The organism is Pseudomonas sp. USHLN015 (genome assembly GCF_037153275.1).
Lineage (GTDB): Bacteria > Pseudomonadota > Gammaproteobacteria > Pseudomonadales > Pseudomonadaceae > Metapseudomonas > Metapseudomonas tohonis.
On sequence record NZ_JBBCKP010000011.1, the window covers coordinates 216789 to 271262 of the forward strand.

Below are 54474 nucleotides of genomic sequence, written 5' to 3' on the forward strand. Positions count from 1 at the left end.
GGCTCGCCTGCTGGCGGATGCCGGGGCGGTTCTCCGGGTGGTAGCGCCGCAGATCGACAGCCAGTTGATCGAGCTGGTGGGGGCTTCGTCAGGGTTGGCCCATGTCCGTGGCTATGTGGAGGCGGACCTCGACCAGTGCGTGCTGGTCATTGCCGCGACCGATGACGAGTCCCTCAACGCATTGATCTCGCAGCAGGCCCAGGCGCGCGGCGTGCCGGTCAACGTGGTCGATGCGCCGGCGCTGTGCAGCGTGATCTTTCCCGCCATCGTCGACCGTTCGCCGCTGATCGTCGCCGTGTCCAGTGCCGGGGATGCCCCGGTGCTGGCCCGGCTGATCCGCGCCAAGATCGAAACCTGGATTCCTTCCGCCTACGGCCAGTTGGCGGGGCTCGCCAAGCGTTTCCGCAGCCGGGTCAAGGCCTTGTTCCCCGATGTGCAGCAGCGACGCGTGTTCTGGGAGGACGTTTTCCAGGGGCCGATCGCCGAGCGCATGCTTGCCGGGCAGCCCGCCGAAGCCGAGCGCATGCTCGAAGAGCGTGTGGCGGGTGGCGGCACGCAGCGGGCGCTGGGCGAGGTCTACCTGGTGGGCGCCGGCCCCGGTGATCCCGACCTTCTGACCTTCCGCGCCCTTCGCCTGATGCAGCAGGCCGACGTGGTGCTCTACGACCGCCTGGTGGCGGGCCCGATCGTCGAGATGTGCCGGCGCGACGCCGAACGCATCTATGTGGGCAAGCGTCGTTCGGAGCATGCCGTGCCTCAGGAGGAGATCAATCGCCTGTTGATCGACCTGGCGCTCCAGGGCAAGCGCGTGCTGCGCCTTAAGGGAGGAGACCCGTTCATCTTCGGGCGTGGTGGCGAGGAGATCGGCGAGCTGGCGGCCAACGGCATTCCCTTCCAGGTGGTGCCGGGCATTACCGCTGCCTCGGGCTGCGCGGCCTATGCCGGTATCCCGCTGACTCATCGTGACCACGCCCAATCGGTGCGTTTCGTCACCGGGCATCTGAAGGACGGCAGCAGCGACCTGCCCTGGAGCGACCTGGTCGCGCCAGGCCAGACCCTGGTCTTCTACATGGGCCTGGTCGGCTTGCCGAGTATCTGCAGCGAGCTGATCCGACACGGGCGCTCGGCCAATACCCCGGCCGCCCTGGTGCAGCAGGGCACCACCAGCAACCAGCGGGTCTTCACCGGCACGCTTGGCGACCTGCCGCAATTGGTCGCCCGGCATGAGGTGCATGCGCCCACGCTGGTGATCGTGGGCGAGGTGGTGCAACTGCGTGACAAGCTCGCCTGGTTCGAAGGGGCTCAGGTCGACTAAGCCACCCCTTTGCCGGGTAGGTGGTCGCGACCGTGGGGCTGGTTGAAATCCTGCAGCGGGCCGGCGGGGATGATCCCGGTCGGGTTGATGGTGCGGTGGCTCGCGTAGTAATGCCCCTTGATGTGCTCGAAGTTCGCCGTTTCGGCAACGCCTGGCCACTGATAGAGCTCACGCAGCCAGCCAGACAGGTTGGGGTAGTCGGCCAGGCGCCTCAGGTTGCACTTGAAGTGCCCGTGATAGACCGCATCGAAGCGGATCAGCGTGGTGAACAGTCTCCAGTCGGCTTCGGTCAGGTGGGCTCCTGCCAGATAGCGACGCTTGCCCAGTAGCGCTTCCAGCCTGTCCAGCTCGCGGAACAGTTCGCCGAAGGCTTCCTCGTAGGCTTCCTGGGTGGTGGCGAAGCCCGCCCGGTATACGCCGTTGTTGATGGCCGGATAGATGCGTTCGTTGAGGGCGTCGATCTCCGTCCGCAGGGCGGGCGGATAGAAGTCCTGGTGATCATTGGTGAGGCCGTCGAACGCCGAGTTGAACATGCGGATGATCTCGGAAGATTCGTTACTGACGATTCGCTCCTCGAATGTGTCCCACAGCAACGGCACGGTCACGCGGCCGGTGTACCCGGCATCATCGCGGATGTAACGCTGGTAGAGATAATCCAGGTTGCCGAGGGCATCGCCACTCGAGCCATGACTGCGATCGAAGGTCCAGCCGTTCTCCAGCATCAGCCAACTGACCACCGAGACGTCGATCAGGCTTTCCAGCCCCTTCAGCTTGCGGAAGATCAGCGTGCGGTGCGCCCAGGGGCAGGCCAGTGATACGTAGAGGTGATAGCGCCCCGGTTCGGCTGTGAACCCGCCCTTGCCGCTCGGGCCGGGTGACCCGTCAGCGGTGATCCAGTTGCGCCGGCGTGCGCTTTCACGTTGGAAGCGACCGTCCTTGGCGGTGTCGTACCACTTGTCCTGCCATTTGCCTTCGACCAGCAATCCCATGGCCCTGACCCTCTGAATTGGAAATTGGGCTCAGTCTAAAGGTGTTGAGTCGATTGAATGGCGCAAATTCAAAGTGTTTTTGATCGATTAATTCGAAGCGTTTCGCTCTTTCCACAGCCGCTCGGCTTCGCTGAGGGCGGTCTCGCGAGGATGGCCGAGACCGCGCAGCGCGAGTGCCATGGTGCCGAGGATGGCGAGCCGGGCGTAGGCGTCGTCGATACTGCCGTCCCACACACCCAGTAGCTGCGCTGCTTCGATGCGCTCTGGTTTGACATGGCGCAGCGGCGATAGGGCGGGCCACTCTTCATCCCAGGCCTCGCCGCCTTCGGTGCCAAAGAGGTGGCAGGCGGCATCCGGGTTCACTTCGATCTCGCCGCCTTCGCCCTTGATGACGATGGCGTGGTCCCCCAGCAGTTGGCTGGCTTCCCTGTGCACCGCCTGGTAGCCGGGATGGAAGATGCTCTGCAGGCCACAGCGGGCGCCGAGTGGGTTGAGGATGCGAGCAAGCGAGTGGATGGGAGAGCGCAGGCCGAGGGTGTTGCGCAGGTCGATCATGCGCTGCAGCGTCGGCGCCCAGGCTCCCAGTGGGATGAAGGCGAGGCGGTGGTGGTCCAGCGCCTGGCTGACCTGCTGCCAGTCGGCGCAGTCGGGGATGCCCAGCAGCTCCAGGCATTGTTCGGTGTAGATGCGCCCGGCCGTGTGCAAGCCACCGCCGTGCAGCAGGATGCGTACCCCGCCATTGGCCAGGGCCTTGGCTGCCAGGAGGAACCAGGGATGGTGGCGCTTCTTGCCGGCGTAGCTGGGCCAGTCGATGTCCACCCGGATCGCCGGGGCAAGGTTGCGCGCGCGGAAGGCTTCGGTGAAGCCGGCCAGCTCCTCGGCGCTTTCTTCCTTGTGCCGCAGCAGCATGAGGAAGGCGCCGAGCTGGCTGTCTTCGGTCTTGCCGTCCAGCAGCATGCCCATGGCTTCGCGGGCCTCTTCGCGGGTCAGGTGGCGGGCGCCACGCTTGCCCTTGCCGAGGATGCGGACGAACTGGGCGAAGGGGTGTTCAACAGGGGCGGCGGGAGTCATAGGCAATTGGTCGGCTTGGGCAGGCCGGCGAGCTTGGCGGCAAGCTTGGCCGGTGCGCCCTTGAACAGGTGGTTGAGGTGCAGGCTGTTGCCCTTTTCCGGGCCGAGCTGCTGGGCGACGTACTTGATCAATGGCCGATTGGCCGGCGACAGCTGGAATTCGTCATAGAAGCGCCGCAGCAGTTCGAGGATTTCCCAGTGCTCGGCCTGCAAGGTGATCTCCTCGCGCGCGGCGAGGGCTTCCGCCACGGGGCGGGACCAATCGGCCAGCTCTTGCAGGTAGCCATCCTTGTCGAGCGGGATGCTCCGTCCGTTCAGATCGAGGCTGCTCATAGCCAGCTGTTCACCTTGTCGTACTGCACGCATAGCGCCACGAAGCCGGGGTAGTCCAGCAACTTGATGCGGGTGGGCTGGCTGCCGATTGCGCGCGCCGCCACGTCTTCTTCCAGCGCGAACAGGGCAATGCCTTCGGGGAGCTGCTCCAGGCATTGACGTGGGTGGGTCGAGGCGCGCAGGGCCTGGACGGCTTCGCCGCTGAGCAGGATCGCGTCCTCGTTGCCCAGCAGGCGCAGGCAGCTGTCGAAGCGGTCGTCGCCAAACGGCGAATGGGAAAGCAGGTGCAGTGTACTCATCAGAGGGTGATCACTTGGTCATGGCGCTCGATGAGGGCGCGCAAGGCGGCATCATCCAGCACTTCGACGGGAAGATTCAGGCTGTCGGTGGCCAGGCCGCGCTGGCTCAGGCTGTGGGCGCTGGCGTAAAGGGATTCCACGCCGAACAGTGGCAGTGCCTGCAGGTTGGCGGTGAGGTCCTTCTGCTCCAGCCTGCCCGGAGTCTGGCCGCTGGCGAGCTGGAAGACACCGTCATCGAGGAACAGCATCGCCAGCGGCAAATCGAAGGCGCCGCCGGCCAGTGCGATGTCCAGCGCTTCGCGCGCACCCGGGCCGGCCCAGGGCGCGCGGCGGGTGATGATCAACATGGATTTGGCCATCTCAGTCCCCCCCGAAGCAGATCAGCCGATCGGCCATCTGCGCGGCTTCATGCAGCTGGCCCAGGCCGGATAGCGCCCAGCCTGGTGCCAGGTTGGCGGCTGCACGACCATAGCGCTCGGCCTCCTCCTGATTGATCACGCCTCGACGCAGGGCGGCGGCGATACAGACCACGCCATCCAATTGATGATCGGCCACTAACCTGGACCAGTCGCGGGCGATGTCCGGCTCGTCCTGTGGAGTCACCACATTGGCTGAGGCACTGTGAACGCCGTCCTGGTAGAAGAACAGGCGCATGATTTCGTGGCCGCCGTCCAGCACCGCTTCGGCAAAGCGCAGGGCGCGGCGGGAGGAGGGCGCATGGGCAGGAGCGAAGAGGGCTATGGCGAATTTCATGACAGGGCTTCGAGCGGAATAGCTGAGCGCATGATACGGCTTGCGACCGGCTTTTGCAGGCAAGAAAAAGCCCGCCGAAGCGGGCTTCTGCAAGGCGCGGCTATCAGTCGTCGCCGCTCATCACGCCGAAGATCTGCAGCAGGCTGACGAACAGGTTGTAGATCGACACGTACAGGCTGATGGTGGCCATGATGTAGTTGCGCTCACCGCCGTGGATGATCGCGCTGGTCTGGAACAGGATGCAGACCGAGGCGAAAACCACAAAGCCAGCGCTGATCGCCAGCTGCAGGCCGCTGATGTCGAAGAAGAAGCTCGCCAGCATCGCGCCGATCAGCACGAAGAAGCCAGCGGTGATGAAGCCACCCAGGAAGCTCATGTCCTTGCGGGTGGTCAGCACGTAGGCGGACAGACCGAAGAACACCAGCGCCGTCATGGCGAAGGCCGAACTGATCACTTCACCGCCGTTGGGCATGCCCAGGTAGCGGTTGAGGATCGGGCCGAGGGTGTAGCCCATGAAGCCGGTCAGGGCGAAGGTAGAGAGCAGGCCCCAGGCCGAGTTGCGCAACTTCACGGTAAGGAAGAACAGGCCGTAGAAGCCGATCAGCACCACGAAGATGCTCGGGTAGGCGACGCGCATTTGCTGCGCGACATAGGCGACCAGGCCGCTGAATGCCAGGGTCAGCGCCAGCAGCCCGTAGGTGTTGCGCAGCACACGGCTGATTTCGAGCCCGCCGGCCTGCGCCTGGTTCAGTACGTAATCTTGATCGCTCATTGCAAAACTCCTGCAAGAAATTGGGTCCGTGACCGCAGTCGCCCGAAATGATAACAGAGGTCCGTAGCGGCTCTGTTGCGAGAGTTTGACAGCGTGTTGCGTTCGGGTAGTATGGCGGCCCGCAAATGCGGAAGTGTGGCCGAGTGGTTGAAGGCAGCGGTCTTGAAAACCGCCGACGGGAAACTGTCCGTGAGTTCGAATCTCACCGCTTCCGCCATATTCCTGCGCAGCAAAGCCCCGTTATGCGGGGATTTGGCGTTTCTGGAGCATGAGGATTTCCGAGCGTTCGCTCGTTAAGCTCCACCCCTGTCACCGTCGTGCCTTATGGATTCGCAGCCTCCTTGGTCGATGGTGGGGCGACGAACTGCCTATGACTGCGTAGGGATCGCTCGACTGCTTGCTGGCGCGAAGTGGTTTGGCGCGGCCGGCAGCGCTTCAACTACAACTCATGTCTCTGTCGATGCATCGTGGCTGTACGCGGCTTTCGCTCCAGCCATCAGCGTGCCATACCTTTAGATCGGTCCTGTGATCCGGGCTCAGGCGCACGCGTCTCCTTGCCTGGTGCTCGATTGTCAGTCCTCAAGGTCTGTGTTTTGCTGGCGCTTGCTATTTGACGGTTATGAATCAAGCTAGGTCTTGTGAACCAGTCTTGATAATGTATCTGCCTTTCCACAATCCAGCCGCCCAGGCGGTCTGCGATGCACTGCGAGGTGTCGCTTGATTAGGGTACTGGTGGTCGATGACCACGATCTGGTTCGAACGGGTATTACGCGCATGTTGGCCGACATCGACGGCCTGCAGGTGATCGGGCAGGCCGACAGTGGCGAGGAGGCCCTGAAGAAGGCGCGCGAACTCAAGCCGGATGTTGTACTCATGGACGTGAAGATGCCCGGCATCGGCGGTCTGGAGGCCACCCGCAAGTTGCTGCGCAGCCAACCCGATCTGAAGGTCGTGGCCGTTACCGTGTGTGAAGAGGACCCGTTTCCTACACGCCTGCTTCAGGCAGGTGCCGCCGGGTACCTGACCAAGGGCGCGGCGCTGGAAGAGATGGTCCAGGCCATTCGCCAGGTCTTTGGCGGGCAGCGTTACATCAGTCCGCAGATCGCTCAGCAGTTGGCGCTCAAGTCATTCCAGCCGCAGACCAGCGGTTCTCCCTTCGATCTTCTTTCGGAGCGTGAGATCCAGATCGCCCTGATGATCGCCAACTGCCAGAAGGTGCAGACCATTTCCGACAAGCTCTGCCTGTCGCCGAAGACCGTGAATACCTATCGCTACCGAATCTTCGACAAGCTTTCCATCTCCAGTGACGTCGAGCTGGCCCTGCTGGCCGTGCGGCACGGCATGGTGGACGCCGTCAGCTAAGATGTCCGACATTTTCGACGCAAGTGATTTCCTTGCCGCCTGCAGTGGGCGTCCGGGTGTATACCGGATGTTCGACGAGGGCGGCAAGCTGCTCTATGTCGGCAAGGCAAAGAACCTCAAGAAGCGCCTCGCCAGCTATTTCCGCAAGACCGGGCTGGCTCCCAAGACTGCCGCGCTGGTTGCAAAGATCGCGCAGGTCGAGACCACCGTCACCGCCAACGAGACCGAGGCGCTGCTGCTCGAGCAGACCCTGATCAAGGAGTGGCGACCGCCGTACAACATCCTCCTGCGCGATGACAAGTCCTACCCCTATGTGCATCTTTCGGATGGCCCCTATCCACGCCTGAGCATCCATCGTGGTGCGAAGAAGCAGAAGGGGCGCTACTTCGGCCCCTATCCCAGTGCGGGAGCGATCCGCGAGAGCCTCGCTCTGCTGCAGAAGGCGTTCCTGGTGCGCCAGTGCGAGGACAGTTATTTCCGCAACCGTACCCGTCCTTGCCTGCAGTACCAGATCAAGCGCTGCAAGGGCCCTTGCGTGGATTTGGTGGAGCCTGCCGAGTACGCCGAGGACGTTCGCCATTCGGTGATGTTCCTCGAGGGGCGCAGCAATGCATTGGCGACGGAGCTGTCTACCAGCATGGAGCAGGCCTCCATGCGCCTGGAGTTCGAGCGTGCCGCCGAGCTGCGTGATCAGGTCGCGATCCTGCGTCGTGTGCAGGACCAGCAAAGCATCGAGGGCGGTACCGGCGATGTCGATGTGGTAGCTGCCATCGTCAACCCGGGCGGCGCCTGCGTGCATATGATCAGCGTGCGTGGCGGTCGGGTGCTCGGTAGCAAGAACTTCTTCCCTCAGGTTGCAATAGAAGAGGAAGTCGGTGATGTGCTGGCCGCCTTCGTGGCGCAGTACTACCTCGGCAACCTGGAACGCGATCTGCCGCAGGAGCTGATCGTCAACACGGCCCATGAAGACTTCCCGACGCTGATCGAGGCCATCGCAGAGTTGCGTGGGCGCGAGTTGAGCATCAGCCATCGGGTGCGGACCAATCGTGCGCGCTGGCAACAACTGGCCGTCACCAATGCCGAGCTGGCCTTGGCCGCGCGCCTCGCCAATCGTCAGCACATGGCCGACAAGTTCGAGGCACTGGCCGAGGTGCTGGAGCTGGAAGAGCCACCGCAGAGGCTCGAGTGTTATGACATCAGCCATTCCAGCGGTGAGGCGACTGTTGCCTCCTGCGTGGTCTTCGGTCCCGAGGGTGCGCTCAAGTCGGATTACCGCCGCTACAACATCGAGGGTGTCACGGCGGGGGATGATTACGCAGCCATGCACCAGGCGCTTACCCGTCGCTTCAGCAAGCTCAAGGACGGGGAGGGCAAGCTGCCTGACATCCTTCTCGTGGACGGAGGCAAGGGTCAGATGGCCATGGCGCAGGAAGTGCTCCAGGAGCTGGCCGTGCCGGACCTTATCCTTCTCGGCGTGGCCAAGGGCGTTACCCGCAAGCCCGGTTTCGAAACCCTCTATCTGAACGATGCCGCCCACGAGTTCACGCTGCCTGCGGATTCGCCTGCGCTGCACCTCATTCAGCAGATCCGCGACGAGGCTCACCGCTTCGCCATCACCGGCCACCGTGCCCGTCGTGGCAAGGCGAGACGGACCTCGAGTCTCGAAGAGGTGGCTGGCGTCGGTCCGAAGCGCCGTCGCGACCTGCTCAAGCATTTCGGCGGGCTGCAGGAACTGGGGCGTGCCAGCGTCGAGGAGATCGCCAAGGCGCCTGGTATCAGTAAAAAGCTCGCGGAGTCGATTTATGCGGCTCTGCACAGCGAGTAGAATGCCCGCTCATTTCCGGTTCAGCTGTCACGATGAATATTCCAAATCTCCTCACCGTTCTGCGCGTTCTGCTGATTCCCGTCTTCATCCTGCTGTTCTACATGCCGTTCTCCTGGAGCTATCTGGCAGCCAGTGCGGTATTCGCCATCGCAGCGGTGACCGACTGGTTCGACGGCTACCTGGCTCGCCGCTGGGAGCAGAGCACGCCCTTCGGCGCCTTCCTCGATCCGGTCGCGGACAAGTTGATGGTCGCCGTGGCCTTGGTGTTGTTGGTGGAGGAGCACCACAACCTGTGGTTGAGCCTGCCTGCCGCAATCATCATCGGCCGCGAGATCGTCGTGTCCGCTCTGCGGGAATGGATGGCCGAGATCGGTGCCCGTGCGCATGTAGCGGTATCCAACCTCGGCAAGTGGAAGACCGCGGCGCAGATGCTGGCGTTGGTCATCCTGCTGGCCAATCCGCCGCATTTCACCTTTTGGGTGTTGGTGGGCTACGTGCTGCTGATCGTCGCTGCCGGGCTGACCCTTTGGTCCATGCTGCACTACCTGCTGGCCGCCTGGCCGCATCTCAGCACCGAGCCGAAAAAGAAATAAACTATTTTTGAATCAAGGGGTTGACGGGCGCCGATGAATCTATAGAATGGCGCCCGTCACCAAGACAAAGCGGGAATAGCTCAGTTGGTAGAGCACGACCTTGCCAAGGTCGGGGTCGCGAGTTCGAGTCTCGTTTCCCGCTCCAGATTGTCGCGATAGACGCCGCCCAAAGCGGCGTCTTCGTTTGAGGCCGGATGGCAGAGTGGTCATGCAGCGGATTGCAAATCCGTGTACGCCGGTTCGATTCCGACTCTGGCCTCCAATATAAAACCCCGCAGGTTCACGCCTGCGGGGTTTTTTCTTTGGTGCTGTCATGCATCGTTCCTGTAACTCCTCAGGCCGCCATCAAGTGGTTGGATTCACGGCCGCTCCCGAATGCCGGTAGTTGCGTTTGGTTATCTTCGCTGCTTCGAGCAGTCGATCGAATGTAGATAGCTGATCTGCGTGGTTTTTTTCGTTGCGCTCGGTTTTTTCGTCAGCTTGCGCGAGCGATGGGGGGTGTATATAGTCCTGCCCTCGCGAATGGAGGGGCTTCCTTTCCAGTGCGCTGCGCTACCGCCCGAATGGCGAAATCGGTAGACGCAAGGGACTTAAAATCCCTCGGGGGAAACCCCGTGCCGGTTCGACCCCGGCTTCGGGCACCATATGAATCAAGGGCTTGCGTGCATCCTGTACGCAGGCCCTTGTCGTTTTCTGGTACGCAATTCTGTTTTCGGTCCGCAATTTAGCGAGTCGGGGTGACTTGGCATTTGCAATCGGAGTGGGCACTTCCGGGAGTGTTGCGATATAAAATTCGGCGTCTCGTAAACTCCGCTGGTTCCTGTCGGTCAGATTCATCGAAACAACTCAAATAAAGGCCTTCCATGTCCAAACTCGCAGAATTCAAAGCCCTCGAAGCCAAACTCGCCGAGCAACTTGCCCAGCTCGATGCCTTGAAGAACGATAAAGAACTCAAGCGTGAAATCGAGTTCGAGCAGAAGTTGCGAGCGCTACTCGGTGAATACGATTACTCCCTGCGCAATATAATCGCGATCCTCGAACCGTCGGCTTCGCGCAGCCCCGCGTCGGTCAAGGCGCGGGGCCAACGCCGTGAGCGTGCCACCAAGATCTACATCAACCCCAAGACCCAGGAGCGTGTGGAGACCAAGGGTGGCAACCATGCCGTGTTGAAAGCGTGGAAGGCCGAACATGGCGCTGAGGTCGTGGAGTCCTGGTTGCAGTAAAGGACTTCCTCTGTTTCGCAATGAGCCCGCTTCGGCGGGCTTTTTGTCATCTGTGGCGGAAGGCTCCGGCAGCTGTTGACTGTCACGCTGTCAGCCCGCGCAGAGCACCTTGAGTAACACGTCTCTTATATTTCCGCGATTGTGGAGCGAGGCATTATCGCTGCGGTGGATAGGCCGCGCCGAAAGTGTGTATGCACTTCACAGGTTCGATTTTCAAACTCTCATCCCCCCTTCTTTGGGTCGGTGGCCCCGAAGGTGCGGGTAGCTAGCCTCCAGATGCCGATATCCAGGCGCGCATCGATAAAGACCCAGGATGAGAGGAGTCAAGGAAATGATCAGATATGCCCTAGTTGCCCTGCTGCTGTTCGCTGGCCAGATCGCCCAGGCCGCGACCATCAATGCCATGAACCTGCAGTTCTACTTCTTCGGGACGCTGGCCCTGAAGCCGAGTGGTCTGGGCACCACCATCACCTGCAATGTGGAGCTCACCGGAATCGCCACTCCGTCGGTCGCGACGATCCTGAACGCCAAGTTCACCGGATTGGGCCTGTGCCCGGCCCTGAGCGCCGCCGGGCTGCCCTGGTCCTGGACGCCCACCAGCGTGACGAGTGCCTACATGGCGGGAGTGAAGCTCTCGCTGGCAGGTACTGCTTGCAATACATCCCCAGTCACCCTCAACGGTGCCTGGAGCAATTCGAGCACCGCCTTCACCGCATCGCCCTATCAGCCGCTGGGAGGCTGCATCGTGCAGTCGCTGTTCCTGTCTCCGACGCCGTCCTTCACCATCAGCCCGTGACACCCTTGCCCGGCGGCGCGAGTCTCCAGCGCGCCCCGGGCTGGTCAGGCGCTGAGTTTCTTGGGGTGTGGCACGCCCGCCTGGATGCGCTCGTAGACTTCCTTGCGATGCACCGCAACGTTCCTCGGCGCGATGATGCCGAACTTCACCTGGTGCCCGTGGATGCTGATCACTTCCACGGTGATGCCGCCTTCAATGACGAAGCGTTCGCCGACCGAATTGATGAGGAGCTGCATGTCGGGTCTCCCTGCAGGGTTGTCGTGAGGCGTTGTGGCAGCACTCCCCGGGACGTTGCCATGGCTCCGTGACTGGCGTGGATTGCAGCTGCCTGATCACCTGACCCATCGCCCTGTTTCGAAGTTCCCGCTATCTCGATGCATGGCCATGCCGTTGCGCTTTCCCGACCAGGGGATGGGGGCGGCTCCGCTTGTCCGATTCCCCGTGTGCTGCGCGAACCGCTTTGCCGGGGCGCTGCCAAAGTTGAAATTTTTCTTGCAGTGGCCCGTCTCGCCCGTGCTTCGCGGCACTTTTCAGCTAGCCTCAGTGCTGCCTGAAGGAGTCAGGTTCAAGAGGTCGATGAATGGAATCCAAGGAACAGCAACTGGTTCGCCTGCTCAGTCTCACCACCCGCAGCCTTACCCACCTCACTGCCGCGATGACCGAGATGTCGTTCGAGATGATGCGCAGCGACGACCAGGCCATCAAACAGGCCGGGCAGCGCATGATCGACCACCTGGCGGCCATCGGTGCCGGTCTCGACCAGCACTGGGAAACCCTGGGCACCTACGCCGGTGAGCCCGTCGTCCACGAGGCCACGGAAACCCTGGTCGAGGTCGAGCTCAACTTGCCCGCCGACGAGCGCTGAGCGCCATCACGGCGCGGTCATCCTACTGTCACCGTTCTGCCACCGGAGTCCGCTGCAATTCCCCGTATCCATAGGGGAGGGTGGGCCATGCAGCTTTGCGTCGTCGGTGCGGGTTACGTCGGGCTGGTGGCAGCGGCCTGTTTCGCCGAGATGGGCAATCGGGTCGTCTGCGTGGAGCGTGATCCATGGCGCCTGGCGCGGCTGGTTCGCGGCGAGCCGACGATCTACGAGCCCGGCCTGGAAGCCATGCTGAAGATGCACCTCGCCAGCGGCCAGCTGAGCTTCAGCGCGCGGTTGGAGGAGGGGATCGACCGGGCGGAGATCATCTTCATCGCCGTCGGCACCCCCAGCGGCGAGGACGGTTCCGCCGACCTCTCCCATGTGCTGGCGGTGGCCGACCAGCTGGGTGCCGCGCTGCACCGCCCCTGCCTGGTGGTGAACAAATCCACGGTGCCGGTGGGCACGGCGGAGCGGGTGGCTGATCGCATCCAGATAGCACTCGCGCGGCGCGAGCTGGCGTTCACCGTCCCGGTGGCGAGCAACCCCGAGTTCCTCAAGGAAGGCTCGGCGATCGACGACTTCATGCGCCCGGACCGCATCATCATCGGCTGCGACGACGCGGCCTCGGGCGAACTGTTGCGGCGCCTCTACGCACCCTTCTCGCGCAATCACGACCGGGTACTGGTCATGGCCACGCGCGCCGCCGAGTTCAGCAAGTACGCCGCCAATGCCTTCCTCGCCACGCGGATTTCCTTCATGAACGAGATGGCCGGGCTCTGTGCACGCCTGGGCGTCGATGTGGAGGAGGTGCGTCGTGGCATCGGCAGCGACCGGCGCATCGGCACCCATTTCATCTACGCCGGTTGCGGCTATGGCGGCTCGTGCTTCCCCAAGGACGTGCGCGCGCTGATCCGCAGCGCCGAGCAGGAGGGCATCGAGCCCGGCATCCTGCGGGCGGTCGAGGCGCGCAACGCGCTGCAGAAGACCCTGCTGTTCCAGTCCGTGCGCGAGCACTTCAACGGCTTCGTGCGGGGCCGCACCGTTGCGATCTGGGGGCTTGCCTTCAAACCGGGCACCGATGACCTGCGCGAAGCGCCGAGCCTGGTCCTGCTCGACGCGCTGCTGGCTGCCGGCGCCCGCGTCCGTGCCAGCGACCCGGTGGCCGCGCCAGCCGTGGCGGCGCGCTACCCGGAGCAGCTCGCCAGTGGCCAGCTACACTTGGGCGACTCGCCGTACCAGGCCGTGGAAAATGCCGACGCCCTGGTGCTGGTGACCGAATGGAAGCAGTTTCGCCAGCCGAACTTCGAGCGGATTCGCGGTCTGATGAAAATGCCGGTCATCTTCGATGGCAGGAATCTCTATGACCCGGCGCAACTGGCCGATCTGGGGTTTCTTTATCGCGGCATCGGACGCCCAGCAGCTGGGCATTGTAAGGCGACTGCGGCCTGATTAGACTGCGCGGCAGTTCGCCCAACACCCCACCTTTTCAAGGTTAAACATGATCAAGAAATGCCTGTTCCCGGCCGCTGGTTACGGTACCCGTTTTCTGCCCGCCACCAAGGCCATGCCCAAGGAAATGCTGCCGGTGGTGAACAAGCCACTGATCCAGTACGGCGTTGAAGAGGCCCTGGATGCGGGTCTCAGCGAGATCTCCATCGTCACCGGCCGCGGCAAGCGCGCCCTGGAAGACCACTTCGACATCAGCTACGAGCTGGAGCACCAGATCAAGGGCACCGACAAGGAGAAATACCTGGTCGGCATCCGCCGCCTGATCGACCAGTGCAGCTTCTCCTACACCCGCCAGGTGGAAATGAAAGGCCTGGGCCACGCCATCCTCAGCGGCCGCCCGCTGATCGGCGACGAGCCTTTCGCCGTGGTCCTGGCGGACGACCTCTGCCTCAACCTCGACGGCGACGGCGTGCTGACCCAGATGGTCAGGCTGTACAACCAGTTCCGCTGCTCCATCGTCGCCATCCAGGAAGTGCCGCCGGAGGAAACCTCCAAGTACGGTGTGATTGCCGGCGAGATGATCCGTGACGACATCTACCGCGTGAACAGCATGGTCGAGAAGCCCAAGCCGGAAGACGCCCCGTCCAACCTGGCGATCATCGGCCGCTACATCCTGACCCCGGACATCTTCAAGCTGATCGAAGAGACCGAGCCGGGCAAAGGCGGCGAAATCCAGATCACCGACGCCCTGATGAAGCAGGCCCAGGACGGTTGCGTGCTGGCGTACAAGTTCAAGGGCAAGCGTTTCGACTGCGGTGGCGCCGAAGGCTATATCGACGCGACCAACTACTGCTTCGAGAACCTCTACAAGACCGGCAAGGCCTACTGATCAGGCCGCGCTCGTCGCACCAACAAGGCCGCCTCCGGGCGGCCTTGTCGTTTCCCGCATGCTCTCGTACCCCGGGCTCCAGCCCGGGAAGCACGTCTCAGGGAATCTTCATTTCCTCTGAGCCCGGCCCCAGCGGCTGCCCGTAGCTGAACTCCACATAGTTGCCCGCCGGGTCGCGCAGCCCGCAGTAGTAGCCCACCGGGTAGGGTTCGTCCCGCGGCGCCCAGACCAGGCAACCCTCGGTTTCGGCGAGGGCGGCGATGGCGTCCACCGCCTCGCGGCTGTCCAGGGCGAAGCCGAAGTGGCTGTAGTCGTCCGGCGCCAGGTCGCGCGGGCGGCCGCCGGGCATGATCACGAAGATGAAGCGGTGCTCCTGCCCGGGCTCGGCCATCCAGACGATCCGCGAGCCCTTGCCGGCGCGCTCGTGAATCACCCGCATGCCACAGAACCGTTCATAGAAGTGGATGCAAGGCTCCAGGTCAGGTACGTGCAGGGCGAGATGGGTGAGGGCAGGGCGCATGACGATTCCTCCTTCGCTGGGTCAAGCATAGGCCTGGCAACTGGTCAGCGGCGTGCGTTCAGGTATGCTGGCCGCCTGTTTCTGGAGACCCTGCCATGGCCTACGATTTCGACCTCTTCGTCATAGGAGCCGGTTCCGCCGGCGTTCGTGCCTCGCGTTTCGCCGCCGGTTTCGGTGCGCGCGTCGCGGTAGCGGAAAGCCGCTACCTGGGCGGCACCTGCGTCAACGTCGGCTGCGTGCCGAAAAAGATGCTGGTCTACGGCGCCCACTTCTCCGAAGACTTCGAGCAGGCCGAAGGCTACGGCTGGAACCTGGGCGAGGCGGGCTTCGACTGGGCCACCCTGATTGCCAACAAGAATCGCGAGATCCAGCGCCTCAACGGCATCTACCGCAACCTCCTGGTCAACAGCGGCGTCACCCTGCTGGAAGGCCACGCGCGCCTGGTGGACGCCCACACCGTGGAGGTCGGCGGGCAGCGTTTCAGCGCCGAGCACATCCTCGTCGCCACCGGCGGCTGGCCGCAGATCCCGGAACTCCCCGGCCGCGAACACGCCATCAGCTCCAACGAAGCCTTCTTCCTCAAGGAGCTGCCCCGGCGCGTGCTGGTGGTCGGTGGCGGCTACATCGCCGTCGAGTTCGCCTCCATCTTCCACGGCCTGGGCGCCAAGACCACGCTGCTCTACCGCCAGGACCTGTTCCTGCGCGGCTTCGATGGCGCCGTGCGTACGCACCTGCGTGACGAGCTGACCCGCAAGGGCCTCGACCTGCAGTTCAACGCCGACATCGCGCGCATCGACAAGCAAGCCGACGGCAGCCTGCTGGCCACCCTCAAGGACGGCCGCACCCTGGAAGCCGACTGCGTGTTCTACGCCACCGGCCGCCGCCCGATGCTGGATGGCCTGGGCCTTGAGAACACCGGCGTCGAGCTGGATGAGCGCGGCTTCATCAAGGTGGACGACGAGTACCGCACCGCCGAGCCCTCGATCCTCGCCCTGGGCGACGTCATCGGCCGCGTACAGCTCACCCCGGTCGCGCTGGCCGAAGGCATGGCCGTCGCCCGTCGCCTGTTCAAGCCCGCCGAGTACCGCCCGGTGGACTACGACCACATCCCCACCGCCGTCTTCAGCCTGCCCAACATCGGCACCGTCGGCCTCAGCGAGGAAGATGCCCGCGCGCGCGGTCACAAGGTCAAGGTCTTCGAGAGCCGTTTCCGCCCCATGAAGCTGACCCTCACCGAGAACCAGGAGCGCACCCTGATGAAGCTGGTGGTCGACGCGGAAAGCGACCGCGTGCTTGGCTGCCACATGGTCGGCCCCGAGGCGGGCGAGATCGTCCAGGGCCTGGCCGTGGCGCTCAAGGCCGGTGCCACCAAGCGCATCTTCGACGAGACCATCGGCGTTCATCCCACCGCCGCCGAAGAGTTCGTGACCCTGCGCACCCCGGTCGGGAGCTGACGCTGCGATGGAGCAGCTCTTCTACCTGTCGGACCTGTTCGGCGTCGCCGTCTTCGCCATCACTGGCGCGCTCATGGCCGGGCGCAAGTCCATGGACCTGTTCGGCGTGCTGGTGATCGCCATCATCACCGCGCTGGGCGGCGGCACGCTGCGTGATGTCATCCTCGGCAACCACCCGGTGAGCTGGATACGCGACGACACCTACATCCTCGTCGCCTCCCTGGCGGCCGTGGGCACGGTGCTCTGGGTCCGCCTGACCCGCCCCATCAACGAAACCGGCCTGCTGGTGGCGGACGCCTTCGGCCTGGCGGTGTTCACCGTCTATGGCACCGAAGTGGCCCTGCAGCACCAGGTGCCGCTGAGCACGGCGGTGATCATGGGTGTGATCACCGGCGTCGCTGGCGGCGTGATGCGCGACGTGATCTGTAACGAGATCCCGCTGATCTTCCAGAAGGAGATCTACGCCATCGCCTGCGTGGCCGGCTCCCTGGTATTCATCGGCCTGCTGCACCTGGGCCTGCCGCGCTGGTTCGATACCGGCGTGGCCATGCTGGTGGTGCTCGGCACGCGCCTGGCGGCGATCCGCTGGGGGCTGTCGCTGCCACGCTTCCACCTGCTGGACCGGGACTGAGCGCGCCCGGGATCGCTACCGCGCCTGGTTCGCGGCGGGTCGTTCGGCCCGCACCTCGATCGTCACCTCGCCGCCCCGGGCGAAGCGCAACGTCAGCGGAAAACGTTCGCCATCCTTCAATGCGCCCTTGAGGCCCACCAGGGTCAGGTGGCTGCCCATCGGCGCCAGCTTCAGCACGCCGCCGGGCGGCACGCCGAAGGACACCAGCGTCATCACCCGCCGTGCCTCGCCGATGCGCACCGTAGTCTGCAGGTCCACCCGCCAGGCGCGGGGCGTACTGGCGCCCACCAGGCGATCGCCCTGGGCGCCCGTGTCGGTGATGTCCAGGGAAACCACGGCAGCGGTGGCATCCCAGTCGGACGGCTGCGCCCGCGCATCACCGAGCGACAGCTCGGCGGCCTGGGCGGTGGCCCCGGCCAGCAGCATCAGCACGGCCAGTGCGTGGCGTTTCCAGGGCATTGAGTTGGACAGGAGGAGAGGGCGCATGAGAGGTCCGGAAGGCGGTGGATCGCCGCGCACGATACCACCGCCTGCGGGGATCGCCCTCAGTCCGCCGCCGGCAGGGCGACTTCCGAGAGTGGCACCGGCATCACCACCGGGGTGCCGTCGGGCAGCGCGGCACGGGTGCGCTCGACCATGCCCTGTTCATCCAGCAGGCGGATGGTCTGCGGCCGCTCGGGATCGTTGCCGAAGAAGTCCTCCCAGTGGCCGAGCACCACGAGGCGCGGGCGGCTGACCTTGAGCAACGCGTCCGGGTAGCGCTGCACCTGGTTCCACGAGCCGACGCAGAGAATCTCCACGTCGATGCCCTTGCCATCGGCGAGGATCGGCGGGAAGCCGTAGGGCGGCGTGCTGGCGGAATCCTGGTAGTGGATGCGGTACACCGGCCTGCCGGCGTCATCCAGCAGGTCCACCAGCCAGGCCAGGGTCTGGCCTTCCTTCCAGTTCCATACGGCCGTCGGCAGCTCCGTCAGGTCCTGGTCATAGCGGCCGCGCAGGAAGGTCATCCCGGCGAAGTGCGGGGCGTGCATGCTCTGGATCGGCATGGCGCGGAAGCGTCGCTCCCTGGAGTAGAACCACGTCCCCGGCTGCGCCGCCGTGCCGGGCTCGCCGGCTTCCTTGATATTGGCCATGGCCGGCTCGGCGTTGACGATGCGCGCCGCCGGCAGCGCCGCCCGCAGGATGTGCCCGGCGGTGGCCGAGCCATAGGCGATGGCATTGGGCGCCTGCTTCTGCATCACCCGTGGCACATCGAGCAGGTGGTCGTAATGGGCGTGGCCGATCAGCAGCATGCTGACGTCATCGGCCGGTGGCATGCGCGCGTCGATGGTCGCCTCGTCTGCCTTCACTCGCAGCGGCGGCAGGCCGAGGAACGATGGATTGCTGAAGGACGGGGCGATCAGCAGCCCTTCGTCGCGCCAGTGCATCAGGTAGCCGCCCACACCCAGGTATTGCAGCTTCGGCGGGGGCGCATCGCGCTCGAAGGTCAGCGGCAGGTTCACCGGGTCGCGGGCGCACCCGGCCAGGCTGAGCAGGAGCAAAAAGGCGTATCGGCGCACGTGGGTCCCTCCGGTTGGCATGGTCCGAGCGCAAGAGTATGGCGTGCCGCCGCTGCGCTTTCACCCGTCGTTCGGGCGGTTGCCCGGGCGCGCGATTGACGATTGGCGAATGCCCGGAAAACCGCGACACTGCACGCTGTTTTTGCGCCTCGCTTCATCCAGGGAGAGATCGAAATGCCCAGATTGCCGCTTCTTTTCGCCTTGCTGGCCTGCTCGGGTATCGCCCAGGCGGAAATCAAGACCCAGGAAATCCCCTACAAGGCCGCCGACGGCACCGCGCTGGTGGGCTACTACGCCTACGACGATGCCGTCGAAGGCAAGCGCCCCGGCATCGTCGTGGTGCACGAATGGTGGGGGCTGAACGACTACGCCAAGCGCCGCGCGCGCGAGCTTGCCGAACTGGGCTACAGCGCCCTGGCCATCGACATGTACGGCGAAGGCAAGAACACCGAGCACCCGGCCGATGCGCTGGCCTTCATGCAGGCCGCGCTCAAGGATGGCCCCGCCGCCAAGGCGCGCTTCCTCGCCGGGCTCGACCTGCTCAAGCAGCAGCCGCAGACCGACGCCACCAAGCTCGCCGCCATCGGCTACTGCTTCGGCGGCAAGGTGGTGCTGGACGCCGCCCGCCAGGGCGTGCCGCTCGCCGGCGTGGTGAGCTTCCACGGCGCCCTGGCCACGGCCACCCCGGCCACCAAGGGCAGCGTCAAGGCCAAGGTGCTGGTGGAGCATGGCGGCCAGGACAGCATGGTCACCAAGGCCGATGTCGCCGCCTTCAAGGAGGAGATGGACAAGGCCGAGGTCGACTACCGCTTCGTGCTCCAGGCCAAGGCCAAGCACGGCTTCACCAACCCGGATGCGGATCGCCTCAGCCACGCCGGCCACGGCAGCGAGAAGGGCCCGGACATCGGCTACAGCCAAGTGGCCGACGAAAATTCCTGGGCCGACATGCAGGGCTTCTTCAAGGACCTCTTCCCCCGGTGACCCCGTGTCCGCGCCGCTCTCAGCGTGACGGGCGGCGCAGGCGCGGCGTATGCCCCTGGCTGTCGTTGCGCTGCCCGGTGCGGGCCTGGTCGCGACGCGCTTCCTCCACAAGCACCTCGTGATCGGCGATCTCCGCCGGCGTCTGTTGCGGGTCGTTCAGGTTGTTGCGCTTGCGCTGTGTCATCGACGTCTCCTCGCCCTGCCTTGCACGCCCCCGCGAGTCGGTCGCGGGGGCGATGTTCATGGCGGTGGAGTACAAGAGGCAGGCCCGGGTTCAACCTATGCTTGGGCACAGGGTCGATGCGACGCACCTTCGGCCCGGGTGCCTGTCAAACACAGAGCCCACACGTCGATATCGCTAAATGTTGTTCTAATAACAAAATGGCGCTTATGAAATGGCGTGATTCCATGATTCTGAGTTATCTTGATGCGATTAAAACAAGATATCGCCTGGAGCCGCTGATATGCATCCCCGCATTATCGAAGTAACCGAACGCCTCATCGCCCGCAGCCGACCCACGCGCGAGCGCTACCTGGCGATGATCCGCGAGGCCGCCGGCAAGGGCCCGCAGCGCGGCAAGCTGCAATGCGCCAACTTCGCCCACGGCGTCGCCGGCTGTGGCGGCGAGGACAAGCAGCGCCTGCGCCTGATGGACGCCGCCAACGTCGCCATCGTGACCGCCTACAACGACATGCTCTCCGCCCACCAGCCCTACGAGCACTACCCCGAGCGCATCCGCCAGGCGCTGCGTGGAGTCGGCTCCGTCGGCCAGGTCGCCGGCGGCGTCCCCGCCATGTGCGACGGCGTCACCCAGGGCGAGCCCAGCATGGAGCTGGGCATCGCCAGCCGCGAGGTGATCGCCATGTCCACCGCCGTGGCGCTGTCCCACAACATGTTCGACGCGGCGGTGTTCCTCGGCGTCTGCGACAAGATCGTCCCCGGCCTGATGATGGGGGCGCTGCGCTTCGGCCACCTGCCCACCCTGTTCATCCCCGCCGGGCCCATGCCCTCGGGCCTGTCGAACAAGGAGAAGGCCGACGTCCGCCAGCGCTACGCCGAAGGCAAGGCCACCCGCGACGAGCTGCTGGAATCCGAGATGGCCGCCTACCACGCACCCGGCACCTGCACCTTCTACGGCACCGCCAACACCAACCAGATGCTGATGGAGATGATGGGCCTGCACCTGCCGGGCGCCTCCTTCGTCAACCCCGGCACGCCGCTGCGCGATGCCCTCACCGAGGAGGCTGCGCGCCAGGTCACCCGGCTCACCCGGCAGGCCGGTGACTTCACGCCCATCGGCGAGCTGATCGACGAGCGCGTGCTGGTCAACTCCATCGTCGCCCTGCACGCCACCGGCGGCTCCACCAACCACACCCTGCACATGCCGGCCATCGCCCAGGCCGCCGGCATCCAGCTCACCTGGCAGGACATGGCCGACCTCTCCGAGGTGGTGCCGACCCTGGCCCACGTCTATCCGAACGGCAAGGCCGACATCAATCATTTCCACGCCGCCGGTGGCGTCGCCTTCCTGGTGCGCGAGCTGCTCGACGCCGGGCTGATGCACGAAGACGTCAACACCGTCGCCGGCCGCGGCCTGCGCCGCTACACCCGGGAACCCTTCCTCGAGGACGGGCGCATCGCCTGGCGCGACGGCCCGGCGAAGAGCCTGGACGAGAACATCCTGCGTCCCGTCTCCAACCCCTTCTCGCCGGAAGGCGGGCTGCGGGTGATGGAGGGCAACCTCGGACGCGGCGTGATGAAGGTCTCCGCCGTGGCGGCCGAACACCAGGTGGTGGAGGCCCCGGCGCGGGTCTTCCATGACCAGCAGGCCCTCGCCGACGCCTTCGCCGCCGGCGAGCTGGAGCGCGACATGGTGGCGGTGATGCGCTTCCAGGGGCCGCGCTGCAACGGCATGCCCGAGCTGCACAAGATGACCCCCTTCCTCGGCGTGCTGCAGGATCGCGGCTTCAAGGTGGCGCTGGTCACCGACGGGCGCATGTCCGGTGCCTCGGGCAAGATCCCGGCGGCCATCCACGTCTGCCCCGAGGCCTACGACGGAGGTCCACTGGCGCGCGTGCGCGACGGTGACATCATCCGCGTCGATGGCCGGGCCGGAACCCTGCGGGTGCTGGTGGATGCCGATGCGTTCGCCGCCCGCGAACCGGCGCCGATCCAGCACAACGCCGAGGTCGGTTGTGGCCGCGAGATGTTCGCCTTCATGCGGGCCGCCTTCAGCACGGCGGAGCAGGGGGCGAGCGCCTTTACATCCAGCCTGGAGAACCTGAAGTGAAGTTGGCGCTGGTCGGCGATATCGGAGGCACCAACGCGCGTTTCGCCCTGTGGCGCGATGAGCGGCTGGAAGCGGTCAAGGTCCTGGCGACGGCGGATTTCGCCACCCCGGAGCTGGCCATCCAGCATTACCTGGCGGGCCTCGGCCTGGCACCGGGTGCCGTCGCTGCCGTCTGCCTGGCCTGCGCCGGGCCGGTGGGCGGCGAGGATTTCCGCTTCACCAACAACCACTGGCGCCTCAACCGCCGCACCTTCTGCGAAGCCCTGGGCGTCGAGCGGCTGCTGCTGATCAACGACTTCTCCGCCATGGCCCTGGGCATGACCCGCCTGCAGTCCGGCGAGCGCATGACCATCTGCGAAGGCGAGGCCGAAACCGATCGCCCGGCGGTGGTCATCGGGGCCGGCACCGGCCTCGGCGTCGGCACCCTGCTGCCCCTGGGCGAGGGGCGCTGGGCCGCGTTGCCGGGGGAGGGCGGGCATGTCGACCTGCCCATCGGCAGCGTCCGCGAGGCCGAGCTGTGGCGCTACCTGCACGAGCGCCAGGGCCACGTCAGCGCCGAGAACATCCTCAGCGGCGGCGGCCTCCTGCAGCTGTACCGCGCCAGTTGCGCCCTCGACGGCATCGAGCCGCACCTGGACAGCCCGGCCGCCATCACCTCGGCGGCGCTCGCCGGCGACAGCGAGGCGAAGGCGGTGCTGGAGCAGTTCTGCGTCTGGCTCGGACGGGTCGCCGGCAACAACGTGCTGACCCTCGGCGCCCGTGGCGGGGTCTATGTGGTCGGTGGCGTGGTGCCGCGTTTCGCCGAGTTCTTCAAGGCCAGCGGCTTCGCCCGCGCCTTTGCCAGCAAGGGCTGCATGAGCGAATACTTCGGCGGTGTGCCGGTCTGGCTGGTCACCGCCGAGTACCCGGGCCTGGAAGGCGCAGGCGTGGCGCTCCAGCAGGCCTTGCAGGCCTGAGGCGCAAACGCAGGAAACAGACGCGTTGCACGTTCCCCGCAGGACGCCTGATGTAGGGTGGACCACGCTTCACCGGTCCACCGATGGTTATGCATCGCTGCCGACAGGTGGGTGAAAAGAGCGTCATCCACCCAACGCCAACGCCCTGCATCCGAACGGACATGACCCATAACAACAAGGGAAGGCCCACGTGAGCCAAGCCGGTAAAACCATCCTCCTGGTCGATGACGACGAGGAGATCCGCGACCTGCTGCAAACCTACCTGAGCCGCGCCGGCTTCCAGGTGCGCACCGTGGGCGACGGCGCCGCCTTCCGCCAGGCGATGGGCGAAGTGGCAGCCGACCTGGTGATCCTCGACGTGATGCTGCCCGACGAAGACGGCTTCAGCCTGTGCCGCTGGGTGCGCGAGCACCAGCGCCTGGCCCATGTGCCGATCATCATGCTCACCGCCAGCTCCGACGAGGCCGACAGGGTGATCGGCCTGGAACTGGGCGCCGACGACTACCTCGGCAAGCCCTTCAGCCCCCGCGAGCTGCAGGCGCGCATCAAGGCGCTGCTGCGCCGTGTCGGCTTCGCCCAGGAGCGCGGTGCCGGCGAGGCCCAGGTACTGGCCTTCGACGAGTGGCGCCTGGACATGGTCAGCCACCGCCTGTTCCACATCGATGGCGAGGAGGTGATCCTCTCCGGCGCCGACTTCGCCCTGCTCAAGCTGTTCCTCGACCACCCGCAGCAGATCCTCGATCGCGACACCATCGCCAACGCCACCCGTGGTCGCGAGGTGATGCCCCTGGAGCGCATCGTCGACATGGCCGTGAGTCGCCTGCGCCAGCGCCTGCGCGACACCGGCAAGGCGCCGCGGCTGATCCGCACCGTGCGCGGCTCGGGCTACCTCCTGGCAGCCCAGGTCTCGCCCCATGCCTAAGCGCCGCTGGAACCCGATGCCGCGTTCGCTGCTCGGGCGCATGCTGTTCCTCACCCTGCTGGTGGTGCTCCTGGCCCAGGCGCTGTCCAGCGTCATCTGGGTCTCGCAACTGCGTGCCAGCCAGATGGAGGGCCTGCTCACCAGCGCGCGCAGCCTGGCCCACTCCATGGCCGCCAGCGTCGCCTACTTCCGCTCGCTGCCCCTGGGCTACCGGCCACTGGTGCTGGACCAGTTGCGCAGCATGGGCGGCACGCGCTTCTTCGTCTCGCTCAACGACAAGCCGCTGAACATGCAGGTGCTTCCCGCCACCCCGCGCAAGGAGGCCGTGCTGGAGGTGGTGGACGACGTCCTGCGCGAGCGCCTGGGCAGGCAGGTGGACCTCTCCGTGCAGTTCGTCAGCCCGGACGACCTGCGCATCTTCAATGGCGAGCTCAAGCTCGACGAACTGCCGCGCTCCTGGGCCCACTACGCGCTGAGCCTGGAGCCGCTGAACCCGCCGGTGCTGGTCACGCAGATCCAGATCGCCCCCAATGAGTGGCTGTACCTCGCCTCGCTGATGCCGGAGCCCTACGTCGGCCTCGAAGACCAGGGCCTGCCGGCGCAGCAGCTGTGGTTCATCATCCTCACCAGCACCTTCCTGCTGCTGTTCATCGGCCTGCTGGTGCATTGGCAGAGCCGGCCGCTCAAGCGCCTGGCGGCCGCCGCACGGGACATGTCCCTGGGTGCCGACGTGGAGCCGCTCGCCGAGGCGGGGGGCAGCGAGGTGGTGGAGGTGAGCCGCGCCTTCAACAGCATGCGCGAGCGCATCAGCCGCTACCTCAACGAGCGCAGCCAGCTGTTCAGCGCCATCTCCCACGACCTGCGCACCCCCATCACCCGCCTGCGCCTGCGCGTCGAGCTGCTGGAGGACGAAGCCCTGCAAGCCAAGTTCGGCCGCGACCTCGACGACCTGGAGCTGCTGGTCAAGGGCGCGCTGCAATGCGTGAAGGACACCGACATCCACGAGAACATCGAGCCGGTGGACCTCAACCACCTGCTGCACTGCCTGGTGGACCCCTACCTGGGCAACGGCCGCGTCACCCTCGAGGGCACCGCGCGCCGGCCCTTCCCGGGCAAGCCCCTGGCCCTGCGACGTTGCATCGGCAACCTGGTGGACAACGCCCTGAAGTACGGCCAGCGCGCCCACCTGCACATCGAGGACCGCCGCGACGCCTTCGTGCTGCACGTGGACGACGAAGGCCCCGGCGTGCCCGAGCAGCGCCTGGAGCAGGTCTTCGAGCCGCACTTCCGCCTCTCCGGGCAGCAGCAGGGCTACGGCCTGGGCCTGGGCATCGCGCGCAACATCGCCCACAGCCACGGCGGCGAAGTGAGCCTGCGCAACCTGCGCGAAGGTGGCCTGCGGGTGACCCTGGAACTCCCCCGCGTCGCCGACTGAGCGCAGCCCAACAGCGTCCATCAGGGCCAGGGCTCCAGCCCCAGCAGCCGGCGCCCGTGTTCGCTGAGCTCCGCGCGGGCGAAGTGGCGGCGCTCGTACTCCCTCGGATCGCCAGGGAAAGGGTCGCCCAGCGGGTGGGTCTGCGCAGCCCAGGTGTGGATGCGCGCCTGGCGCAGCGGTTCGTTGTCGAAGTCCGCCGGGAACATCGAGATGTACTGCGCCAGGCGCACGCGGTCCTCCGAGCGGTTGGGGCGCACGCCGTGGGCCAGCAGGCTGTTGAAGATCAGCAGGTCGCCTTTCTCCAGGCTGATGTTCTCGATGCGGTGCTCGCCGATATCCGGCTTGAACGGGTTGGCGCCCTCGGGCTGGCGTGCCCACCACTGTTCGATCTCCGCGAAGATCCCCGGCACGCACTGGAAGCCGCCGACCTCGTCGTCCTGCCGCGCCAGCGACAACACGCCCTGGGCGGCGATGGGCAGCGGCCGTTGGGACACATCGACATCGAAGTGGATGAAGCCGTCCTTCCTGCCCGCCGCGCGCGCCGCCTTGTTCGGCGGGTTGAGGTTGGCGCGGTCGATGGCTACCCACAGGTCCTCGCGGTCCCAGATGTCGACGAAGGCGTCGTAGATGCGCCGGTTCTGCCGGGTGTCCCACAGGCTCTGGTGGTTGTAGACCTCGACCATGCCGGTGTTGTTGAGCTCGGTCATGCGGTGCTCGCGCAACTGCGGGCGGTACCAGGTGGCCGGGTCGTGCGGGTCCATCTCCTGGAAGCGCCAGAGCATCTCCACCACCGCATCGGCCTCGGCGGCACTGACCGCATTGCGCACGATCACATAGCCCTTGCGGGTCCAGTGCTGCCAGTCGGCCTCGCTCAGCGCCCGCAGCGGGCGGCGCTTGTCGATGGCTTGCAGCGGGGTGGTGGCGCTCCCCGCGCCAGGGTGGTTGCCGTGCCCGTCGGTGTAGAGGGTCGCCATGTCGTTCTCCTGCGTTGTTGTTATGGGAACGCTTCGCAGGCTATCCAGCGGCGCAGGGCGAGGCTGCCGCGGTTAAAGGCCAAAACCGATACTTTCATGGCGTGATGCCAGGCCCGGGTTCGGCTATCGTGCCGTTCATGCGCGCATTCCTCGAAACCATCACCCCCGACGACGGCGCCTCCTGGGCCCTGCTGAACCGCCGCCTGGAGGAGGGCATCCCCTTCCAATGGCACCACCACCCGGAGTACGAGCTGACCCTCACCCTCAACAGCCTGGGCCATCGCTACATCGGCGACGACATCGAGCCCTACGGGGACGGCGACCTGGTGCTGGTCGGCCCCGGCGTGCCCCACAGCTGGTGCTCCCGCGAGCGGATCGATGCCGGGCGGCCCCACGTGGCGCTGGTCATCTGGTTCCACCGCGACTGGGCCAACGGCCTCCTGGCGCTGCTGCCGGAGCTGCGCGACCTCGGCGTGCTGCTGGCCGGCGCGGAGCGGGGCCTGAGCTTCGGCGCGGCGACCCGCGCCCGCGTGCGTCCGCTGATCGAGGCGATGCCGGAGGCGGAGCCGGGCCGGCGCCTGATGTTGCTGCTGGAGGTCCTGCTGCTGCTCTGCCGCGACCCTGACCTGCTGCACCTGGCCAACGCACCGCGCATGCCCGCCAGCGCCCCCCTGGCCGACCCGCGCATCCAGCGGGTGCTGGACCGGCTGCACCAGGGCTTCGCCGCGCCGGTTTCCATTCCCGAACTGGCCGAGCTCGCCTGCGTCAGCGTCTCGGCCTTCCATCGGATGTTTCGCCGCCATACGCGGATGACCGCCGTGCAGTACGTCACGCGGCTGCGCATCGGTCGCGCCTGTTCGCTGCTCATCGCCACCGACCTGCCGGTGGTGCGCATCGCCGAGCAGGTGGGCTATGCCAACCTCTCGCTGTTCAACCGGCAGTTCCTCGCGCACAAGGCCAGTACCCCGAGGGACTTCCGCCGCCTCCACCGCAAGGCGGCGAACCCGCCCCCAGCGGGGTCAGGAACGGAGTGGACCCCGTGACGTGATTTCCGCGCTGTGTAACCGAACCGTGACCTTCGGGCATCCCTTTGTTACCCGGCGCCCCGACCATCCTGTTTAGACTTCCGGCAAGCGCAAGCACCGACTTGCACAGCCATAAAAACAAAAAGGTGATTCCCTCATGAATGCTCTCTCTCGCCTGGCCGTTGTCGTATCCCTCGCTTCGCTCTTCCCCCTTTCCGCACTCGCCGGTGAAGTGGAGGTCCTGCATTGGTGGACGTCCGGTGGCGAGAAGCGCGCCGCCGAAACCCTCAAGGAACTGGTCGAGAAGAAGGGCCACACCTGGAAGGACTTCGCCGTCGCCGGCGGTGGTGGCGAGGCCGCGATGACCGTGCTGAAGACCCGCGCCGTTTCCGGCAACCCGCCTTCGGCCGCGCAGATCAAGGGGCCGGACATCCAGGAGTGGGGCGAGCTCGGCCTGCTCACCGAGATGGACGACGTGGCCGAGGAGGGCAAGTGGGACGCGCTGCTGCCCAAGCAGGTCGCCGGCATCATGAAATACGAGGACCACTACGTCGCCGTGCCGGTCAACGTGCACCGGGTCAACTGGCTGTGGATCAACCCCGAGGTGTTCAAGAAGGCCGGCGCCACGCCGCCCACCACCCTCGATGAATTCTTCGTCGCCGCCGACAAGCTCAAGGCCGCCGGCTTCATCCCCGTCGCCCACGGTGGCCAGCCCTGGCAGGACGGCACCACCTTCGAGAACATCGCCCTGAGCATTCTCGGCCCGCAGGACTACCACAAGGCCTTCGTCGAGCTCGACCCGGCCACCCTCTCCGGCGAGAAGATGGTCAAGGTCTTCGCCACCCTGCAGAAGCTCCATGGCTATATCGACGCCAACGCCGCCGGTCGCGACTGGAACTCCGCCGCCGCGCTGGTCATCAACGGCAAGGCCGGCATGCAGATCATGGGTGACTGGGCCAAGGGCGAATGGACCGCCGCCGGCAAGGTGGCGGGCAAGGACTATGTCTGCGTGCCGTTCCCCGGCACCCAGGGCAGCTTCGACTACAACATCGACTCGCTGACCATGTTCAAGCTCAAGGACGACGCCAACCGCAGCGCCCAGGAAGACCTGGCGCGCATCGTCATGGGCACCGAGTTCCAGACCCTGTTCAGCCAGAACAAGGGCTCCATCCCGGTGCGCCAGGACGTCGACATGAGCAGCTTCGACAGCTGCGCCCAAGCCTCCATGAAGGACTTCAAGGAAGCCGTCGGCAACGGCGGGCTGCAGCCGAGCATGGCGCACCTGATGGCCTCCTCGGGCTATGTCCAGGGCGCGGTGTTCGACGTGGTCACCAACTTCTTCAACTCGCCCTCGGCGGACCCGAAGAAGGCCGCCCAGCAACTGGCGGCCGCCATCCAGGCCGTGCAGTAAGCAACCGGGCCGCCCCGGCGGCCCGCTCCTTTCCCTGATTCGCAACGGTGCCGGCAGGCGCCACGGTTTCCTGCAGCCCGGATTTCCCCTCCGGGGCGCCCGGGCGACCTGCCATACGGAGTGATCCATGAGTTCAACCGCAGTCTTCGCCAAGGCGTCGCCACTCGATGCGCTGCAGCGCTGGCTTCCCAAGCTGGTCCTGGCGCCGAGCATGCTCATCGTGCTGGTGGGCTTCTACGGCTACATCCTCTGGACCTTCCTGCTGTCGTTCACCAACTCGCGCTTCATGCCCAGCTACAAGTGGGTGGGCCTGCAGCAGTACGAGCGCCTGTGGGACAACGACCGCTGGTGGGTGGCCAGCCACAACCTGCTGGTGTACGGCGGGCTGTTCATCACCATCAGCCTGGCGATCGGCGTGTTCCTCGCCGTGCTGCTGGACCAGCGCATCCGCCGCGAAGGCTTCATCCGTACCGTCTACCTGTACCCCATGGCGCTGTCGATGATCGTCACCGGCACCGCCTGGAAGTGGCTGCTCAACCCCGGCCTGGGCCTGGACAAGCTGCTGCGCGACTGGGGCTGGGAAGGCTTGCGCCTCGACTGGCTGGTGGACCCGGACCGCGTCGTCTACTGCCTGGTGATCGCCGCCGTATGGCAATCCTCCGGCTTCGTCATGGCGCTGTTCCTCGCCGGCCTGCGCGGGGTCGACCAGTCGATCATCCGCGCCGCCCAGGTGGACGGCGCCAGCCTGCCGACCATCTACCTGCGCATCGTCCTGCCGAGCCTGCGCCCGGTGTTCTTCAGCGCGCTGATGATCCTCGCCCACATCGCCATCAAGAGCTTCGACCTGGTGGCCGCGATGACCGCCGGCGGCCCCGGCTACTCCTCCGACCTGCCGGCGATGTTCATGTACGCCAGCACCTTCACCCGTGGGCAGATGGGCCTCGGTGCGGCCAGCGCCATGCTCATGCTCGGCGCCGTGCTGGCGATCATCGTGCCCTACCTGTATTCCGAACTGAGGAACAAGCGCCATGACTAGCCTGGCCGGAAAACCCCCGCTCAGCCTCAGCCGCCTGGCCATCCACGCGACCCTGATCGTCGCCTGCGCCCTCTACCTGGTGCCGCTGGTGGTGATGCTGCTGACCAGCTTCAAGACCCCCGACGACATCCGCACCGGCAACCTGCTGTCGCTGCCGGACGTGTTCACCCTGATCGGCTGGGCCAAGGCCTGGACCCAGGTCGGCGGCTACTTCTGGAACTCGGTGATGATCACCGTGCCGGCGGTGCTGATCTCCACGCTGCTCGGCGCGCTCAATGGCTACGTGCTCTCCATGTGGCGCTTCCGGGGTTCGCAGCTGTTCTTCGGCGCGCTGCTGTTCGGCTGCTTCCTGCCGTTCCAGGTGGTGCTGCTGCCCGCGTCCTTCACCCTCGGCAAGTTCGGCCTGGCCAACACCACCGCCGGCCTGGTGCTGGTGCACGTGGTCTACGGCCTGGCCTTCACCACGCTGTTCTTCCGCAACTTCTACGTCAGCATCCCCAACGCCCTGGTGCGCGCGGCGCGGCTCGACGGCGCGGGGTTCTTCACCATCTTCGGGCGCATCCTGCTGCCCATGTCGGTGCCCACCGTCATGGTCTGCCTGATCTGGCAGTTCACCCAGATCTGGAACGACTTCCTCTTCGGCGTGGTGTTCGCCAGCGGCGACAGCCAACCCATCACCGTGGCCCTCAACAACCTGGTGAACACCAGCACCGGGGCCAAGGAATACAACGTCGACATGGCCGCCGCGATGATCGCCGGCCTGCCGACCCTGCTCGTCTACGTGTTCGCCGGCAAGTACTTCCTGCGTGGCCTCACGGCCGGCGCGGTGAAGGGCTGAAAAGCGGCTGCGCCCGCTCGCGGCGCTTTTGAATGGTGGAGAAAGAAATGGCAACCCTCGAACTGCGCAACGTCAACAAACGCTATGGCAGCGGCCTGGCCGACACCCTCCGGGACATCGAACTGTCCATCGACTCGGGCGAGTTCCTGATCCTCGTCGGCCCCTCGGGCTGCGGCAAATCCACCCTGATGAACTGCATCGCCGGGCTGGAGGACATCACCGGCGGCGCCATCCTCGTCGACGGCCAGGACATCAGCGGCATGAGCCCCAAGGACCGGGACATCGCCATGGTGTTCCAGTCCTACGCCCTGTACCCGACCATGAGCGTGCGCGAGAACATCGCCTTCGGCCTGAAGATCCGCAAGCTGCCGGCCGCCGAGATCGAGGCCGAGGTCAGCCGCGTGGCCAAGCTGCTGCAGATCGAGCACCTGCTCGAACGCAAGCCCGGCCAGCTCTCCGGCGGCCAGCAACAGCGCGTCGCCATGGGTCGCGCCCTGGCGCGGCGGCCGAAGATCTACCTGTTCGACGAGCCGCTTTCCAACCTCGACGCCAAGCTGCGGGTGGAGATGCGCACCGAAATCAAACTGATGCACCAGCGCCTGAAGACCACCACCGTCTACGTCACCCACGACCAGATCGAGGCCATGACCCTGGGCGACAAGGTGGCGGTGATGAAGGATGGCGTCATCCAGCAGTTCGGCACCCCGCAGCAGATCTACAACGACCCGGCCAACCTCTTCGTCGCCGGCTTCATGGGCTCGCCGCCGATGAACTTCATCCCCCTGCGCCTGCAGCGCCGCGACGGCCAGCTCTGGGCGCTGCTGGACAGCGGCCAGGCGCGTTGCGAACTGCCCCTGGGCGAGCTGGGGGAGGGCATCGAAGGGCGCGAGGTGATCCTCGGCGTGCGCCCCGAGCAGATCCTCGCCAGCGCACCGGCCGGCGCCACGCTGCCGGGCATCCGCGCCGAGATCGAAGTCACCGAACCCACCGGGCCCGACACCCTAGTGTTCACCAGCCTCAACCAGACCAAGGTCTGCTGCCGCCTGGCGCCGGACGCCGCGCCGCAAATAGGTGAAACCCTGTCGCTGTATTTCGATCCCAGCAAGGTGTTGCTCTTCGACGCGCAGGGCGGTGAGCGCCTGGGTGGGCTGGGAAAGTCACGAACCGCTGAGCGCGCGGGGAATGTCGCGCAGTTCAAGGGGCGTTGAAAGGACGGTCGCCCGGGCTGCCATCCGAGCCTAGGGACGGCCCTGATATCCAAGGCAATACAACAATAAAAACTGGAGTGGATATGAACGTGAAGAAAGGTTGGTGGATGCTGCCCTGCGCCATGATGGCGCTGCCCGGAGCGGCCAATGCGCTGGATTTCACCGGCTACATGCGCAGTGGCGCCGGCAGCTCGACCGATGGCGGCACCCAGTCGTGCTTCCAGCTGCCGGGGGCGCAATCCAAGTACCGCCTGGGCAACGAATGCGAGCAGTACATCGAGCTGGACCTGCGCCAGGACGTGTTCAGGCTCGACGACGGCTCGGTGATCAGCCTCGAAGGCATGGCCCAGCTCTACAACCAGTACGGCCACACGCCCAAGTTCACCGGCGACTACGGTTTCGCGCGGATGAACCAGATGTACGCCGAGTGGAGCAACATGCCCGCGCTCAATGGCGGCTCCTTCTGGGCGGGGCGTCGTTTCTACAAGCGTAACGACATCCACATCTCCGACTTCTACTACTGGAACCAGAGCGCCACCGGCTTCGGCTTCGACGAAGTGGCCATCGGCGACCTGAAGTACAGCTACGTCTTCTCGCGCAAGGACAACTACGACCAGAAGCCCTACATCAACCGCCACGACTTCAACGTCGGCGGCTTCCAGACCAACCCCGGCGGCGAGATGGAAGTGGGCTTCAGCTACATCGACAAGCCCGACAGCACCGACGCCCACAGTGGCTGGGCGGTGACCGCGCAGCACAAGCAGAAGCCCTTCGCCGGCGGCGCCAACACCTTCGCCCTGCAGTACGGCCGCGGCCCCGGCACCGGCCTGGGCTACACCGGCGACCCGACCCTGGACAACAGCGCCTCCAGCTGGCGCGCCGTGGAATTCTTCGACTGGCAGATGACCCCGCGCTTCGGTGGCCAGTTCGAGATCGTCTACCAGAAGGACAAGCGCCCCGACGGCGCCGACCAGAACTGGCTGTCGGTGGGCGTGCGCCCGGTCTATGCCATCACCGAGCAGTTCAAGCTGGTCACCGAACTGGGGCGCGACCAGGTGGAAGCCCCCGGCGGCACCCGCAAGCTGACTAAGTTCACCATCGCCCCCACCTGGTCGCCCGCCGGCCCGGGTTTCTGGGAGCGCCCGGAAATCCGCCTCTACTACACCTACGCCAGCTGGAACGAAGCGGCGCAGCGTTCGGCCAGCCTGCTGGCGGCCGGCTCGGCGCTCTCCGACACCGGCGCCTACGGCACCGACCTGCACGGCTCCAACGTCGGCGTGCAGATCGAGTACTGGTGGAAGTGAGCATGAGCGGCGCGGCCCCGCGATGAGTCGTGGCGAACCGCGCCGCCATGGCCTGGAGCTGGCGGCGACGGAGACGGCGGAGCATCCGCTCGCCGGGCTCTTCGTCCCCGGCATGCGCCAGGTGTTCCGCTGGAGCAGCGAGCAGGGCCGCGAGCTGCTGCTCATCGACCACCCGCGCTGCCGCGCCATCTTCGCCCGCCAGGGCGGCCAGCTGCTGCACTTCCAGCCGCGCGGCGAACGCCCGATGCTGTGGTGCGCCGCGCGCTGGCCCAGGCTGGGTGCGATCCGTGGCGGCGTGCCGGTGTGCTGGCCCTGGTTCGGTCGCCACCCGCAGGAAAGCGGCTGGCCCCACCACGGCTGGGCACGGCTCACCGACTGGCGCCTGCTGGAGCGCGAAAGCTCGGAGGCCGGCGTGCGCCTGCGCTGGCGCCTGGCGCTGCACGACTGGGAAGTGGAGTTGCAGGCGGAGCTGGGCGATGAACTCGCCCTGACCCTCACCACCCGCCACGCCGACCAGGAGCCCTGCATGCTCAGCCAGGCGCTGCACGCCTATTGGCGCATCAGCGATATCGCCCGGGTCGCCGTGCTGGGGCTGGAGGGCGCCAGCGGGCAGGACCTGCTCAACCGCCAGCGCATCGTCCAGCAGGGCGAATTGCGTCCGATGGAAGGCTGCCACCGCGTCTTCGACCACGACGGCCCGCTGCGCCTGCAGGATGCCGGCTGGCAAAGGCGCCTGCGCATCGACACCGGCGGCTCGCCCAATACCGTGGTCTGGCACCCCGGCGGCCGCCCCCTGGCCGACGTCGGCTGGAAGGAAGGCCTCGGCTTCGCCAGCATCGAAGCCGCCGCCTGCGGCACCGGTGGCCAGGTCTTGGCGCCAGGGGAGACGGCGCGCATCCAGCTGTGTGCCAGGGTGGAGTGAATACCTGAGGTAGCCCGGGCTTCAGCCCGGGGGGGGCAGGCTGAGGGCTCGGCAGTATGAGCACGTGCCGTAGGGTGTGCCGTGCGCACCTCCGCTCGGTGCTTCCGGCGAGTCCGAGGTGCGCGCAGCACACCCTACGTCCTGAGTGAGCGGCGGCTGCATGCTCCGAGGCCTGATTGTGCTCCCTTCCAGGGGATTAAAAGCAACGCCACGTTCCAAGAAAGTGGACGTTTACTCGCGGGCGGGACATTCCCCCGACCACCGGCCCCGAATCAATCCCGCCACCATGGGTCTGCCCTTGAAAGGGCCTCAGCCCGGCTCTTCGTCCGAGGGGTAGCGGCTGGCGTTGAGGCTTTCCTTGATCTTGCGCAGGTGCGGCTGGAAGTCGACGCCGCGGCGCAGGGTCACGCCGGTGGCGAGCACGTCGAGCACGGTGAGCTGGATGATGCGCGAGGTCATCGGCATGTAGATGTCGGTGTCCTCCGGCAGGGGGATGTCCAGGCTCAGGGTGCTGGCGCGGGCCAGCGGCGAGCCGGCGGCCGTGAGGCCGAGCACCGAGGCGCCGTTCTGTCGCGCCAGGCGCGCCACCTCCACCAGTTCGCGGGTGCGGCCGGTGTAGGAAATGATCACGAACAGGTCGCCCGTGTGGGCCACCGAGGCGAGCATGCGCTGCATCAGCACATCGGAATGGGCCGAGACGGCGAGGTTGAAGCGGAAGAACTTGTGCTGGGCGTCCAGCGCCACCGAGGCGGAGGCGCCCAGGCCGAAGAAGTGGATCTGCCGGGCCTGGATCAGCAAGTCCACGGCGCGGCTGATCAGGTGCGGGTCGAGCGCGTTGCAGGCGCTGTCCAGGGAGGCGATGGCGCTGCCGAAGATCTTGCGGGTGTAGGCCTCGGGGCCGTCGTCCGCTTCCACGGCGCGGCTCACGTAGGCGGCGCCGCTGGCCAGGCTCTGCGCCAGCTGCATCTTCAGCTCCGGGTAGCCATTGACGCCGAAGGAGCGGCAGAAGCGGTTCACCGTCGGCTCGCTGACGCCGGCGGCCTGGGCGAGGGCGGCGATGCTGAAGCGGGTCGCCTGCTGCGGGTCCTGGAGGATCACCTCGGCGACCTTGCGTTCGGCCTTGTTGAGGTCTTCGAGTCGACCCTGGATCTGTTCCAGAAGATTGCGTACGCGGTCCATGGAGGTTCCTTGAAAGGGGCCTGCAAAATCGGTGGCCTATCGTAATGAGGGGCACCGGCCAGAGCCAGAAGTAACAGGAGGGTGACAAAATGTTGTTCTTATTACTACATTTATTCTTGAAATGGCCATTCTCACCGTGTATTTCTTATTCAACCTCGTAAAAGAACAATCATCATGGCTTCCCTATCCGTAGAACCCTGCACCTTCGCCCTGTTCGGCGCCCTCGGCGACCTGGCCTTGCGCAAGCTGTTCCCGGCGCTCTACCAGCTGGACCGCGCCGGCCTCCTGCACGGCGACACGCGCATCCTCGCCCTGGCCCGCGAAAGCGGGGAGGGCGGTGCCCGCCTGGCGTCCATCGAGGAGCACCTGCGCCGCTACGTACCGGAGCGGGAGATCGATGCCGCAGTGCTGCAGCGCTTCACCGCGCGGCTCGACTACCTGTCGATGGACTTCCTCCACGCCGAGGGCTACCAGGTGCTGGCCGAACGCATCGGCCCCGAGGAGCGGCTGATCGCCTACTTCGCCACCCCCGCCTCGGTCTACGGTGCCATCTGCGAGGGCCTGGCCCGCGTCGAGCGCGCCCGCCACACCCGCGTGGTGCTGGAGAAGCCCATCGGCCACGACCTCGAGTCCTCGCGCCGGGTCAACGACGCGGTGGCCGTGCATTTCCCCGAGAACCGCATCTACCGGATCGACCACTACCTGGGCAAGGAGACGGTGCAGAACCTCATCGCCCTGCGCTTCGCCAACAGCCTGTTCGAGACCCAGTGGAACCAGCACCACATCTCCCACGTGGAAATCACCGTGGCCGAGCAGGTGGGCATCGAGGGCCGCTGGGGCTACTTCGACGAAGCCGGCCAGTTGCGCGACATGATCCAGAACCACCTGCTGCAGCTGCTCTGCCTGATCGCCATGGACCCGCCCAGCGACCTCTCCGCCGACAGCATCCGCGACGAGAAGGTCAAGGTGCTCAAGGCCTTGGCGCCGATCACCGCCGCCCAGGTGGCGCAGCAGGTGGTGCGCGGCCAGTACATCGCCGGCAGCAGCCAGGGCAAGGCGGTGCCGGGCTACCTGGAAGAGGAGAACTCCAACACCCAGAGCGACACCGAGACCTTCGTCGCCCTGCGTGCCGATATCCGCAACTGGCGCTGGAACGGCGTGCCGTTCTACCTGCGCACCGGCAAGCGCATGCCGCAGAAGCTGTCGCAGATCGTCATCCACTTCAAGGAGCCGCCGCACTACATCTTCGCCCCCGAGCAGCGGCCGCTGATCAGCAACCGGCTGATCATCCGCCTGCAGCCCGACGAGGGCATCTCCCTGCAGGTGATGACCAAGGACCAGGGCCTGGACAAGGGCATGCAACTGCGCAGCGGCCCCCTGCAACTGAGCTTTTCCGATACCTACCGCAGCGCGCGGATTCCCGATGCCTACGAACGCCTCCTGCTGGAGGTGATGCAGGGCAACCAGAACCTCTTCGTGCGCAAGGACGAGATCGAGTACGCCTGGCAATGGTGCGACCAGCTCATCGATGGCTGGAAGCAACTGGGCGACTCCCCCAAACCCTACGCGGCCGGCACCTGGGGGCCGGTCGCATCCATCGCATTGATCACCCGTGACGGCAGGAGCTGGTATGGCGATCTGTAATCTCGACCTGCCCACGCAGGTCACCGGGGTCAGCCTCGGCAGCCCCGAACAACTGGCCGGCGAACTGGCCCTGCATGTAGCCGGCGCCCTGCGCTCGGCCATCGAATCCCACGGCGTGGCCTCCCTCGTTGTGTCCGGTGGGCGCAGCCCCATCGCCTTCTTCGAGCGTTTGTCCGCCCAGGCGCTGGACTGGTCCCGCGTGGCCGTGAGCCTCGCCGACGAGCGCTGGGTGCCGGTCGGCCACGCCGACAGCAACGAAGGCCTGGTGCGGCGCCACCTGCTGCGCGGCCCGGCGGCCAAGGCACGCTTCATCGGCCTCTACCATTCCGCCGCCAGCCTGGACGAGGCGGCGCGCCTGGCCGATGCCGCGCTCGCCGAGCTGCCGCAACCCATCGACGTGCTGGTGCTGGGCATGGGGGAGGACGGCCACACCGCCTCGCTGTTCCCGAGGAGCCCCGGCCTGGAGGCCGCCTTGAGCCACGCCTGCACCCCGCGTTGCGTACCGATGCAGGCCCCGAGCGTGCCACGCCAGCGCCTGTCCATGCCGCTGCCGCTGCTGGCCGGGGCGCGCCTCACACTGCTGGCGGTGCAGGGCCAGGCCAAGCTCGACACCCTGGCCGCCGCGCTGGCCGGCGAGGACGTGGCGGCGATGCCCATCCGCGCCTTCCTGCGCCAGCCCCTCGAGATCTACTGGTGCCCCTGAGCCCGAAGGACCCCGTCATGACCCAGAACCCGTCCCAAGCGCGCAGCGTGCCGAGCATGGCCGAGAAGGTCGAGATGATCGACCGGCTCTGCGCCGAAGCCCGCATCCTCCCGGTGATCACCATCGAGCGCGAGGAACACATCCTGCCCCTGGCCGATGCCCTGGCCGCCGGCGGCCTGCGCGCCCTGGAAATCACCCTGCGCTCCGAGCACGGCCTCACCGCCATCCGCCTGCTGCGTGAACAGCGCCCGGACCTGCTGATCGGCGCCGGCACCGTGCTGGACGAACAGATGCTCGCCGAGGCCGAGGCCGCAGGCGCGCAGTTCATCGTCACCCCCGGCTGCACCGCCGAGCTGCTGGACGCCGGCCGGCAAAGCCCGCTGCCGTTGCTGCCCGGCGTCGGCAGTGCCTCGGAAATCATGCTCGGCCACGCCCGTGGCTATCGGCGCTTCAAGCTGTTCCCCGCCGAAGTGGTAGGCGGTGCGGCGGCCCTCAAGGCCTTCGCCGGCCCCTTCCCGGGCATCCGCTTCTGCCCGACCGGCGGGGTGAAGCCGGACAACGTGCGCAGCTACATGGCCCTGCCCAACGTCATGTGCGTAGGCGGCACCTGGATGATGGAAAGCGCCTGGGTGCGCGCCGGCGACTGGGCGCGCATCGAAGCCACCACCGCCGAGGCGCTCAGGCTGCTGCAGTGATGCCGCCTTTCGCGCGGGTGTCGGTGGTGTCCACCGTCATTCCCGCGAACGCGGGAACCTACTGAACGAGCAGAACCCACCGAGCGGGCCACAACCCACTGAAAAGCACAGTGCAGCGACGCCCCCAACAAGCAACACAGACCCCAGCGAGGATCGCCCCATGTCCCGTTTCGCCCCCGAAGCCCTGTTCCCCCACGCCGATGACATCCCCGAAGCCTGGCGCCTCGGTGCGCCGGTGGAGCAGCGCGAATACCTGGTGGACGGCGAGTTGCGTCGCTGGGACGGCCCGCTGGCCACGGTGCGCAGCCCGATCTTCCTCAAGGGCGAGCGGGGCGAGGAGCAGGTCATCCTCGGCAGCACGCCGCTGCTGGATGCCGATGCCGCGCTGCAGGCGCTCGACGCCGCCGTGCGCGCCTACGACAACGGCCAGGGCGCCTGGCCCAACCTGCGCGTCGGCGAGCGTATCCACCATGTCGAGGCGTTTTTGGCGCGCATGCGCGAGCGCCGCCACGAGGTGGTGCGCCTGCTGATGTGGGAGATCGGCAAGAACCTGAAGGATTCCGAGAAGGAGTTCGACCGCACCTGCGACTACATGGTCGACACCATCAACGCGCTGAAGGAACTCGACCGCCGCTCCAGCCGCTTCGAACTGGAGCAAGGCACCCTCGGGCAGATCCGCCGCGTGCCCCTGGGCGTGGCGCTGTGCATGGGCCCCTACAACTACCCGCTGAACGAGACCTTCACCACGCTGATCCCGGCGCTGATCATGGGCAACACCGTGGTCTTCAAGCCGGCCAAGTTCGGCGTGCTGCTCATGCGCCCGCTGCTGGAGGCCTTCCGCGACAGCTTCCCGGCCGGCGTCATCAACATCATCTACGGCCGTGGCCGCGAGACCGTCAGTGCGCTGATGGCCAGCGGCAAGGTCGACGTCTTCGCCTTCATCGGCACCAACAAGGGCGCCAGCGACCTGAAGAAGCTGCACCCGCGCCCGCACCGCCTGCGCGCCGCCCTGGGGCTGGACGCCAAGAACCCCGGCATCGTCCTGCCGCAGGTGGACCTGGACAACGCCGTCAACGAGGCCGTCACCGGTGCGCTCTCGTTCAACGGCCAGCGCTGCACCGCGCTGAAGATCCTCTTCGTCCACGAAGACGTGCTCGAACCCTTCCTCGCGCGCTTCAGCGCCAAGCTCGCCGCGCTCAAGCCGGGCATGCCCTGGGAAGACGGCGTGGCGCTGACGCCGCTGCCCGAGCCGGGCAAGGTGGACTACCTCGCCACCCTGCTGCAGGACGCCACCGCCAAGGGCGCCCAGGTGGTCAACGACGGCGGCGGCCAGAGCCGCGAGAGCTTCTTCTACCCGGCGCTGCTGTGCCCGGTGAGCCCGGACATGCGCATCTACCAGGAAGAGCAGTTCGGCCCGCTGGTGCCGGTGGTGCCCTACCGCGATGTGCAGACCGCCATCGACTACGTGCTGGATTCCGACTACGGCCAGCAGTTGTCCATCTTCGGCAACGACCCCGCCGAAGTCGGCCGCCTGGTGGACGCCTTCGCCAACCAGGTGGGGCGCATCAACATCAACGCCCAGTGCCAGCGCGGGCCGGACACCTTCCCCTTCAACGGGCGCAAGAACTCAGCCGAAGGCACCCTGTCCGTGCACGACGCGCTGCGCACCTTCTCCATCCGCACCCTGGTGGCCACGCGCTTCCAGGAAGACAACAAGACGCTGATCAGCGAGATCATCCGCAACCGCGAATCCAGCTTCATCAGCACCGACTACATCTTCTGATGCGCCTGGCACCCATTCTCGCGCTGCTGTTCCTGGCCGGCACCGCACACGCGGCGGAGCCGGCCTGCGGCGACTTCCTCGAACAGCTCGGGGTCGAGTCGCCCGGGCTGCACTTCCAGGGCTGCAAATTGGAGGAGGGCGGCCAGTTGCGCCAACTGGTGGCCGAGTACCAGGTGCCCGGCCCCGAGGCCCATGGCGTGGAAAAGCTGCTGCACCAGCGCTTTGGCCTGCAGCCGCTGCGCTTCATGTGCTGCGGCTGGGACACCTCGCCCGCCTACGCGCCCCATGCCAGCGGCCGGCCCTACGAGATCCACATGAACTCCGGCGAAACCCTGGAAAAGGACTGGGCGCGCATCGACCGCTTCCATGTCAGCGTCACCCTCTACCTGGAAGACCCGTGATCCCGGGGGCTGCTACGCGCCAAGTAGGGCGGATGACGCTCTTTTCATCCGCCAGGCGATGTGGCCGGGGAGCGCGGAGTCGGGGCAGACCTGCGGCCTGCTTGGCGACTGAAGTCGCCCCTACGTCGCCCGTGTGGTGCGGTGGGCGGTTGCTTGTGGGAGCGAATTCATTCGCGATTGTCTCCGCCCCAGGCTGCGGCAATCGCGGTAGGGCGGGTGAACCCGCGAAACACGCCGGTAACGCGATGCCCCTCTCAACCCCCGCGCCGCACCTGCAACCGTCGCGGTATCGCCAGCACCCCCGGGCGGTAATCCCCGGCAATCGCCTGCAATGCACGCTCCAGCACCTGCTCGGCGATCAGCTCGTGCTGCTGGCGCATGGAGTTCACCGGCAGCGGCAGGAAGTCCAGCAACTGGGTGTCGCCGAAGGTGCCGAGCTGCAGGTGCTGCGGCCAGGCGCCGTGCTCGCGCAGCACATCCAGCACGCCGGCCAGCAGCACGTAGGCGGTGGTCACCAGCGCATCCGGCAGGCGGCCCTGGCGTTCCAGCAGCTCCTGCATCATGCGCCGCCCGCACTCACGGCTGAATTCGGCGCCGCACTGCACGAGTGTCTCGCCGCCAAAGCCCGCCAGCGCGGCTCGGAAGCCCGCCTCGCGGTCGCGGCTGATGGGCAGCTCCGGCCGCGCGCCGAGCAGCGCCACCTGGCGCGGCAGCGGGTTCAGCAGGCTGCGGGTGAGCAAATGGGCGGCCTGGTGGTCATCGCTCACCACCGAGCAGAAGCGCGCCGGGTCCAGCTCGCGGTCGACGGCGATCACCGGCAGCCCGGCATCCAGCAACGCGCCGAGGCCCGGGTCCTGCGGCGGCAGGCAGCTGGCGACCACCAGTGCGTCGCAGCGCCGCGCGCTGAAGAGCTCCAGCAACTGGCGCTCGCTCTGCGGCTCGTCGTCGGAGCTGGCGATCAGCAACTGGTAGCCCCGCGCCCGCGCCTGCTGCTCCAGCAACTTGGCCAGGCGGGCGTAGCTGGGGTTCTCCAGGTCCGGAAGGATGAAGGCCAGGGTGCGGGTCTGCCCGCGCCGCAGCCCGGCTGCGTGGGGGTCGGGCCGGTAGCCGTGGGCCTCGACCACCGCGCGTACCCGCTCGACGGTGGCGGGGGAGATGCGCTTTTCCTCGGCCTTGCCGTTGACCACGTAGCTGGCCGTGGTGACCGAGACGCCGGCCAGCCGGGCGATGTCGCTGAGTTTCAAATGCCGATTCCTTGTTCCTGTGCCTGCATGGGGGCAAGGCGTGCGATTCATCGCATGGGCTTCAAGCCGCGAAGAATATCGAGTAACGTGCCGCCAGTTTAGTGAAACGATTCAGCAAGTGCTTTGTCCAGATAGTCGCGGGCCCTCTGCCAGGGTTCGGACAGCGCCTAAGCTGAAGATTCATCGCACAACGACAAAAGGGCCCCAAGGCCCGTGTGGAGGAAACGGCATGCTCGAACTCACCCCGGCATTGGTGTCCATGGGCCTGGCGGCGACGGACAAGGCCGCCGCCCTGCAATTGGTGGCCGGCCGCCTGGTGGGGGATGGGCTCGCCGCCGAGGGCTACCTGGCCGCGCTGCAAGCGCGTGAAGCGCAGGGCTCGACCTACCTCGGCCAGGGCCTGGCCATTCCCCACGGCACCCCGGAAACCCGTCACCTGGTCCACGCCACCGGCGTGCGCCTGCTGCACTTTCCGGACGGGGTGGACTGGGGCGACGGCCAGCGCGTCTACCTGGCCATCGGCATCGCCGCGAAATCCGACGAGCACCTGCGCTTGCTGCAACTGCTGACCCGCGCCCTGGGCGAAGGCGAGCTGGGTGACGCCCTGCGCCGCGCCGAATCCGCCGAAGCCATCATCGCGCTGCTCCAGGGCGGCCCTGGCGAGCTGGCGCTGGACGAGCAACTGGTGGCGCTGGGCAGCACCGCCGAAGACTTCGACGAACTGGCCCTGGAAGGCGCGCGCCTGCTGCGCCGCGCCGGCTGTGTCGACAAGGGGTACGCCAACCAGCTGTTGCAGGGCGAGGCGCTGCCCCTGGGCGAAGGCCTCTGGTGGCTGGACAGCGACCAGGCGGTGAGCCGCCCCGGGCTCGCCTTCGTCGCCCCGCGCACGCCCCTGCGCCATGAGGGCCAGCCGCTGGCCGGGCTGTTCTGCCTCGCCAGCCGGGGCGATGCCCACGTGGCGCTGCTGGAGCGTCTCTGTGCGCTGCTGATCGAAGGCCGTGGCGCCGAACTGGCCCGTGCCGCCGATCGCCGCCGGGTGCTGGAGACCCTGGCGGGCGACGCCACGGCCGACTGGCCGAGCCTGCGCGTGCCCCTGGCCAACGCCCACGGCCTGCACGCCCGCCCGGCCAAGGAGCTGGCGCAACTGGCCAAGGGGTTCGCCGGGGACATCCGCGTGCGCGTCGCCGACAGCGGGCTGCCGGCGGTCAGCGCGCGCAGCCTGAGCAAGCTGCTGGGCCTGGGCATCCGTCGGGGCCAGGTGCTGGAGCTGCTGGCCGAACCGGGCATCGCCGCCGAAGCCCTGCCGGTGCTGCGCCAGGCGGTGGAGCAGGGCCTGGGCGAGGAGGTGGAGCCCCTGGCGGACGGCGCCCCCGAACAGCCCGAAGCCGAGTTGCCGGAAGCCGCCCCCGCCGCACCGGCGCCCGGCAGCCTGCTCAACGCCGTACCGGCCTCGCCGGGCATCGCCATCGGCCCGGCCCACGTGCGGGTGGCGCGGACCTTCGACTACCCCGCCCGTGGCGAGACGCCTGCCAGCGAGCGCAAGCACCTGCACCAGGCACTGGCCCAGGTGCGCGCGGAGATCGAGGCGCTGGTGCAGCGCAGCGAGGTGAAGGCCATCCGCGAAATCTTCGTCACCCACCTTGAAATGCTCGCCGATCCGGCCCTGGGCGAAGAGGTGGAGGCCCGGCTGCAGCGTGGCGAAAGCGCTGCCGCCGCCTGGGCGGGCGTGATCGCCGCCGCCGCCGCGCAGCAGGAATCCCTGCAGGACGCGCTGCTGGCCGAGCGTGCTGCCGACCTGCGCGACGTCGGCCGCCGCGTGCTCGCCAAGCTCTGCGGCGTCGTGGAGCAGGCCGAGCCCGAACGCCCCTACGTGCTGGTGCTGGACGAGATGGCGCCCTCCGACGTCGCGCGGCTGGACCGTACCCGCGTGGCCGGCATCCTCACCGCGCGCGGCGGCGCCACCTCCCACAGCGCCATCGTCGCCCGCGCCCTGGGCATTCCCGCCCTGGTCGGCGCCGGGGCCGTGGTGCTGGCCCTGGAGCCGGGCACGCCGCTGCTGCTCGACGGCGGCCGTGGGCGCCTGGTGGTGGCGCCCGAACAGGCGTTGCTGGAGCGCGCCCGTGCCGAGCACCAGGACCGCGAGCGCCTGCTGCGCGAGGCCGAGGCGCACAAGCTGGAGCCGGCACGGACCCGTGACGGCCACAGCGTCGAGGTCTGCGCCAACCTGGGCGACGCCGCCGGCGCCGTGGCGGCAGTGGAGCAAGGCGCCGAGGGCGTCGGCCTGCTGCGCACCGAGTTCATCTTCATGGCCCATTCCCAGGCGCCCGACCTGGCGACCCAGGAGGCCGACTACCGCAAGGTGTTCGACGCCCTCGACGGCCGCCCGCTGGTGGCGCGCACCCTCGATGTGGGCGGCGACAAGCCCTTGCCCTATTGGCCCATCGCCCACGAGGAGAACCCCTTCCTCGGCCTGCGTGGCGTGCGCCTGACCCTGCAGCGGCCGAAGGTGATGGAGACCCAGCTGCGCGCCCTGATGCGGGCCTCCGAGGGCCGGCCGCTGCGCATCATGTTCCCCATGGTCGGCAGCGTCGGCGAGTGGCGCCAGGCCCGAGACATGGCCCTGCGCCTGGCCGAGGAGATCCCCCAGGCCGACCTGCAGCTGGGGATCATGGTCGAGGTGCCGTCCGCCGCGTTGCTGGCGCCGGTGCTGGCGCGCGAGGTGGACTTCTTCAGCATCGGCACCAACGACCTCACCCAGTACGCCCTGGCCATCGACCGTGGCCATCCCACGCTTTCGGCCCAGGCGGATGGCCTGCACCCGGCCGTGCTGCAACTGATCGAACTCACCGTGCGCGCCGCCCATGCGCGCGGCAAATGGGTGGGCGTGTGCGGCGAACTGGCCGCCGACCCGCTGGCGGTGCCGCTGCTGGTGGGGCTGGGGGTGGACGAGCTCAGCGTTTCGGCACGCAGCGTGCCCGAGGTCAAGGCGCGCATCCGTGAACTCAGCCTGGCCGACGCCCAGGAACTGGCTGGCGTGGCGCTGGCGGCGGAAAGCGCCGAAGCGGTACGGGCCCTGGCGGAGAAATTCTGATGGCGCGCATCCTCACGCTCACCCTCAACCCGGCGCTGGACCTCACCCTGCGGCTGCCGCGCCTGGAACCCGGCGCGGTGAATCGCGGCCAGGCGCTGGTCAGCCACGCCGCCGGCAAGGGCCTCAACGTCGCCCAGGTGCTGGCCGACCTGGGCCATGCGCTCAGCGTCAGCGGCTTCCTGGGTGCCGGCAATGCCCAGCCCTTCGAGGCGCTGTTCGCCCGGCGCGGTTTCCACGATGCCTTCGTCCGCGTCGAGGGCGAGACCCGCAGCAACCTCAAGCTGGCCGAGGACGATGGCCGCATCACCGACATCAACGGCCCCGGCCCGGAGGTGGACGCCGCGGCAAGGGACGAACTGCTGCGCCGCCTCGACGCCCTGGTGCCCGGCCACGACCTGGTGGTGGTGGCCGGCAGCCTGCCACGGGGCGTGGACGCCGACTGGTTCGCCGCGCTGCTGCGGCGCCTGCATGGGCTGGGCGCCCGGGTGGCGCTGGACAGCAGCGGCGCGGCCCTGCGCGCGGGGCTCGCCACCGCGCCCTGGCTGGTCAAGCCCAATGTCGAGGAACTGGCCGAAGCCTGCGGCCGCCCCCTCGACGGCCTGGCCGAGCAGGGCGAGGAGGCCGCGCGCCTGCAGGCCGCCGGCATCGAGCACCTGGTGCTGTCCATGGGCGCCGAGGGCGTGCGCTGGTTCAGCCGGGGGCAAGCCCTGCAGGCGCGCCCGCCCAGGGTGCAGGTGGCCAGCACCGTGGGCGCCGGTGACTCGCTGCTGGCCGGCATGGTCCACGGCCTGCTGGCCGGTTGGCCCGCCGAACGTACCCTGGCCCACGCCACCGCCATCGCCGCCCAGGCGGTGACCCAGATCGGCTTCGGCATCCATGACCGGGCGCAGCTGGCGTCGCTGGAAAGCGGCGTCGTCGTGCAACCCGCAGAAGAACAACACGAGGTTCCCCGATGAGATTCGTCCTTGTCACCGCCTGCCCCAACGGCGCGGTCAGCAGCCTGATCAGCGCGCGCCTGCTGGAGGCCGCCGCGCGCCGCCTGGGCTGGACGCCCCAGGTGGAAATGCCCGGCGGCGAAACCGTGCCCGCCGAAGCGCTGGCGGCTGCCGACTGGGTGCTGGTGGTGAAGACCGGCCCGCTGGACCTCTCGCGTTTCGCCGGCAAGCGCCTGTACCTGGCGACACCGGCCGAGGCCCTGCACGAGCCGCAGGCTTTCCTCCAGCGCGCCGAGCGTGACGCACAGGTGCAGGACACCGCGCCGGCACCCGCCGCAGCGGCCGTGGCGGGCGAGCGGCCGCGCCTGGTGGCGGTCACCGCCTGCCCGACCGGCGTCGCCCACACCTTCATGGCCGCCGAGGCGCTGAAGCAGGCCGCTGCGCGCCTGGGCATGGATCTGCAGGTGGAGACCCAGGGCTCGGTGGGCGCCCGCGACCCGCTGTCGGCCGAGGCCATCGCCGCCGCCGACGTGGTGCTGCTGGCCACCGACATCGAGGTGGACACCGCCCGCTTCGCCGGCAAGCGCGTGTACCGCTGCGGCACCGGCGTCGCCCTCAAGCAGGCCGACGCCACCCTGCGCAAGGCCCTGACCGATGCCCAGGTGCAGCAGGCCGGCAAGCCCGGCAGCACCCAGGCCGAGGGCCAGGGCGAGGCCAAGGGGGTCTACAAGCACCTGCTTACCGGTGTGTCCTTCATGCTGCCGATGGTGGTGGCGGGGGGCCTGCTGATCGCCCTGTCCTTCGTCTTCGGCATCGAGGCCTTCAAGGAGCAGGGCACCCTGGCCGCCGCGCTGATGCAGATCGGCGGCGACACCGCGTTCAAGCTGATGGTGCCGCTGCTCGCCGGCTACATCGCCTATTCCATCGCCGACCGCCCGGGCCTGGCGCCGGGGATGATCGGCGGGCTGCTGGCCGCCACCCTGGGCGCGGGCTTCATCGGCGGCATAGTCGCGGGCTTCCTCGCCGGTTACTCGGCCAAGGCCATCAGCCGCTGGGTCAGGCTGCCGCAGAGCCTGGAGGCGCTCAAACCCATCCTCATCATCCCGCTGCTGGCCAGCCTGGTCACCGGCCTGGTGATGATCTACGTGGTCGGCAAGCCGGTGGCCGGCATGCTCGCCGCGCTGACCCAGTTCCTCGACGGCATGGGCAGCACCAACGCCATCCTCCTCGGCGTGCTGCTGGGCGGGATGATGTGCGTCGACCTCGGCGGGCCGATCAACAAGGCCGCCTATGCCTTCTCCGTCGGCCTGCTGGCCTCGCAGAGCTACGCCCCCATGGCCGCGACCATGGCCGCCGGCATGGTGCCGCCCATCGGCCTGGGCATCGCCTGCCTGCTGGCCCGGCGCAAGTTCGCCCAGAGCGAGCGCGAGGCCGGCAAGGCCGCGCTGGTGCTGGGGCTGTGCTTCATCTCCGAGGGCGCCATCCCCTTCGCCGCCAAGGACCCGCTGCGGGTGATCCCCGCCAGCATCGCCGGCGGCGCGCTCACCGGTGCGCTGTCGATGTACTTCGGCTGCAAGCTCATGGCGCCCCACGGCGGGCTGTTCGTCATGCTCATCCCCAATGCCATCAACCATGTGCTCGCCTACCTGCTGGCCATCGTCGCCGGCAGCCTGGTCACCGGCGTGCTCTATGCCGTGCTCAAGCGCGGCGATGCCCAGGAGTTAGTGCCTTCGCAGGCTGGGTAGAGCGGAGCGAAACCCATGGGGGCGTGCCGCGCATCCGATGGGTTTCGCCGGGCTCTACCCCTCCTGCGGACTCCTCCACCTTCACCCACGGAGCCACGCAATGCCCCGCACCCTGAACAAGGAAACCCGCCTGTGCATGTCGCTGTCGGGCCGCCCTGGCAACTTCGGCACGCGCTTCCACAATTCGCTCTACGAGCAGCTGGGCCTGGACTACGTCTACAAGGCCTTCACCACCACCGACCTGCCGGCGGCCATCGGCGGCATCCGCGCGCTGGGCATCCGGGGTTGCGCGGTGTCGATGCCGTTCAAGGAAGCCTGCATCCCCCACCTCGACGAGCTGGATGCCTCGGCGGCGGTGATCCAGTCGGTCAACACCCTCGTCAACGACGAAGGCCACCTCAAGGGCTACAACACCGATTACCTGGCGGTGGCCAGCCTGCTGCGCAGCCACGGCGTCGACCCGCAGTCGGATTTCGCCCTGCGCGGCAGCGGCGGAATGGGCAAGGCGGTGGCCTTCGCCCTGCGTGACAGCGGCTTCACCCAGGGCACCCTGGTGGCACGCAACGAGGTACGCGGCAGCGCCCTGGCCGCCACCTGTGGTTTCGCCTGGCAGGCGGAGCAGGGCGGGTTGCGCCCGCGGCTGCTGGTGAACGTCACCCCCATCGGCATGGACGGCGGCCCCGAAGCCGGGCAACTGGCCTTCGACGAGGCCACCATCGAGGCCGCCGAGGTGATCTTCGACGTGGTCGCCATCCCCGTGGAGACTCCGCTGATCCGCGCCGCCCGTGCCCTCGGCAAGCGGGTGATCACCGGCGGCGAAGTCATCGTGTTGCAAGCGGTGGAGCAATTCGTGCTCTATACCGGCATCCGCCCCGACGCCGAGCAGATCGCCGAAGCGGCGGCCTTCGCGCGCAGCTGAGGGCATTCTCCAGGAGCACACCGATGATCAAGCAGGTAGGCGACACCCCGATCCTTCCCCTTCACCGCGCCAGCTGCCACTGCGGCGCGGTGGTGCTGGAACTGACCCTGCCCGACGGGCTGGTGAGCCCGCGCCGGTGCGACTGTTCCCTGTGCCGGCGCAAGGGCGCCATCGTCGCCAGCGTGCCGCTCGCCGGGCTGCGTGTGGTACAGGGCGCCGAACTGCTTAGCCTCTACCAGTTCAACACCCGCACCGCGCGGCACTACTTCTGCTCGCGCTGCGGCATCCACACCCACCACCAGCGCCGCTCCAGCCCGGACCAGTACGGCTTCAACGTCGGCTGCCTGGACGGGGTCAACCCCTTCGACCTGGGCGAGGTGCCCACCAGCGACGGCGTCAATCACCCGGCCGATCGCTGAACGGGGGCGCCGGGTTTCACCCGACCTACGCAATGCCAGGGATACACCGATCGTGGGAGCGAATTCATTCGCGATGCGCTTCCCCCACGCACCAAACACAAAGGCCGCTGTCCTCCCGGAGCAGCGGCCTTTTCGTTTTCATCCCGGCTCAGGTGAGCAGCGCGATGAGGATGATGATCGGGATCGGTACACCCAGGAACCAGAGCAGCAGCGAACGCATGGTCGTTCTCCTCGTTCAGCGAAGGGGGGCGGTGCGGTGGTAGGCGAGGCCGTCGGTCACCGTGTCGCGGCTGCGACCGCCACGGGTGGCGGCGAAGCTGGCGGTGAAGGCGCCGATGAGCAGGGCGACGAACATCCACAGCGAGGCATGGATGCCGGCCTTGCGGGCCGCATCGGCGGCCTGGCGGGCGTCGTTCACGGCCTGCTGAGCCATGGCGTGGACCTGTTCGACGCGGGCCTGGGCTTCGGCCTGGGTCAGGTTGGTGCGCTGGGCCACCAGGCGCACCAGGTAGTCGTGGTCCTCGGGGCTCAGCTGGCCACCGTCTGCCAGGCTGCGGACGAAGATGCGCGACACCACGCCGTGGGCGGCATCGTCGACGGTGGGGGCCGGCCGGTCGTCACGGAACAGCGTGTCGATGTAGTAGCCGTAGGGGTTCTGTGCATCGTCGCTGGCGCCGGGCGCGGTTCCGGCGCTGGCACCGGCGGCGATCGCCGCACCGGCCTGCACGCCACCGCCCACCAGGTTGCCGACGGTGCCCACCAGCAGCGCGGCGGTCACCAGCGTGGCGACGGCCCAGGCGAGGAAGCCATGGGCGGTGTCGCGGAAGAACACCTCGTCGCCGTGCAGGCGGCTCCAGCGCAGCCTCAGGCGCCCGGCGAGGTAACCGCCGAGGCCGGCGGCCGCCAGCTGGGTGAAGGCCAGCCAGGCGATGCCGGCGAAGCCCAGCCCCTCGGCACCTATGCCCTCGTGTTGCCAGGGCGAGATGGCCGCGAAGCCGAGGCCCAAGCCCAGCAGCACGAGGATCAGGGACAGCGCGGCGGCGGCGGCCGCGCCAGCGAATACCGCGCTCCAGGAAACGCCGGAGGCGTCGTTGACTTCCAGGGCGGTTGCGTAGGCATCAGAAGTGGTGTTCATCGTCGTGTCCTTGTTCGGGAAGGCTCAACGCCGTGACCGCCAGGGGCGACGGTCACCGTGCCTTTTCTGCCGGCACTCATGGATTTGGGTGCCGAAGGGCGAATAAAGGTTCAGGGATTTTCTTGCGGGCCATCTCGGGCACCGGCGTACTGGTGCGGCGGCGTTCGCTCCTCTACAGTGCGGCGACGCTTTTTTTCGTTTCGGGATCGCCATGGGATTTCTGGATTTCCTCTTCAATCGCAAGCCGTCGCCCGACGACTTCGCCGTGCTCTTCGAATCCGCTGCGCGCAAGGCCGGCTTCAAGGGTGAAATGACCTATCGCCCCCGGGAATTCCGCCTGGTGTATGGCGACAGCGCCTTCTTCAACCTGCACAACGCCTACCGTGAATACTGCGGGCAGCGCGGCGCCAAGCGCCGGCAGGCGTTGCAGAGCTACATCACGGCGCTGTGCGAGAACCAGCGCAGCCTGGCGCTGCCGCTGGACGAGGCGCGGCCGTTGCTGCTGCCGGTGGTGCGCAGCCGCGGAATGATCGAGGACCTGCGCCTGCACCACCTGCGCACCGAGGGCAACGACCTCGAATTCGATCCGGTCTACCTGCCCATGGGCGACGACGCCGTGGTGCTGCTGGCCATCGACCACCCCGAATCCACCGCCACCCTGGTGCAGGGCCCCGACAAGAGCTGGGGCATCACCCTCGAAGAGGGGATGGCCATCGCCCTGACCAACCTGCGCGACAGCACTGGCGACGCCTTCGTCGAGGTGGTGCCAGGGCTGTTCCGGGGCAACTGGAACGACAGCTACGACATCAGCCGCATCCTCCTGCCCGATGTGCTCGAGCGCCTGCCGCTCAAGGGCCGGCCGCTGTTCATGGTGCCCAGCCGCGAGACCCTGCTGGTGACCGGCGACCGTGACGGCCACGGCCTCGCGGCGATGGTCGAGCTGAGCCTGGAGGCCGCGACCGAGGGCCGCGCGATCTCCTCCGGGCTGTACTGCTACCAGGACGGCAAGGTGGCGCCCTACACCGTGCACAACCCGCTGCTGCAAGCCCGGCTGGAGCGTATGCGCCGTCTCGCCACCAAGGCCGAGTACGACACCCAGAAGCACGCGCTGGACCTGATCCACGAAGAGAACAGCACCGACATCTTCGTCGCCACCTACCAGCTGTATGCCGTCCAGGAAGACCCGGACATGCTGTTCTCCATCGCCAGCTGGACCGAGGGCGTGGACAGCCTGCTGCCCCGCGTCGACCGCCTGGTGCTGGTGCGCCCCAACGAAGACTGCAGCGACGCCGAGACCCGCGCCGTTTCCTGGGAGCAGGCCATGGCGCTGCTGGGTGATCTGCTCGAAGAAGCCCCCGGCTTCTACCCGCCGCGCTACCGCACCCTGGGCTTCCCCGAACCCAGCCGTGCCGAGCTGCTGGACGAGCTGGGCTAGCCGGCTTCCCGGGCCGAAGCACGGGCTACCGGTAGGTTGGCGCCGAGCTCGCGAGGCCCAACGCTGCTGGGCTCGATGGGGCACCGCTGCTACAAGGGCTTCTCCTTATGGAAAACGCCTACAAGGCAACGCCGTTGCGGGCCTACAAGGGGCTTGGATAGGGTTCCGCCGCTGCTTTCCACAGAAAGCAGTCGGGTGTGGAAGCCCGGTATCAGAAACAACGACGCGTGCCATAGCGACGCCTGGCGTCGGCAGTCTATGGCGGACCGTGTGAGTGGGCTCGCGCCCAGCCGGTTTTCGCGTCGTTTTTCCGGTACTTCCACCTCGCACGGTCCGCCACCCTTCATGCAGTGGGTGGCGGCTCTATCACAGGATGGATGGAGTACTGCCATGAACCTTCCCGAGATCACCCCTCGCATCTTCCTGCGTCACCAGCGTCAACTGCGCGCCTTCCTGATGGGCCACGAAGCCTGGTTTTCCACCCGCGACCTGCGCCGCCTGCTCAACACCGATATCAACCGCCGGACCCTGTTCCGCCTCTGCGACGACCAGCACCGCCGTGTGCGCCTGCGCACCGCCAACGGCTGGTTCGAGGAAGAAGCGGTGGTGAGCGAATCCGGCCTGCACGACCTGCTCAGCGTCTACTGCTTCCACCCGGAGAACCGCATGCTGCGGCGTTGGGTCAGCCAGGAGGTGGTGGCGGTGCTGCGCATCGGTTGAGGGGGTCAGAACAGCGTTCGCAGCCGGTGTCCCCTGGGCGCACCACAGCCACCGTAGTTGCACAGGATGCTGTTGCCCGCCTCGGTGGGCAGCAGCTGCACATTGGCCTCGACGTCGAAGGCGATTCGGTAGCGGCTTGCAGCCTGGTCGGACAGCGGCACCATCAGCTGCGCGCGGCCGCAGTCGCCGGCGTCGACGGCCAGGTCCCACTGGCCGTAGGGAAGCTGGAAAGCGGCCGACTCTGCCGTCTCCAGCTGCACGGCGAGCTTGCCATTGATGTAGACGCTGGCCAGGCATTTGCGCCCCCACCAGGCATCGTCGCGGTTGACGATCAGGTACTGGCTCGGCTCGGCGGGCACTCCCTGATAGGCGAACAGCCGCTCCGGCGGAACCGGCCACGTCTGGTTGGCGGGGATCTGCTTGCTTTGGCAAGCGGTGAGCGACAGGCAGCAGAGCAGCAGGAGAGGGCGCATGGTTCATCCTTGAATGGGGAGTGCCGGGCGTGAATATATACGGCGGCCAGGCGCCGGAGAAATGGATCGCTAAGCGCTACCAGGATTCATAAGGGATGCCGTGCTGCTCGATATAGGCCTGCGCGGCCCCAGTAGGAGGGCGGTAGTAGCGCCCATTGGAGTGGCCCTCGTAGGGGCCCCTCGTATCGACCTTGGCCTGGTAGCGCCCGATCTCGATATTCGACAGGCATGGCCCACCCACCCAGGCCTTGGCGATGCCACCGGGAGCCATGCCGATGGAGATGTCGTATCGATAGAGGTTATCGACCCATTCGCCATCGGCTCGGCAGAAAGCCCGTTGTGGCTTGAGCATCACGTCGCGTACCCATTGCGGGATATCGATGCGCAGCTTGTAGGTCTGGGGTTCCACCAGGGACTGCCAGCGCACGAACAGGGTTTCGGGCAAGTCGACATTGCTGACCGGCATCATCTTCCCACCACCGTCGTACCAGCCGGGCGTCTTGTCGTTGTAGGCCACTACACCGCCGTGGATATCGAAATACGCATAACCACGGCGATCGATGACATCCACGCTTTCCACCCAGACCTCCATGAAGCGGGGTGCGCCTATCCCGACATACCAGTAGTCATAGGGCAGCCTCGGCCGGCCGGAACCTGCCGCGCAGCCGGCCAGGGAGAGGATAAAAAGGGCTAGCAACAGGCGCTTCATTGCGGGTACCCCGCTTGCGGTTTGTTGTCGAGGATGAAGCGGGCGTCGGGGAGCCGGTCTGCCAGCCGGCCCCCTGCCCAGGCGGGGCGATTACCAGGATTCATAAGGGATGCCGTGCTGCTTGATATAGGCCGCCGATTCAGGCTCAAGCGCGGGCCAGGCGTACTGTCCATTGGTTTCGCCTTGGGACGGCCCCAGTGGTTCGACCTTGGCCTGGTAGCGCCCGATCTCGATATTCGACAGGCATGGCCCACCCAGCCAGGCCTTTGCGATGCCACCGGGGGCCATGCCGATGGAGATGTCGAAGCGATACTGGTTATCTCGCCATTGCTTTCGTCCCGAGCAGTAAGCCCGTTGTGGCTTGAGCATCTCGTCGCGCACCCACTGAGGGATATCGATGCGCAGCTTGTAGGTCTGGGGTTCCACCAGGGACTGCCAGCGCACGAACAGGGTTTCGGGCAAGTCGACATTGCTGACCGGCATCATCTTCCCACCACCGTCGTACCAGCCGGGCGTCTTGTCGTTGTAGGCCACTACACCGCCGTGGATATCGAAGTACGCATAACCACGGCGATCGATGACATCCACGCTTTCCACCCAGACCTCCATGAAGCGGGGTGCGCCTATCCCGACATACCAGTAGTCATAGGGCAGCCTCGGCCGGCCGGAGCCTGCCGCGCAACCGGCCAGGGCAAGGATGAAAAGGGCCAGCAACAGGCGCTTCATTGCCGGTACCCCGCTTGCGGTTTGTTGTTGAAGACCAGCCGCTGGTTGGGCGCGGGTTTGCTGATCAGCAGCCCCTTGCTCGGTGTCCAGTGGGCGGACAGGTGGATATAGCGTGCCCACAGGTGGCGCTGGTCGTCGGCGTTCAGCCGGGACGGGGCACCTTGTACATAGGCGAGGATTTTTTCGGCAATTGGGCGTAGATCGGCAGGCAGTTCAAAACGCTGGTCATCGTCGTTGATCACATCGAACGGCACCCCATGCTTCACCCCCAGTTCACGCATGGCGCGCAAGGCCACCCGCGATAACTCGCCACGCACCTTTCGCTGTAGCACGACACCGACCAGGGCTTGCAGGCCGGTTCGCTCCTGATCGGCGTGGGTGCCCTGGACCGGCCAGGCGTTGATCCGGATTTCGCCATCGCCGGGCAGGCCGAGGGACTGGAGGCGGCTGACTTCGTGCTGGGCCTCCAGCCACGCCGGGGTGGCGTCCAGCGGTTGGCCGGGGCGTTCACTTGCCAG

55 protein-coding genes and 4 tRNA genes (2 of these 59 running past the window's edge) are annotated in these 54474 nt (G+C 67.0%); 39 read left to right on the top strand and 20 right to left on the bottom strand.

Going from position 1 to position 54474, the window contains the following annotated elements:
- Positions 1–1315: the 3' portion of a siroheme synthase CysG gene (gene cysG / locus WFQ67_RS23155; RefSeq protein ID WP_337058321.1), read on the top strand. It extends 80 nt beyond the left edge of the window; the window shows 1315 of its 1395 coding nt (coding positions 81–1395); its start codon lies beyond the left edge, outside the window; its stop codon occupies positions 1313–1315.
- On the opposite strand, the gene WFQ67_RS23160 is transcribed toward cysG, so the two are convergent.
- From WFQ67_RS23160 to WFQ67_RS23190, 7 genes are all read right to left on the bottom strand, one after another.
- Positions 1312–2304: a glutathione S-transferase family protein gene (locus WFQ67_RS23160; protein WP_337058322.1), complete on the bottom strand. Its 993-nt coding sequence runs from the start codon at positions 2302–2304 to the stop codon at positions 1312–1314. The two genes, cysG and WFQ67_RS23160, sit on opposite strands and share 4 nt — an antisense overlap.
- Before the next feature lie 87 nt (positions 2305–2391).
- Positions 2392–3375 (bottom strand): glycosyl transferase family protein, encoded by a 984-nt coding sequence (locus tag WFQ67_RS23165; protein WP_337058323.1) that lies wholly within the window; start codon positions 3373–3375, stop codon positions 2392–2394.
- A complete protein-coding gene (locus tag WFQ67_RS23170; RefSeq protein ID WP_173174249.1) occupies positions 3372–3707 on the bottom strand; it encodes a TusE/DsrC/DsvC family sulfur relay protein in 336 nt (111 codons plus the stop codon). Before WFQ67_RS23170 ends, WFQ67_RS23165 begins: the two co-directional genes overlap by 4 nt.
- A complete protein-coding gene (gene tusB, locus WFQ67_RS23175) occupies positions 3704–4006 on the bottom strand; it encodes a sulfurtransferase complex subunit TusB (RefSeq protein WP_337058324.1) in 303 nt (100 codons plus the stop codon). Before tusB ends, WFQ67_RS23170 begins: the two co-directional genes overlap by 4 nt.
- Positions 4006–4365, bottom strand: a complete 360-nt coding sequence (gene tusC, locus WFQ67_RS23180) for a sulfurtransferase complex subunit TusC (protein WP_213629797.1) — start codon at positions 4363–4365, stop codon at positions 4006–4008. The genes tusB and tusC overlap by 1 nt, the downstream gene beginning before the upstream one ends.
- A 1-nt stretch (position 4366) precedes the next feature.
- On the bottom strand, positions 4367–4759 hold the full coding sequence (tusD, locus tag WFQ67_RS23185) for a sulfurtransferase complex subunit TusD (RefSeq protein ID WP_337058325.1): 393 nt from the start codon (positions 4757–4759) through the stop codon (positions 4367–4369).
- 103 nt (positions 4760–4862) lie between these two features.
- Positions 4863–5531: a Bax inhibitor-1/YccA family protein gene (locus WFQ67_RS23190; RefSeq protein WP_111262163.1), complete on the bottom strand. Its 669-nt coding sequence runs from the start codon at positions 5529–5531 to the stop codon at positions 4863–4865.
- Positions 5532–5660: 129 nt separating this feature from the next.
- On the opposite strand from WFQ67_RS23190, the gene WFQ67_RS23195 reads away from it, so the two are divergent.
- From WFQ67_RS23195 to WFQ67_RS23235, 9 genes are all read left to right on the top strand, one after another.
- Positions 5661–5748 (top strand) — tRNA-Ser (locus WFQ67_RS23195).
- 500 nt (positions 5749–6248) lie between these two features.
- Positions 6249–6893 carry a response regulator transcription factor GacA gene (gacA, locus tag WFQ67_RS23200; RefSeq protein ID WP_111259911.1) on the top strand — a complete coding sequence of 215 codons (645 nt, stop codon included), beginning with the start codon at positions 6249–6251 and terminating at the stop codon, positions 6891–6893.
- 1 nt (position 6894) lies between these two features.
- A complete protein-coding gene (gene uvrC / locus WFQ67_RS23205) occupies positions 6895–8718 on the top strand; it encodes an excinuclease ABC subunit UvrC (RefSeq protein ID WP_173174239.1) in 1824 nt (607 codons plus the stop codon).
- Positions 8719–8750: 32 nt separating this feature from the next.
- Positions 8751–9311 (top strand): CDP-diacylglycerol--glycerol-3-phosphate 3-phosphatidyltransferase, encoded by a 561-nt coding sequence (gene pgsA, locus WFQ67_RS23210; RefSeq protein WP_111259913.1) that lies wholly within the window; start codon positions 8751–8753, stop codon positions 9309–9311.
- A 69-nt stretch (positions 9312–9380) separates the two neighbouring features.
- Positions 9381–9456 (top strand) — tRNA-Gly (locus tag WFQ67_RS23215).
- A 43-nt stretch (positions 9457–9499) separates the two neighbouring features.
- Positions 9500–9573, top strand: a tRNA-Cys gene (locus tag WFQ67_RS23220).
- A gap of 295 nt (positions 9574–9868) precedes the next feature.
- Positions 9869–9955, top strand: a tRNA-Leu gene (locus tag WFQ67_RS23225).
- A 219-nt stretch (positions 9956–10174) separates the two neighbouring features.
- A complete protein-coding gene (locus tag WFQ67_RS23230) occupies positions 10175–10534 on the top strand; it encodes a histone-like nucleoid-structuring protein, MvaT/MvaU family (RefSeq protein WP_236206707.1) in 360 nt (119 codons plus the stop codon).
- A 331-nt stretch (positions 10535–10865) separates the two neighbouring features.
- Positions 10866–11330 (top strand): hypothetical protein, encoded by a 465-nt coding sequence (locus WFQ67_RS23235; RefSeq protein WP_337058327.1) that lies wholly within the window; start codon positions 10866–10868, stop codon positions 11328–11330.
- A 44-nt stretch (positions 11331–11374) separates the two neighbouring features.
- Here WFQ67_RS23235 and WFQ67_RS23240 read toward each other — a convergent pair whose 3' ends face one another.
- Entirely contained in the window at positions 11375–11566 is a 192-nt protein-coding gene (locus WFQ67_RS23240) for a carbon storage regulator (protein ID WP_111259916.1), read from the bottom strand.
- A 344-nt stretch (positions 11567–11910) separates the two neighbouring features.
- On the opposite strand from WFQ67_RS23240, the gene WFQ67_RS23245 reads away from it, so the two are divergent.
- The 3 genes from WFQ67_RS23245 to galU all read left to right on the top strand — a co-directional run bounded on the left by WFQ67_RS23245 (position 11911) and on the right by galU (position 14533).
- Entirely contained in the window at positions 11911–12195 is a 285-nt protein-coding gene (locus tag WFQ67_RS23245) for a hypothetical protein (protein WP_111259917.1), read from the top strand.
- Positions 12196–12282: 87 nt separating this feature from the next.
- The gene (locus WFQ67_RS23250; RefSeq protein ID WP_213629808.1) at positions 12283–13644 is read left to right on the top strand and encodes a UDP-glucose dehydrogenase family protein; all 1362 of its coding nucleotides are present in this window, start codon (positions 12283–12285) and stop codon (positions 13642–13644) included.
- A gap of 49 nt (positions 13645–13693) precedes the next feature.
- Entirely contained in the window at positions 13694–14533 is an 840-nt protein-coding gene (galU, locus tag WFQ67_RS23255; RefSeq protein WP_337058328.1) for a UTP--glucose-1-phosphate uridylyltransferase GalU, read from the top strand.
- A 97-nt stretch (positions 14534–14630) separates the two neighbouring features.
- On the opposite strand, the gene WFQ67_RS23260 is transcribed toward galU, so the two are convergent.
- Complete coding sequence (locus tag WFQ67_RS23260) at positions 14631–15053, bottom strand: VOC family protein (protein ID WP_337058329.1); 423 nt, start codon at positions 15051–15053, stop codon at positions 14631–14633.
- Between the two features lie 95 nt (positions 15054–15148).
- On the opposite strand from WFQ67_RS23260, the gene gorA reads away from it, so the two are divergent.
- Both gorA and WFQ67_RS23270 read left to right on the top strand, forming a co-directional pair.
- Positions 15149–16507, top strand: coding sequence for a glutathione-disulfide reductase (gene gorA / locus WFQ67_RS23265; RefSeq protein WP_337058330.1), 1359 nt, complete (start codon positions 15149–15151; stop codon positions 16505–16507).
- A 7-nt stretch (positions 16508–16514) separates the two neighbouring features.
- Positions 16515–17138, top strand: coding sequence for a trimeric intracellular cation channel family protein (locus WFQ67_RS23270; protein WP_337058331.1), 624 nt, complete (start codon positions 16515–16517; stop codon positions 17136–17138).
- Between the two features lie 15 nt (positions 17139–17153).
- On the opposite strand, the gene WFQ67_RS23275 is transcribed toward WFQ67_RS23270, so the two are convergent.
- The gene (locus WFQ67_RS23275) at positions 17154–17624 is read right to left on the bottom strand and encodes a copper chaperone PCu(A)C (RefSeq protein ID WP_213629816.1); all 471 of its coding nucleotides are present in this window, start codon (positions 17622–17624) and stop codon (positions 17154–17156) included.
- 59 nt (positions 17625–17683) lie between these two features.
- Complete coding sequence (locus tag WFQ67_RS23280; protein ID WP_337058332.1) at positions 17684–18697, bottom strand: hypothetical protein; 1014 nt, start codon at positions 18695–18697, stop codon at positions 17684–17686.
- 174 nt (positions 18698–18871) lie between these two features.
- Here WFQ67_RS23280 and WFQ67_RS23285 point away from each other — a divergent pair, with 174 nt between their 5' ends.
- Positions 18872–19678, top strand: coding sequence for a dienelactone hydrolase family protein (locus WFQ67_RS23285; RefSeq protein ID WP_337058333.1), 807 nt, complete (start codon positions 18872–18874; stop codon positions 19676–19678).
- Between the two features lie 19 nt (positions 19679–19697).
- Here the strand turns inward: WFQ67_RS23285 and WFQ67_RS23290 are convergent, their stop codons facing one another.
- Entirely contained in the window at positions 19698–19862 is a 165-nt protein-coding gene (locus WFQ67_RS23290) for a hypothetical protein (RefSeq protein ID WP_173174219.1), read from the bottom strand.
- A gap of 280 nt (positions 19863–20142) precedes the next feature.
- On the opposite strand from WFQ67_RS23290, the gene edd reads away from it, so the two are divergent.
- The 4 genes from edd to WFQ67_RS23310 all read left to right on the top strand — a co-directional run bounded on the left by edd (position 20143) and on the right by WFQ67_RS23310 (position 25282).
- Positions 20143–21969: a phosphogluconate dehydratase gene (gene edd, locus WFQ67_RS23295; protein WP_337058334.1), complete on the top strand. Its 1827-nt coding sequence runs from the start codon at positions 20143–20145 to the stop codon at positions 21967–21969.
- Positions 21966–22925, top strand: coding sequence for a glucokinase (locus WFQ67_RS23300; protein WP_337058335.1), 960 nt, complete (start codon positions 21966–21968; stop codon positions 22923–22925). The genes edd and WFQ67_RS23300 overlap by 4 nt, the downstream gene beginning before the upstream one ends.
- A 190-nt stretch (positions 22926–23115) precedes the next feature.
- Positions 23116–23847, top strand: a complete 732-nt coding sequence (locus WFQ67_RS23305) for a response regulator (protein WP_173174213.1) — start codon at positions 23116–23118, stop codon at positions 23845–23847.
- 16 nt (positions 23848–23863) lie between these two features.
- Positions 23864–25282: an ATP-binding protein gene (locus WFQ67_RS23310; protein ID WP_337058384.1), complete on the top strand. Its 1419-nt coding sequence runs from the start codon at positions 23864–23866 to the stop codon at positions 25280–25282.
- A 20-nt stretch (positions 25283–25302) separates the two neighbouring features.
- Here WFQ67_RS23310 and WFQ67_RS23315 read toward each other — a convergent pair whose 3' ends face one another.
- Complete coding sequence (locus tag WFQ67_RS23315; protein ID WP_337058336.1) at positions 25303–26256, bottom strand: phytanoyl-CoA dioxygenase family protein; 954 nt, start codon at positions 26254–26256, stop codon at positions 25303–25305.
- Between the two features lie 137 nt (positions 26257–26393).
- Here WFQ67_RS23315 and WFQ67_RS23320 point away from each other — a divergent pair, with 137 nt between their 5' ends.
- From WFQ67_RS23320 to WFQ67_RS23350, 7 genes are all read left to right on the top strand, one after another.
- Positions 26394–27299: an AraC family transcriptional regulator gene (locus WFQ67_RS23320; RefSeq protein WP_337058337.1), complete on the top strand. Its 906-nt coding sequence runs from the start codon at positions 26394–26396 to the stop codon at positions 27297–27299.
- Between the two features lie 139 nt (positions 27300–27438).
- On the top strand, positions 27439–28692 hold the full coding sequence (locus tag WFQ67_RS23325; protein WP_337058338.1) for an ABC transporter substrate-binding protein: 1254 nt from the start codon (positions 27439–27441) through the stop codon (positions 28690–28692).
- A 127-nt stretch (positions 28693–28819) separates the two neighbouring features.
- Positions 28820–29728: a carbohydrate ABC transporter permease gene (locus tag WFQ67_RS23330; RefSeq protein WP_213629830.1), complete on the top strand. Its 909-nt coding sequence runs from the start codon at positions 28820–28822 to the stop codon at positions 29726–29728.
- Complete coding sequence (locus tag WFQ67_RS23335) at positions 29721–30566, top strand: carbohydrate ABC transporter permease (RefSeq protein ID WP_263154096.1); 846 nt, start codon at positions 29721–29723, stop codon at positions 30564–30566. The genes WFQ67_RS23330 and WFQ67_RS23335 overlap by 8 nt, the downstream gene beginning before the upstream one ends.
- A 47-nt stretch (positions 30567–30613) precedes the next feature.
- Positions 30614–31774, top strand: a complete 1161-nt coding sequence (locus tag WFQ67_RS23340; protein ID WP_337058339.1) for an ABC transporter ATP-binding protein — start codon at positions 30614–30616, stop codon at positions 31772–31774.
- Between the two features lie 83 nt (positions 31775–31857).
- A complete protein-coding gene (locus WFQ67_RS23345) occupies positions 31858–33078 on the top strand; it encodes a maltoporin (RefSeq protein ID WP_173174199.1) in 1221 nt (406 codons plus the stop codon).
- 22 nt (positions 33079–33100) lie between these two features.
- Positions 33101–34000: a D-hexose-6-phosphate mutarotase gene (locus tag WFQ67_RS23350; protein WP_442969621.1), complete on the top strand. Its 900-nt coding sequence runs from the start codon at positions 33101–33103 to the stop codon at positions 33998–34000.
- A 309-nt stretch (positions 34001–34309) separates the two neighbouring features.
- Here WFQ67_RS23350 and WFQ67_RS23355 read toward each other — a convergent pair whose 3' ends face one another.
- Positions 34310–35179, bottom strand: a complete 870-nt coding sequence (locus tag WFQ67_RS23355) for a MurR/RpiR family transcriptional regulator (protein ID WP_173174197.1) — start codon at positions 35177–35179, stop codon at positions 34310–34312.
- Between the two features lie 174 nt (positions 35180–35353).
- Between WFQ67_RS23355 and zwf the strand changes: the two genes are divergently transcribed.
- The 5 genes from zwf to WFQ67_RS23380 all read left to right on the top strand — a co-directional run bounded on the left by zwf (position 35354) and on the right by WFQ67_RS23380 (position 40405).
- A complete protein-coding gene (gene zwf, locus WFQ67_RS23360; protein WP_213629832.1) occupies positions 35354–36823 on the top strand; it encodes a glucose-6-phosphate dehydrogenase in 1470 nt (489 codons plus the stop codon).
- Positions 36810–37526, top strand: a complete 717-nt coding sequence (pgl, locus tag WFQ67_RS23365) for a 6-phosphogluconolactonase (RefSeq protein ID WP_337058340.1) — start codon at positions 36810–36812, stop codon at positions 37524–37526. Before zwf ends, pgl begins: the two co-directional genes overlap by 14 nt.
- A 17-nt stretch (positions 37527–37543) precedes the next feature.
- Entirely contained in the window at positions 37544–38221 is a 678-nt protein-coding gene (locus WFQ67_RS23370) for a bifunctional 4-hydroxy-2-oxoglutarate aldolase/2-dehydro-3-deoxy-phosphogluconate aldolase (protein WP_213629834.1), read from the top strand.
- Between the two features lie 160 nt (positions 38222–38381).
- Positions 38382–40004, top strand: a complete 1623-nt coding sequence (locus tag WFQ67_RS23375) for an NADP-dependent glyceraldehyde-3-phosphate dehydrogenase (protein WP_173174188.1) — start codon at positions 38382–38384, stop codon at positions 40002–40004.
- A complete protein-coding gene (locus WFQ67_RS23380; RefSeq protein WP_337058341.1) occupies positions 40004–40405 on the top strand; it encodes a DUF4952 domain-containing protein in 402 nt (133 codons plus the stop codon). The genes WFQ67_RS23375 and WFQ67_RS23380 overlap by 1 nt, the downstream gene beginning before the upstream one ends.
- Positions 40406–40659: 254 nt before the next feature.
- On the opposite strand, the gene cra is transcribed toward WFQ67_RS23380, so the two are convergent.
- Complete coding sequence (gene cra / locus WFQ67_RS23385; RefSeq protein ID WP_173174184.1) at positions 40660–41649, bottom strand: catabolite repressor/activator; 990 nt, start codon at positions 41647–41649, stop codon at positions 40660–40662.
- A gap of 229 nt (positions 41650–41878) precedes the next feature.
- On the opposite strand from cra, the gene ptsP reads away from it, so the two are divergent.
- The 5 genes from ptsP to WFQ67_RS23410 all read left to right on the top strand — a co-directional run bounded on the left by ptsP (position 41879) and on the right by WFQ67_RS23410 (position 48758).
- The gene (gene ptsP / locus WFQ67_RS23390; RefSeq protein ID WP_337058342.1) at positions 41879–44740 is read left to right on the top strand and encodes a phosphoenolpyruvate--protein phosphotransferase; all 2862 of its coding nucleotides are present in this window, start codon (positions 41879–41881) and stop codon (positions 44738–44740) included.
- Positions 44740–45696 carry a 1-phosphofructokinase gene (pfkB, locus tag WFQ67_RS23395; protein WP_337058343.1) on the top strand — a complete coding sequence of 319 codons (957 nt, stop codon included), beginning with the start codon at positions 44740–44742 and terminating at the stop codon, positions 45694–45696. The genes ptsP and pfkB overlap by 1 nt, the downstream gene beginning before the upstream one ends.
- Positions 45693–47420 (top strand): PTS fructose-like transporter subunit IIB, encoded by a 1728-nt coding sequence (locus WFQ67_RS23400; protein WP_337058344.1) that lies wholly within the window; start codon positions 45693–45695, stop codon positions 47418–47420. The genes pfkB and WFQ67_RS23400 overlap by 4 nt, the downstream gene beginning before the upstream one ends.
- Before the next feature lie 100 nt (positions 47421–47520).
- Complete coding sequence (locus WFQ67_RS23405) at positions 47521–48339, top strand: shikimate 5-dehydrogenase (RefSeq protein WP_337058345.1); 819 nt, start codon at positions 47521–47523, stop codon at positions 48337–48339.
- 23 nt (positions 48340–48362) lie between these two features.
- Positions 48363–48758 carry a GFA family protein gene (locus WFQ67_RS23410; RefSeq protein ID WP_213629848.1) on the top strand — a complete coding sequence of 132 codons (396 nt, stop codon included), beginning with the start codon at positions 48363–48365 and terminating at the stop codon, positions 48756–48758.
- Positions 48759–48993: 235 nt separating this feature from the next.
- Here the strand turns inward: WFQ67_RS23410 and WFQ67_RS23415 are convergent, their stop codons facing one another.
- Positions 48994–49893, bottom strand: coding sequence for a hypothetical protein (locus WFQ67_RS23415; protein WP_337058346.1), 900 nt, complete (start codon positions 49891–49893; stop codon positions 48994–48996).
- A 211-nt stretch (positions 49894–50104) separates the two neighbouring features.
- Between WFQ67_RS23415 and WFQ67_RS23420 the strand changes: the two genes are divergently transcribed.
- Positions 50105–51328 (top strand): hypothetical protein, encoded by a 1224-nt coding sequence (locus WFQ67_RS23420; RefSeq protein WP_337058347.1) that lies wholly within the window; start codon positions 50105–50107, stop codon positions 51326–51328.
- A gap of 390 nt (positions 51329–51718) precedes the next feature.
- Positions 51719–52048, top strand: coding sequence for a hypothetical protein (locus WFQ67_RS23425; RefSeq protein WP_173174168.1), 330 nt, complete (start codon positions 51719–51721; stop codon positions 52046–52048).
- Positions 52049–52053: 5 nt separating this feature from the next.
- On the opposite strand, the gene WFQ67_RS23430 is transcribed toward WFQ67_RS23425, so the two are convergent.
- The 4 genes from WFQ67_RS23430 to WFQ67_RS23445 all read right to left on the bottom strand — a co-directional run.
- Positions 52054–52521, bottom strand: a complete 468-nt coding sequence (locus tag WFQ67_RS23430; protein WP_213629854.1) for a hypothetical protein — start codon at positions 52519–52521, stop codon at positions 52054–52056.
- A gap of 76 nt (positions 52522–52597) precedes the next feature.
- Positions 52598–53230: a DUF2931 family protein gene (locus WFQ67_RS23435; RefSeq protein ID WP_337058348.1), complete on the bottom strand. Its 633-nt coding sequence runs from the start codon at positions 53228–53230 to the stop codon at positions 52598–52600.
- Positions 53231–53320: 90 nt separating this feature from the next.
- The gene (locus tag WFQ67_RS23440) at positions 53321–53956 is read right to left on the bottom strand and encodes a DUF2931 family protein (protein WP_337058349.1); all 636 of its coding nucleotides are present in this window, start codon (positions 53954–53956) and stop codon (positions 53321–53323) included.
- A protein-coding gene (locus WFQ67_RS23445) for a phospholipase effector Tle1 domain-containing protein (protein WP_337058350.1) crosses the window boundary here: on the bottom strand, positions 53953–54474 show its end. 1338 nt of this gene lie beyond the right edge of the window; the window shows 522 of its 1860 coding nt (coding positions 1339–1860); its start codon lies off the right edge, out of view; its stop codon occupies positions 53953–53955. Before WFQ67_RS23445 ends, WFQ67_RS23440 begins: the two co-directional genes overlap by 4 nt.

Excerpts from the sequence above, each read along its gene's own strand:
- WFQ67_RS23160 (WP_337058322.1), bottom strand. The coding sequence starts at position 2,304 with ATGGGATTGCTGGTCGAAGGCAAATGGCAGGACAAGTGGTACGACACC.
- WFQ67_RS23165 (WP_337058323.1), bottom strand. The coding sequence starts at position 3,375 with ATGACTCCCGCCGCCCCTGTTGAACACCCCTTCGCCCAGTTCGTCCGC.
- WFQ67_RS23170 (WP_173174249.1), bottom strand. The coding sequence starts at position 3,707 with ATGAGCAGCCTCGATCTGAACGGACGGAGCATCCCGCTCGACAAGGAT.
- tusB (WP_337058324.1), bottom strand. The coding sequence starts at position 4,006 with ATGAGTACACTGCACCTGCTTTCCCATTCGCCGTTTGGCGACGACCGC.
- tusC (WP_213629797.1), bottom strand. The coding sequence starts at position 4,365 with ATGGCCAAATCCATGTTGATCATCACCCGCCGCGCGCCCTGGGCCGGC.
- tusD (WP_337058325.1), bottom strand. The coding sequence starts at position 4,759 with ATGAAATTCGCCATAGCCCTCTTCGCTCCTGCCCATGCGCCCTCCTCC.
- WFQ67_RS23190 (WP_111262163.1), bottom strand. The coding sequence starts at position 5,531 with ATGAGCGATCAAGATTACGTACTGAACCAGGCGCAGGCCGGCGGGCTC.
- uvrC (WP_173174239.1), top strand. The coding sequence starts at position 6,895 with ATGTCCGACATTTTCGACGCAAGTGATTTCCTTGCCGCCTGCAGTGGG.
- pgsA (WP_111259913.1), top strand. The coding sequence starts at position 8,751 with ATGAATATTCCAAATCTCCTCACCGTTCTGCGCGTTCTGCTGATTCCC.
- WFQ67_RS23230 (WP_236206707.1), top strand. The coding sequence starts at position 10,175 with ATGTCCAAACTCGCAGAATTCAAAGCCCTCGAAGCCAAACTCGCCGAG.
- WFQ67_RS23235 (WP_337058327.1), top strand. The coding sequence starts at position 10,866 with ATGATCAGATATGCCCTAGTTGCCCTGCTGCTGTTCGCTGGCCAGATC.
- WFQ67_RS23240 (WP_111259916.1), bottom strand. The coding sequence starts at position 11,566 with ATGCAGCTCCTCATCAATTCGGTCGGCGAACGCTTCGTCATTGAAGGC.
- WFQ67_RS23245 (WP_111259917.1), top strand. The coding sequence starts at position 11,911 with ATGGAATCCAAGGAACAGCAACTGGTTCGCCTGCTCAGTCTCACCACC.
- WFQ67_RS23250 (WP_213629808.1), top strand. The coding sequence starts at position 12,283 with ATGCAGCTTTGCGTCGTCGGTGCGGGTTACGTCGGGCTGGTGGCAGCG.
- galU (WP_337058328.1), top strand. The coding sequence starts at position 13,694 with ATGATCAAGAAATGCCTGTTCCCGGCCGCTGGTTACGGTACCCGTTTT.
- WFQ67_RS23260 (WP_337058329.1), bottom strand. The coding sequence starts at position 15,053 with ATGCGCCCTGCCCTCACCCATCTCGCCCTGCACGTACCTGACCTGGAG.
- gorA (WP_337058330.1), top strand. The coding sequence starts at position 15,149 with ATGGCCTACGATTTCGACCTCTTCGTCATAGGAGCCGGTTCCGCCGGC.
- WFQ67_RS23270 (WP_337058331.1), top strand. The coding sequence starts at position 16,515 with ATGGAGCAGCTCTTCTACCTGTCGGACCTGTTCGGCGTCGCCGTCTTC.
- WFQ67_RS23275 (WP_213629816.1), bottom strand. The coding sequence starts at position 17,624 with ATGCGCCCTCTCCTCCTGTCCAACTCAATGCCCTGGAAACGCCACGCA.
- WFQ67_RS23285 (WP_337058333.1), top strand. The coding sequence starts at position 18,872 with ATGCCCAGATTGCCGCTTCTTTTCGCCTTGCTGGCCTGCTCGGGTATC.
- WFQ67_RS23290 (WP_173174219.1), bottom strand. The coding sequence starts at position 19,862 with ATGACACAGCGCAAGCGCAACAACCTGAACGACCCGCAACAGACGCCG.
- edd (WP_337058334.1), top strand. The coding sequence starts at position 20,143 with ATGCATCCCCGCATTATCGAAGTAACCGAACGCCTCATCGCCCGCAGC.
- WFQ67_RS23310 (WP_337058384.1), top strand. The coding sequence starts at position 23,864 with ATGCCGCGTTCGCTGCTCGGGCGCATGCTGTTCCTCACCCTGCTGGTG.
- WFQ67_RS23315 (WP_337058336.1), bottom strand. The coding sequence starts at position 26,256 with ATGGCGACCCTCTACACCGACGGGCACGGCAACCACCCTGGCGCGGGG.
- WFQ67_RS23320 (WP_337058337.1), top strand. The coding sequence starts at position 26,394 with ATGCGCGCATTCCTCGAAACCATCACCCCCGACGACGGCGCCTCCTGG.
- WFQ67_RS23325 (WP_337058338.1), top strand. The coding sequence starts at position 27,439 with ATGAATGCTCTCTCTCGCCTGGCCGTTGTCGTATCCCTCGCTTCGCTC.
- WFQ67_RS23330 (WP_213629830.1), top strand. The coding sequence starts at position 28,820 with ATGAGTTCAACCGCAGTCTTCGCCAAGGCGTCGCCACTCGATGCGCTG.
- WFQ67_RS23335 (WP_263154096.1), top strand. The coding sequence starts at position 29,721 with ATGACTAGCCTGGCCGGAAAACCCCCGCTCAGCCTCAGCCGCCTGGCC.
- WFQ67_RS23340 (WP_337058339.1), top strand. The coding sequence starts at position 30,614 with ATGGCAACCCTCGAACTGCGCAACGTCAACAAACGCTATGGCAGCGGC.
- WFQ67_RS23345 (WP_173174199.1), top strand. The coding sequence starts at position 31,858 with ATGAACGTGAAGAAAGGTTGGTGGATGCTGCCCTGCGCCATGATGGCG.
- WFQ67_RS23350 (WP_442969621.1), top strand. The coding sequence starts at position 33,101 with ATGAGTCGTGGCGAACCGCGCCGCCATGGCCTGGAGCTGGCGGCGACG.
- WFQ67_RS23355 (WP_173174197.1), bottom strand. The coding sequence starts at position 35,179 with ATGGACCGCGTACGCAATCTTCTGGAACAGATCCAGGGTCGACTCGAA.
- zwf (WP_213629832.1), top strand. The coding sequence starts at position 35,354 with ATGGCTTCCCTATCCGTAGAACCCTGCACCTTCGCCCTGTTCGGCGCC.
- pgl (WP_337058340.1), top strand. The coding sequence starts at position 36,810 with ATGGCGATCTGTAATCTCGACCTGCCCACGCAGGTCACCGGGGTCAGC.
- WFQ67_RS23370 (WP_213629834.1), top strand. The coding sequence starts at position 37,544 with ATGACCCAGAACCCGTCCCAAGCGCGCAGCGTGCCGAGCATGGCCGAG.
- WFQ67_RS23375 (WP_173174188.1), top strand. The coding sequence starts at position 38,382 with ATGTCCCGTTTCGCCCCCGAAGCCCTGTTCCCCCACGCCGATGACATC.
- WFQ67_RS23380 (WP_337058341.1), top strand. The coding sequence starts at position 40,004 with ATGCGCCTGGCACCCATTCTCGCGCTGCTGTTCCTGGCCGGCACCGCA.
- ptsP (WP_337058342.1), top strand. The coding sequence starts at position 41,879 with ATGCTCGAACTCACCCCGGCATTGGTGTCCATGGGCCTGGCGGCGACG.
- pfkB (WP_337058343.1), top strand. The coding sequence starts at position 44,740 with ATGGCGCGCATCCTCACGCTCACCCTCAACCCGGCGCTGGACCTCACC.
- WFQ67_RS23400 (WP_337058344.1), top strand. The coding sequence starts at position 45,693 with ATGAGATTCGTCCTTGTCACCGCCTGCCCCAACGGCGCGGTCAGCAGC.
- WFQ67_RS23405 (WP_337058345.1), top strand. The coding sequence starts at position 47,521 with ATGCCCCGCACCCTGAACAAGGAAACCCGCCTGTGCATGTCGCTGTCG.
- WFQ67_RS23410 (WP_213629848.1), top strand. The coding sequence starts at position 48,363 with ATGATCAAGCAGGTAGGCGACACCCCGATCCTTCCCCTTCACCGCGCC.
- WFQ67_RS23415 (WP_337058346.1), bottom strand. The coding sequence starts at position 49,893 with ATGAACACCACTTCTGATGCCTACGCAACCGCCCTGGAAGTCAACGAC.
- WFQ67_RS23420 (WP_337058347.1), top strand. The coding sequence starts at position 50,105 with ATGGGATTTCTGGATTTCCTCTTCAATCGCAAGCCGTCGCCCGACGAC.
- WFQ67_RS23425 (WP_173174168.1), top strand. The coding sequence starts at position 51,719 with ATGAACCTTCCCGAGATCACCCCTCGCATCTTCCTGCGTCACCAGCGT.
- WFQ67_RS23430 (WP_213629854.1), bottom strand. The coding sequence starts at position 52,521 with ATGCGCCCTCTCCTGCTGCTCTGCTGCCTGTCGCTCACCGCTTGCCAA.
- WFQ67_RS23435 (WP_337058348.1), bottom strand. The coding sequence starts at position 53,230 with ATGAAGCGCCTGTTGCTAGCCCTTTTTATCCTCTCCCTGGCCGGCTGC.
- WFQ67_RS23440 (WP_337058349.1), bottom strand. The coding sequence starts at position 53,956 with ATGAAGCGCCTGTTGCTGGCCCTTTTCATCCTTGCCCTGGCCGGTTGC.